Raw genomic sequence first — 56417 nt, 5'->3', positions numbered from 1 at the left:
CCACATCGTCCGGCCGGTAGTAGCGGCGTCCGCCGCCGCGCTTCAGCGGCTTGATCTGGCTGAAGCGCGTCTCCCAGAAACGCAGGACGTGCTGGGGGATGTCGAGGTCTTCCGCGACCTCGCTGATGGTTCGAAAGGCATCCGGGCTCTTGGTGTCCAATTCGGCCTCTTCATTGCCGGCGTGGAACTCCAGGCTCACTCAGTCTCGCCCTCACCGCTTTGCCCGTTGATGCGGGCCTTCATCACGTTCGAGGGCTTGAACACCATCACACGACGCGGCTCAATCGGCACTTCTACGCCCGTTTTCGGATTACGCCCGATTCGCTCGCCCTTGTCTCGCACCACGAAGGATCCGAACGAGGATAACTTGACGTTTTCCCCACGCGCGACCGCATCGCAAATCTCGTCGAGCACGGCCTCCACGAGCTTTGACGACTCCGTCCGCGATAATCCGATCTTCTGGTAGACAGCCTCGCACAGGTCCGCGCGAGTTACCGTTTGCCCCGACATTCAATCCTCCAAGGCGCCACCCCCGACGCCGGCCGGAGCCGTTGTCGTTTTCGCCATTATGGACGCGGGACGCTAGGCGCCCGCGCTACGTGGGTCAATCCTCGACCGAACGGCTTTCCGCCGCTCATGCCGAAAACTGCCCGAAAACGCTGCCGAACCATCGCAATTGAGCGATTTTCAGATTGCCGGCTCACCAGCGGATCAGTGCCGAACCCCAGGTGAAGCCGCCGCCCATCGCCTCGATCAGGACGAGTTGCCCGCGCTCGATGCGGCCGTCCTTGTGTGCCTCGGCCAGCGCGAGCGGAATCGAGGCGGCCGAGGTATTTCCATGCCGGTCGACCGTGATGACGACATGGGCCGGATCGATGCCGAGCTTGTCGGCGGTGGCGTCGATGATGCGGCGGTTGGCCTGATGCGGCACGAACCAGTCGATATCGGCGCCGGTCAGCCCGGTTTGCTGGAAAGTGTGACGCACGGTCTCGGCCAAATTGTTCACCGCGTGGCGGAAAACCTCCTTGCCCTCCATGCGCAGCAGGCCGACCGTCTTGGTCGATCCTGCGCCGCCGTCGACGTAAAGCTTGTCCTTGTAGCGCCCGTCCGAGCGGATATGCGTCGTCAGGACGCCGCGATCGGCCAATGTCCCCTCACCCGGCACCGCTTTGAGCACGACAGCGCCGGCGCCGTCGCCAAACAGCACGCAGGTCGCGCGGTCTTCCCAGTCGAGAATCCGCGAGAAGGTTTCGGCGCCGATGACGAGCGCCGTTTTGGAGCCGCCGGTGATCAGGAACTTGTCCGCCGTCGCCAGGGCGAAGACGAAGCCGGAACAGACCGCCTGCACGTCGAAGGCTGCGCCGCCGGTAATGCCGAGGCCAGCCTGGATCTGGGTGGCGGTAGCGGGAAAGGTGTGGTCCGGCGTCGCCGTGGCGACGATGATCAGGTCGATCTCGGAGGCATCGATGCCGGCGTCTGCAATGGCGTCCTGCGCCGCCTTCAGCCCGATGATCGAGGTTGGCTCGTCATCGGCGGCGATATGGCGCTGGCGGATGCCGGTGCGCTGCACGATCCAGTCGTCGCTCGTGTCGACCTGCGCCGCGAGTTCGGCATTGGTGACGATGCGGGCGGGCAGATAGGAGCCGCAGCCGACGATCTGTGAACGCAGATTGGACAAAGACACCGTTTCCCTACTGGACGTCGGCGGGCTGCGCGGCAGGCAGCTCCGGGCGCGTGCTGGCGGCGACCATCTCGCGAACCTTCGACATCAGGTCCTCGCGCGCCATTTCGTAGCCGAGCTMGGCTGCGCTGGCGAAGCCGACGGCATCGGTGCCGCCGTGGCTCTTGATGACGATGCCTTCCAGCCCCAGGAAGACGCCGCCATTGGATTTGCGCGGGTCGAGCTTCTCGCGCAGGGCCCCAAATGCGCGCCTCGCGAAGAGATAGCCGATCTTGGCCATCAGCGAACGGCTCATCGCCGCGCGCAGATAGGACTGGATCTGGCGCGCCGTACCCTCGGCGGTCTTCAATGCGATGTTGCCGGTGAAACCTTCGGTCACGACCACGTCGACCGTGCCCTTGCCGAGATCGTCGCCCTCGACGAAGCCGTGATAGGCCATATGCGGAAGGTTGCTTTCGCGCAGGATGCGGCCGGCCTCCTTGACCGCCTCGACGCCCTTGATCTCCTCGACGCCGACATTGAGCAGGCCCACCGTCGGCCGGTCGAGATCGAGGACGACGCGGGCCATGGCAGCGCCCATTACGGCCAGGTCGACGAGATGGCGCGCATCGGCGCCGATCGTCGCGCCGACATCCAGTACGATGCTCTCGCCCCGTGCGGTCGGCCACAGACAGGCGATGGCGGGCCGGTCGACCTGAGGCATCGACTTCAGGCAGAATTTCGACATCGCCATCAGCGCGCCGGTGTTGCCGGCCGATACGGTGACATCCGCCTCGCCGGTCTTGGTCGCGTCGATGGCGCGCCACATCGATGATTTATAGCGGCCATAGCGCAGCGCCTGGCTCGGCTTGTCATCCATCTTCACCGCGACTTCGGTGTGGTGGAAGGTGGTGACGGCCTTAAGCTTCGCGTGCTGCCCGATCAGGGGCAGCACGACCTTCTCATCACCGAAAATGACGAAGCGGGTATCCGGGCGACGCTCCAGCATGAGCGCCGCACCCGGGATGACGATGCTTGGGCCATGGTCCCCACCCATCGCATCGAGCGCGATTGTAACCGGTCTTGTCATTGAGTTCTGGCGTGTCCCGGAAGCGGCCGACCTTCCACCCGGGACGGCTCTTTGCCGGCCGGACAATAGCGGTTTGCGGCAGCGCCGCAAGCCGCGCCGAGCGGTGTATGCCCTTCAATCATTGTCGAAATCATGTCTGCGCGCGCACGCTCGGTTTGCTCACTGCACGTCCCGCTTCAGCTTGGCGAGCGCGGCGAAAGGCGATGGCTCGGCCTCGGTCGGGGCCGGCGCCTCGAAGTTGACGCCCGGCTTGCGCGGATAAGGATCGAGCGCGAGCGCCAGGAACTCCAGCGCGATGGCGCCGAGATCGATCACGCCATCGACGATCGGCTCCGGCGGATCGGTCTCGTTGAGCATGACCTCGACGTCGATCGCGGTATCCTTGGCCTCGGCCTCGGTGACGGCGAAGATCGGATCGGTCGAGGGCACAAGATCGAGCTTGAACGGGACGTCGAGCTTCACCGGGAACGCCTCGAGCGTCACCACGCAGGTCTGGTGGAGCCGCGCATCGATCCGGCCTTCGAGCTTCACCCGCTCGCCATTGCGGGCAAGGTCGTAGCGGACCTCCAGCGCTTCCACCGAGACGAGGTCGAGCGCTACGGCAATGGCGACGAGTTCGTCCGCCGCCGCGCGGACGGTAACCTCGGTGCCGCGCGGGCGGATCGATTCGACGCGGATCGGATGCTGCAGTGGGGGTTTGCGGTCAGATTTCATCTGCGGTCTCTTCGCCGGAGAATATGGGGAACAGCGCCTCGTCTCGCAGCAGTCCGTCCATATCGAGCACGGATAGCCGTTGCGTGGCCTCGTGCAGATAGGTCGCCAACACCGCCGGATCCGCCGCCGGCGCAGCGTTGCGGCGCAGCGCATCCTCAAGCACCGCAGGCTCGGGGGCGGCGAAAGCAGCTCCATAAGCCTGGAGCCGGCCGTAGAACATCTGGCCGATCTTCTTCATGTGCTTGGGCACCGCGATGTCGCTGACCCCACCATTGCGGAAGCCGAGCTCGAGATAGTCGAAGCAGGCGTCGGTCAGGTCCTGGGCGAGGTCGCCTGCGGGCGCAGGCAGTTCGCGCAAGCGCCGCAGGACCAGGAACATATGCATCGCCAGCGATTCGAAACGGCCCTCGAAGCTGTCTGGAATACCGCCGTCGATATAAAGCGCGGGCCGGCGCGAAGCCTCTGCGATGCGCGCAAACAGCGCATCGGCCGGGGCGCGCCGCTGCGCACGCTTGCCGAATAATCCGAAGATCACCGGATTTCCTCCATCCGGCGCCGACGCGCGCGTCCTCGCCTTGCCAAAACCATCCTCGGGCGTTACGCCAACCATCACCCTTTTGACAAGCGGCATGGGGTCTTTGTGCTTCCTGCCGCCCCGCCTTCGGATCGTGCCCGCATGACCCATATCACCCGTCGCACGGCTCTGCTCGGCGCGCTTGCGACCACCTCCCTGCTGCTCGCGGGCTGCGGGCCGGATGCCAGTGGCTTCGTGCTGCCGACCTCGGCGGGCATGAACGAGGAGACCAAGCGCGGCTTCGTCATGGACGACGGCCTGATCGCTCAGGTGAAGATCGGGACGGACGTGCACAAGGTGCTCGAGATTCTCGGCACACCCTCGACCACCTCGACCGTCGGCAACCGGACCTTCTACTATATCAGCCAGACGGTGCGCCGGCGCTTCCAGTTCCAGAACCCGCAGGTGGTCGATCAGCAGGTGCTGGTGGTCTACTTCAACAAGGGCTTCAAGGTGGAGCGCATCGCCAATTACGGCCTGCAGGACGGCGTACCTTTCGACTTCATCAGCCGCACCACCCCATCCGGCGGCGAGGAGCAGAGCTTCCTGCGCAACCTCTTCCGGGGCGTGACGAGGTTCAACCCGCTGGGCTCGTAAGCGAGCCCTTTCAAGGCCCGAATATCGAAAACCCGCGGTTCGCACCGCGGGTTCTGTTTTGGGGTGCGCGGCTCCTGATCAGGGCGCTGCCGCGGGGCGGCGCACCGGCAACGTCATCGCCAACACCCCCGCGATCACGAGAACGAGTCCGGCCCAGGCGGTCGTTGCAAGTGTCTCCCCGAGAAACACCATGCCGATCAGCACGCCGGTCGGGACCCGCAGATAGGCGACCGATGTCGTCGCCACCGCACCCAGCCGTGCGATCAGCCTGAAATAGATCACGAAGGCCAAAGCGGTCGAGACGAGCGACAGCGCGATCAAAGCCTGGATCGAAGAAGCCGACGGCGTCAGCGTCCAGGGCCGGTCCAGGATCAGGCTCAGTGGCGTTAAGACCACCGCGCCACACAGAAGCGAGCCTGCCGCCGGCATGATCGGATCGAGGCCCTTGAAGCTGCGTCCGAACAAGGCCGCCCCGCCATAGCAGATGCTGGCCGCGACCAGTGCCAGCTGGGCGGCAAGTTGCGCACCGAAACCCGCTATCGCCTGCCCTCCGACAATGAGAACGGTGCCGGCGAGGCCGGCTGCGATCCCGGCCAGGCGCAAACGCGGCAAGCGCTCCGCCGACGCGGACAGGCACGATAGCAGGACGACGAAGATCGGGCTCGTCGAGCTGAGGATCGTCGCCAGCCCCGCATCGACGCTGCGCTCGGCCCAGGCGATCAGCGTGAACGGGACAACGCTGTTGAGGCAGGCTTGAATGAGGAACATCCGCCATGTTGCGAGGTCCCGCGGCAGCCGTAACCCGCGCCAGCGGATGACAATGAGCAGGACAAAGCCCGCGATGAGCGTCCGGGCCGCGATCAGGGTCAGCGGCGGAATCGTCTCCACGCCGAGCTTGATGAAGGTGTAGGATCCGCCCCAAAGTCCGGCCAGAACCAGCAGAAGCGCAAGCTCCACGGCACGGTTCGGCACGGCGGCAGGTTGGTCGAGCATTTGCGTGGACATGGTTCCTCCTGAAGTTGGCGGGACCATGCCAGTGCGAATGCAGCAGCGCATGCGGGAACGCTACGGGCCCGGCCGTAGCGTTGAGCCTTGATTCAAGCGCTTGCGAAATTGAGTCAGACGAGGCCCGTAAGCCATTGCTTGAAAGAGGATTTCTTCGTTGGCATCGCCAGCCTGCGCCGTCATGGCGAGCGCAGCGAAGCAATCCAGGGAGACTGGGTCGAACTGTATCAGCGGGCCCCCCTGGATTGCTTCGCTGCGTCCTCGCAATGACGGCTATCCGAGGGTCCAAGAAAAAACCCGCGGCTCACGCCGCGGGTTGGTAGACGTCTCAGCGCTAAGAGCGATCAGCTATGCGCGAGGATCGCCAGCAGAAGCAATGCGATGATGTTTGTGATCTTGATCGCGGGATTCACCGCAGGCCCCGCCGTGTCCTTGTAGGGATCGCCGACGGTGTCGCCGGTGACGGAGGCCTTATGAGCTTCCGAGCCTTTCATATGGCGCACGCCGTCCTTGTCGACGAAACCGTCCTCGAAGGACTTTTTGGCGTTGTCCCAGGCGCCGCCGCCCGAGGTCATCGAGATCGCGACGAAGATGCCCGTCACGATGACGCCCATCAGCATCGCGCCGACGGCCGCGAAAGCGTTGTTCTTGCCCGCGATGGCGTAGATCACGAAGTAAGTGAGGAACGGCGCCAGCACCGGAAGCAGGGAGGGAATCACCATTTCCTTGATTGCGGCTTTGGTCAGCAGGTCGACGGCGCGGGCATAGTCCGGGCGCTCCGTGCCCTGCATGATGCCGGGTTTCTCGCGGAACTGGCGGCGCACCTCCTCAACCACCGAGCCGGCCGCACGCCCCACCGCCGTCATGCCCATGCCCGCGAAAAGGAAGGGAATGAGACCACCGAGCAGCAAGCCGACGACGACATAAGGGTTGGACAGCGAAAAATCGACCGTGACGCCCTTGAAGTACTGGAAGGTCGTCGAGCCCGCCTTGTTGGCCTCGGAGATGAAGAAGTTCAGGTCCGAGGTGTAGGCCGCGAACAGCACCAGCGCGCCGAGGCCGGCCGAGCCGATCGCGTAGCCCTTGGTGATCGCCTTGGTGGTGTTGCCGACCGCATCGAGCGCATCGGTGGAGTGACGGACCTCCTTGGGCAGGCCCGCCATCTCGGCAATGCCGCCCGCGTTGTCGGTGACTGGACCGAAGGCATCGAGTGCGACGACGACGCCTGCCAGCGCCAGCATCGCTGTGGTGGCGATGGCGATGCCGAACAGGCCGGCGAGCGTGTAGCTGACGATGATGCCGGCGATGATCACGATCGTCGGGAGCGCGGTCGATTCCAGGGATACCGCGAGGCCCTGGATGACGTTGGTGCCGTGGCCGGTGACCGAGGCCTGGGCGATCGAGACGACCGGGCGCTTGCCGGTGCCGGTGTAATATTCGGTGATCACCACGATCAGCAGCGTCACGGCCAAGCCGACCATGGCGCAGCCGAAGAGCTTGCCCGAGGTGAAGGTGACGTTCTGCGCCGTGGTGAAGGAGGCCGAGAAGCCGCCGAACATCACGTAATTCACCGCCGCGATCGCGACGATGGAGAGCACGCCAGCCCCGATGAAGCCCTTGTAGAGCGCGCCCATGATCGACTGGTTGGCGCCAAGCTTCACGAAGAAGGTGCCGATGATCGAGGTGACGATGCAGGAGGCGCCGATCGCCATCGGATAGAGCATCATGGTGCCGAGAATCGGCTGGCCGGCGAAGAAGATCGCGGCGAGCACCATGGTCGCGACCAGCGTCACGGCGTAGGTCTCGAACAGGTCGGCGGCCATGCCGGCGCAGTCGCCGACATTGTCGCCGACATTGTCGGCGATGGTCGCGGGATTGCGCGGGTCGTCTTCCGGGATGCCGGCCTCGACCTTGCCGACGAGGTCGGCGCCGACATCAGCACCCTTGGTGAAGATACCGCCGCCGAGGCGGGCGAAGATCGAGATCAGCGAAGCGCCGAAGCCGAGCGCCACCAGCGAATCGATCACCGTGCGGCTTGAAGGCTCGAAGCCGAGATAGGAGGTCAGGACGCCGTAATAGACGGCGACGCCGAGCAGCGCGAGGCCTGCGACCAGCATGCCGGTCACGGCGCCGGCCTTGAACGCCACATCGAGCCCCTCGCCCAGCGACTGCATCGCCGCCTGCGCAGTGCGGACATTGGCGCGCACCGAGACGTTCATGCCGATAAAGCCGGCCATGCCCGAGAGCACGGCGCCGATCAGGAAGCCGATCGCGACCCATTTGCCGAGCAGCCAGCCGAGCGCGACGCAAAGAACGACGCCGACGATGCCGATCGTCAGATATTGCCGCTTCAGATAAGCCTGCGCCCCTTCCGCCACGGCGCCGGATATCTCCTGCATGCGCTGGCTGCCGGCATCGCGCTTCATGACGTCGCCATAGGCCCAGATGCCGTAGGCGATCGAAAGCGCACTCAATACAATGATGACAAGCAGAGCTGACATTCGTTTTCCTGACCCTAAAGGCGTTGCCATCGGGAGCGCTGACGCTCCTCGTTTGCAGCATTGGACGTCAGGCAACGAAAAACGAGCCTTGGGACTTTGAGGCTCGCTCCGCGTCGCCAGTGTCAGGCGAATTTGTGGCAAGTTTCGCGCGGAAGCGCAAACGGCCGTGCTTACAGATTTCGTCTGATGTCAGGGCGCCGATGACGGCCTGGGAGCGACCCGGCAATCGGCCTTGCCCTGAAGCCCGCAGCCAGCCCGCCCGAATTGGGCTGGCAGACTTCATTCCGGCTCCTGGCGCGGTTCAGGCTGTGGCCGGATCGCGGCCGCGCTGCAGGAGCTGCCAACCCACCATCGCCAGGGCGATGGCGACCGGCGGGAAGACCATCCAGTTCACCGTGGCCCAGCCGCCATGGCTGACGAGGCCGCCGGACGAGAACGAGGCGATCGCGACCGAGCCGAAGACGAGAAAATCATTGGCGGCCTGCACCTTCACGCGCTCCTCGGGCCGGTAGCAATCCGTCACTAGCGAGGTCGCGCCAATGAAGCCGAAGTTCCAGCCGAGCCCGAGCAGGACCAGCGCCACCCAGAAATGCGCGACGCTGAGGCCGGCCAGCCCGACGATCGCGGCCAGCGCCGTCAAGGCGAGGCCGCAGATGGTGACGGCCTCCTTGCCGAAGCGCTCGATCAGCTTGCCGGTGAAGAAGCTCGGCCCATACATCGCCAGCACATGCCACTGGATGCCGAGAGCAGCGTCGCCCACAGAATGACCGCAGGCGACCATCGCCATCGGCGCGGCCGTCATGACGAAGCTCATCAGCCCATAAGCCACCAGCGCGGCGATGACCGAGGCGATGAATTTCGGCTGCCGCATGATCTGCCCGAGCGGCCGGCCGCCATCGGACTGCGCGGCAGCAACCGGCGGCGCGTGCAGGCGCGAGACGATGAGGATCGCCAGGAGCGCCAGGACACCCTGCGCCAGGAAGCTTGCGGCAAAGGGTGCCTCGGGCGTCAGGTCGCGTGTCCAGTAGACCGATTGCGGGCCGATGATGCCGGCCACCAAGCCGCCGAGCATCACCCAGGAGATGGCGCGCGCCTTGAAAGCGGGGCTCGCGGTATCGGCCGCGGCAAAGCGATAGCTCTGAACATAAGCGCCGTAGAGCCCGCAGATGAAGGTGCCCAGGCAGAACAGCGCAAAGCTGCGCGTCACCACGCCGGCAGCGGCGACGCTTGCCCCGGCGGCGCCGACCAACGCGCCGATGAGATAGCCGCCACGCCGGCCCAGACGCCGCATCAGGACGGCGGCGGGAATCACGCCGGCCGCGATGCCGAGCTGGAGCAGGCTGACCGGAACGGTGGCGAAGGTCGGATCGGAGGCGAGCTGCAGCCCGACGATGCCGCCGAGAGAGACGATGATGGCGGGGTTGGCGCCGCCGAGCGCCTGGGCGCCGGTCAGGATCAGTGCATTGCGTTTCGCGAGACGGTCGCCCTCATGGACAGGGACATGCTGGTTCATCGCCACGCCGTTCCGCGGCACCGGCGCCGCTGATCTTATCGAGCGGGCATGACCCCGCCCTGGAAATGCGAATAGGAACCGCTGCCAAAGTCCTGGCTCGCTCCTGCCCCGCTATAACGCACGACGCTCGGCTCGGGAACGATCCGGCCGATGGCGGCCAGAGGAACACCCAACTCTGCAGCCGCAGCGACCAGAGCAAAAATCTCTCCTTCGGGCGCCGTGCAGAGAATTTCGTAGTCGTCTCCGCCGGTCCAGGCCAGTTCCGCCAATGCGGGATCGGCCATGAGCGCCGCGCGGGCCGCGGCGGAGAGAGGGACAGTGTCGAGGTCGATCTCGGCGCCGACGCCGGACGCGTTCAGAAGCTTGGCCAGATCGCCGATCAAGCCGTCGGAAACGTCCATCGCGGCCGAGGCATGTGTTTGAAGCGCCGACGCGAGCGCGTTTCGCGGCTGGGGATGGAGATAGCGGTCGGCGAGAAAAGCGCGCTCCTCCCCCGACATCGCCGCGACCCAGCCCGGCTGGTCGGGACCATGCACCTTCAGGCCGAGCGCACCATCGCCGATCGTGCCGGAAACAAGCACGGCATCGCCCGCCTTCGCGCCCGCGCGTCGCACCATGCGCCCGGCCGGCACGGTGCCGAAGGCCGTGATCGACAGGGTCAGCGGGCCGGATGTCGCGACCGTATCGCCGCCGATGAGGGGGCAGTCGCTGTCCTTGGCGAGACGGCCGAGGCCCTCGGCAAAAGCGGCGAGCCAGTCTTCCGTCCAGTCCCGGGGCAAGGCCAGCGTCAGCACGAACCCTTCCGGCTTCGCGCCCTTGGCCGCGACATCCGACAGGTTGACCGCAAGCGCCTTCCAGCCGATCGAGGCCGGCGGGTCGTCGGGGAAAAAGTGTACGCCCGCCACCAGCGCATCGGCCGTGACGACGACCTCATAGCCCCGCGCCGGACGAAGAAGGCCGGCATCGTCGACGAGACCCAGGCCGCCGGGCCCCGCCATAGGCGCGAAATAGCGCGCGATCAGCTCGAATTCGCCGGGGCGCTGATGGATATTACCGATCATGCAGCTCTCCAGGTCATTGCGAGGATCGAAGCAACGAAGCCATCCAGAAGCGGCAAAGCTCTACGTCCCCTGGATTGCTTCGCTACGCTAGCAGTGACGATGTTCACGCCGCCGGCGCGTCGAACTCGTCGGCGCGGAAGTCGCGAGCCATCTTGTCGAGCACAGCGTTGACCATGCCGACCTCCTCGCCCTCGTAAAAGGCGCGCGCGACCGCGACATATTCCGAGATCGCCGCGCGGGCCGGCACGTCCTTGCGGAACGCCAGCTCATAAGCGCCGGCCCGGAGGATCGCGCGCACCACAGCTTCGACGCGCTTGAGCGGCCAGCCATCCGCCAGCGTCGCATCGACCGTGCGGTCGACGAGACGCTGTTCGCGGACGACGCCGCCGAGCAGGTCCCGAAAAAAAGCGATCTCGGCCTTGGGAAGCTCGATTTCCTCGACCTCCTGGCCGATCCAGAACGCCTCGAACTCGGCCATCGCCTCGGTGACGCCGCGCCCGCCGATTTCCATTTCATAGAGCGCCTGCACGACCGAAAGCCGCGCGCCACGCCGCATTTCGGCGCGGCTCATGCCGATGGCTCCGCGGCGCCGTCATCGACCAACGAGCGCTTGTAGCGCAGCACGGCGAGCGCGGCCTCGGCGGCACCGCCGCCCTTGTCCATCTCGGAGCGGTTGGCGCGGGCCCAGGCCTGGGCCTCGTTCTCGACCGTCAGGATGCCGTTTCCGAGCGGCAGGCCGAACGCCACGGAGAGGTCCATCAACGCGCGCGAACTCTCGCCGGCGACGATGTCGTAATGTCCGGTTTCGCCACGGATCACCGTGCCGAGCGCCACGACCGCCTCATAGGGATCGACGGATTCGTCGGCAGCGCCGAGACCGATCACGATCGCGGACGGGATTTCAAGCGCGCCGGGCACCGTCACCACATCGACGCGGCAGCCGGCCTTGTCGAGCACGGCAAGCGCGCCGGCCAGCAGCTCATCGGCGAGCTTGTCATAAAAGCGCGCCTCGATGACGAGGACGCGCGCGCCCTCGAGGTCGAGCGCAGGAGTTGCGGCCTTGTCGGCCGAGATCTGCCGGGGTCCGGCCATGCTTCTTGTCCTTTTTGGATATGAGGGCGCTGGTTACCCCTGCGGGCGCGCCTCCGCAAGCCGCGCGGCATAACGCGCCATCAGATCGACCTCTAGATGAACGGGATCTCCCTGCCTGCGCTCGCCCCAGGTGGTGACCGAGAGCGAATGCGGAATCAGCAGGACGGTGAGGACATCGGCTTCGACGCTGTTGACGGTCAGCGAGGTGCCGTCGAGGCAGACCGAGCCCTTGGTCGCGACGAAACGCATCAGCTCCTGCGGAGCGCGGATGTGAAAACGCGCCGTCGCACCCCAGGGTTCGTCGGGATCGGCGGCGATCGGCTCGATCAGCGCGATGGTCGCGACGCCATCGACATGACCAGTGACCAGATGCCCGCCGAGTTCATCGCCGACCTTAAGCGAGCGTTCGAGATTGACGAGGGTGCCCGGTTCCCAGCGGCCGACATTGGTCTTGGCGAGCGTTTCGGCGGCAGCCTCGACCTGGAAGATACAGCCCGGCAGTCCGTCGCCCCGCTCGCGCAGCGCCGTCACGGTCAGGCAGACGCCGGCGCAGGCGATGGAGGCGCCGAGTTCGATGCCCCGCGCCTCGAACGGGCAGGCTATCGCCAGGCGCTTCAGGCTCGGCCCTTTGCGCTCGGCCTCGACGACGGTGCCGATAGCGGTGACGATGCCAGTAAACATCAGCTTGTCCTCACGAAATGCTCGAAGCGGTCGTCGCCGATCAGCTCCGTCTCCGCAAGGCGGTAGAGATCGGTGTCGGCCAGCGCGCGTGCAAGGTCGGGCCGCACGGCGACGATGCCCGGCCGGTCAAGGCGCTTGCTCGATGTCGAGACGACGACCTCGTCGGCAACGCCGGCCAGCGCCAGCTTTTCGCCGATGCGCGGCCCGCCTTCCGAGAACACGCGGGTGATGCCGCGCGTGCCGAGCAGGGTCAGGGCTTCCTTGAGATCGAGGTGGCCATCGGGACCAGCCGAGACGCGCATCACCTCGACGCCCGCCGCCATCAACGCCAGCTCCGGCTCGACCGGCGCGGTCTCGCTGGCGATGACCCAGACCGGGACCTCGCGAGCCGTGCGGACCAGCTTCGAAGCCAGCGGCAGGCGCAGGTGGCTGTCGAGAATAACGCGGATCGGCGAGCGGGACTCCAGTCCCGGCAGACGCACCGTGAGCTGCGGATCGTCAGCGAGCACCGAGCCGATGCCGAGCATGATCGCATCGTGATGGGCGCGCTGGAGATGGACCCACTCCATCGCCTGCGGCGAGGACACCCTGATCGGCGTTCCGCCGCTGCCACCGGCATAGCCATCGGCGGTCCGCGCGATCTTGAAGGTCACCATCGGTCGCCCTTGCGTCACCCGCAGGACATGGCCGCGATGGGCGCGCTGGGCCTGCTCCTCCAGCACGCCGGTCACGACCTCGATGCCGGCGGTGCGTAACAGGGCGTGCCCGAGCCCGGCGATGAACGGGTTGGGGTCGGCCATTGCGGAAACGACGCGTTTCACGCCGGAAAGGATGGTGTGCTCGACGCAGGGCGTGCCGCCGCGCACCGAGCGATGCGAGCAGGGCTCCAGCGTGACATAGAGCGTCCCGCCCATCGCGGCCGCACCGGCATGGGCAAAGGCATCCGCCTCGCCATGGGGCCGACCGCCGGCTTGCGTCACGCCCCGCGCCACCACCACAGGGCCGTCAGCCGTGTCTTGCGTGACGATGGCGCCGACGGAGGGGTTCGGCCAGGTCGCGCCGAGATTGACAGCGCCATAGGCCAAAGCCTGCGCCATGAAAACGCGGTCGACCGCGCCGGCTTCAATCATCGTCGGGCGACGGCAGCGCGCTGGCGCCCTCTACCGTGCCGAGTTGGCCGAGAAGTTCCTCAAAGTCCCTGGCCTCACGGAAATTCCGGTAAACCGAGGCGAAGCGGACATAGGCGACGTCGTCGAGGCCTTTCAGCCCCTCCATCACCAATTCGCCGATAGTCGGGCTGGCGATCTCGGCTTCGCCCGAGCTTTCGAGCTGCCGGACAATCCCATTGACCATGCGCTCGATGCGCTCGGGTGCGACCGGGCGCTTGCGCAGAGCATGGGCGATCGAGGTTTCCAGCTTGTCGCGGTCAAACGGCGCGCGCCGGCCAGAGCGCTTCACCACCGTGAGCTCGCGCAACTGCACGCGCTCGAAGGTGGTGAAACGGCCGCCGCAATCTGGACAGACCCGGCGGCGGCGGATCGAGGCGGAATCCTCCGTCGGCCGGGAATCCTTCACCTGCGTGTCGAGGGAGCCGCAATAGGGACAGCGCATACCGGTTCGCCAGCCTTTCTCTAAAGCCCCTTCGTGGATGCCCTCAATAGATCGGGAAGCGGGCCGTCAGCGCCTTGACCTTGGTCGAAACCGCCTGTTCGACGGCCGCGTTGCCCGCCTCGCCATTCTGGCTGAGGCCGTCCAGCGTCTCGGCGATCAGCTCGCCGACCTGCTTGAACTCGGCGATGCCGAAGCCGCGCGAGGTGGCGGCCGGCGTGCCGAGGCGGACGCCCGAGGTCGTCATCGGCTTTTCCGGATCGAAGGGGATGCCGTTCTTGTTGCAGGTGATGTGAGCGCGACCCAGCGCGATCTCGGCGGCCTTGCCGGTCAGCTTCTTGGAGCGCAGGTCGACGAGCATCAAATGGTTGTCCGTGCCGCCGGTGACGAGGTCGAAGCCCTTCGACTTCAGCGTCTCGGCCAGAGCCTTGGCATTGGCGACGACGGCATGGGCGTAGGTCTTGAACTGCGGATGCAGCGCCTCCTGGAAGGCCACCGCCTTGGCAGCGATGACATGCATCAGCGGGCCGCCCTGGATGCCGGGGAAGATCGCCGAATTGATCTTCTTCGCCAGCGCCTCGTCATTGGTCAGGATCAGGCCGCCGCGCGGGCCGCGCAGCGTCTTGTGAGTCGTGCTGGTGACGACATGGGCGTGCGGGAACGGCGAAGGATGCGCGCCGCCCGCGACGAGCCCGGCGAAATGGGCGATGTCGACCATGAAATAGGCACCGACCTTGTCGCAGATTTCGCGGAAACGGGCGAAATCCCAATGGCGGGCATAGGCCGAGCCACCGGCGACGATGACCTTGGGCTTGTTCTCGACGGCGAGGCGTTCGAGCGCGTCATAGTCGATGAGCTGGTCGGCGACGCAGACGCCGTAGGAGACGACGTTGAACCACTTGCCGGACTGGTTGACCGGCGCGCCATGGGTCAGGTGCCCGCCGGCGGCAAGGTCGAGGCCCATGAAGGTGTCGCCGGGCTGCATCAGCGCCATGAAGACGCCCTGGTTGGCCTGCGAGCCGGAATTGGGCTGGACGTTGGCAAAGGAGCAATCGAACAGGCGGCAGGCGCGCTCGATCGCCAGCTTCTCGGCAATGTCGACGAACTGGCAGCCGCCGTAATAGCGCCGGCCGGGATAGCCCTCGGCGTATTTGTTGGTCATGACCGAGCCCTGCGCCTCGAGCACGGCGCGGGACACGATGTTCTCCGACGCGATCAGCTCGATCTCGTCGCGCTGGCGACCGAGCTCCAGCTCGATGGCGCGCGCGATCTCGGGATCGGCGTCGGCCAGCGAGGCGCCGAAGAAGGCGTTCGAGAGGTGCGTGTTCAGCGCGGCTTCGGTCATGTCCGGCTCCCTGATGCGAGGGCGGCGTCATCGATCGCAGCCCGTGGCGGCGTCCCTATCACGCAGGCGAAAGCTGTCCAAGCCATCAATCGCCGCAGCAGGCGGTCATTCCAGGCCAGGGGGACAGCGATCCGGCTGCCCGTCGAGCCCCTGGCTGCGGCGCTCGAACGTCGCGGAAGACCGGCTGCCGTCCCGCTCGATCGTGACGAGATAGATGCTGTCGAAATCCGTTCCGCGCCAGCGAGGGACGGAGGCCTCGTCGCCGCCATTGTCGCGCAGCAGCGCGCGCGTCAGCTTCACGAGTTCCTTGTGCTCCCAGGCCACCAGAACGGTAGCGCCAGCCAGGCCCGGCGCCCCAAGCGCCTCTTCGAGCTTGCCGATCTGCTTGTAGCCGAACCGCGTATCGACAGGCTGCCCCAGGATTTTTGCCGTCGGCTCGATGGTCTGCAGCGGGCGCCGATAAGGATATTTGGTGCCATCGTCCTTTTTCAGATGGCTCGGATCGGGCGCGAAGATCGCGTCGGGCCGCCCCACCTCGCGTGCGATCACGGCCGGCAGGGCTGCGGCCCGGTTCAGCCCGCGACAATCGAGGCGGCCCTGCCCTCCCGGCGGCTTCTCGGCATGCCTGATGAGGACGATCGTCTGCTTCACGGGAGCGGCGATCGCCGGTGCGGCAGCCAGCGCCATGAGCAGGACTGTGGCGAACGGGGCTAGTCCATAGCTGTTCATGACGCGGTCCGGAGCTGATTGAAAATCTGCTTGTGCCACGGGAATCGCAGCGGAAAAAGGGCGCACGTCACTCAGACCACGCCGTTTCAATTTCGACGGCGATGCTCTAATCCGGCAGGCAATGCGGTTCGACGGTCGTCGCTAAAGGCGCAAGGCAGCAAACGCGCGCCACGACGTTCAGGCATGCCCTAGGGGAATGATCGATGGAACGTCTTCTGCGCGCCGCTCTGTCGCAACTCGTGTCGCATGGCAGCCTGCGCGTCACTTTGCCGAACGGCAAGAGCTTCATTTGCGGTGACGGCACCGGGCAACCCGTGGCGATCCGCCTCGCCGACAACAGGGCGGTGCTCGGCCTTCTGATCGACCCGGAAATGCAGCTCGGCGAGCTGTTCATGAACCGGCGCCTGCTCGTCGAACAAGGCACGATCTACGATTTCCTGGCGCTCGCGCTCTCCGGCGCGAAAGGTCAGCCCGCGGCCTGGTGGGAACGCGGACTGGACCAGGCGCGCTTCCTGCTGCGCCACATCACCACGCACAACACGCGGGCCCGCGCACGCGACAACGTCGCCCGTCACTACGATCTCGACGACCGGCTCTATGCGCTTTTTCTCGACGAGGACTGGCAATATTCCTGCGCCTATTTCGAGCGGCCAGACCAGTCGCTCGACGAGGCGCAGCTGGCCAAGAAGCGCCATATCGTCGCCAAGCTCGCGGTCGAGCCGCATCACCGCGTGCTCGACATCGGCTGCGGTTGGGGCGGCATGTGCCTTTATCTGACCGAGACCGCCAAGGTGCGCGAAGCTTACGGCGTCACGCTGTCGAAGGAACAGCTGGGGGTCGCACAGCGGCGCGCCGCAGACCGGGGCGCTGGCGAGCGGGCGCGCTTCGCGCTTCAAGACTATCGCGATGTGACGGGGACGTTCGACCGCATCGTCTCGGTCGGCATGTTCGAGCATATCGGTTCGCGCTATTTCTCGACCTATTTCGAGACGTGCCACCGTCTGCTCGACGAGAACGGCGTGATGCTGCTGCACACGATCGGCTGCTCGGACGGGCCGAACCATCCCAACCCCTGGCTGAACCGCTACATCTTCCCGGGCGGCTATCTGCCCTCGCTGTCGGAGATGATGCCGGCGATCGAGCAGGCCGGCCTGATCGTGACCGATGTCGAGATTCTGCGGCTGCATTATGCCAAGACGCTTCAGCATTGGCGGGACCGCTTCATGGCCCGCCGCGATGAGGCGCTGGCGCTTTATGACGAGCGCTTCTGCCTGATGTGGGAGTTCTATCTCGCGATGAGCCAGACGGCTTTCGAGTATCAGGACGTGGCGATCTTCCAGGTTCAGCTGGTCAAGCGGCAGGAAGCCGTGCCGCTGACCCGCGACTATATCGCGGTGCGCGAGGCGAGCTTGCGCGAGGCAGAGCGGGATGCGGCGCTGCGCGTGGCGGAGCAGGGCTGAACGCGTCCGGCGCAGGTATCAAACTGCCCGGCCCGGCGCTAACGTCGCGGCTGCATGCGCCCGCTCCTCATCCCGATTCTGGCTTTGCTGATGGCCGTGTTGAGCGGCTGCGGCGAAGACTTCGATACGGACCAGACCCGGCTGTGCCGGCAGGCGATCCCGCCGCTTAATCAGGACGGGGTGCATATCGAGATCGAGCGGACCGCGACCGGGCCCGTCGCGCGGGCCCTGCGGATTTATTACCTCGTCCAGTTCGGGGACGGCATCGCCCGGCAACGCAGCATCGACTGCCTGTTCAGCACGCGTGACAATGGGCTGGGGCGCCCGCGGCTGATCGGCATCGCGTCCGACGGGCGGCCGCTGCCGGATGCGAGCTTCTATTTTCTGCGGCGGTTCTATCTGGAAGATCGCGAAACGCCGCCGCCCGACCCCGCTCTGACCTCGATCGAGGATGTTCCCGCTGTTCCGGCCGGCGTGGCCTATGCGCTTCAGCAGGGCCTGAGCGCCCTGCCCTCGGCCGCGATCTATAGCCTGCTCGCCTGCGCCTACGCGCTCGTCTACGGACTGACCGGACGGATCATCCTGTGTTTCGGCGAATTCGCGGCTTTGGGGGCGCTCGCCTCGGTCGTCGGCGTGGCCCTGCTGCTCTCGGTCTCGGTTTCGACCCCGGTGACGGGGCTTGCGGTCGCGTTCGTGGTCGCGATCCTGGTCGCGGCCCTGCATGGTTTCGCGATGGGCCGCTACGTGCTGCGCCGGCTTGAGGGGGCGAGCGGCCAGCAGATGCTGATCGCCACGATCGGCCTCGCCATCGGCCTGTCGGAATATCTGCGGCTGATGCAGGGGCCGCAGCTTCGCTGGCTGCCGCCGGTGTTCAACACGCCCATCCCCGTCGCCCATGCCGGCTCCTTCGTCGTGACACTGAACCCCTTGGCGACCTTCCTGACCCTGATCGGCCTCGGCGCGACCATCGGCGTCCTGCTCTTGATCCGGCACAGCGCCTATGGCCGGGCCTGGCGAGCGGTGGCCGACGATGCGGGAACGGCAGCGCTCTTCGGTGTCGACCCGCGCGCGGTGCACGACGTCGCGGTGGTGATCGCCTGCGCGCTTTGCGGCATGGCGGGCGTGGTGGTGACCGTGATCTATGGCGGGATGGGCTTCGCGGGAGGGTTTTCGCTCGGGCTCAAGGCGCTGGTCGGCGCGATCCTCGGCGGCATCGGCTCTGTTTCCGGCGCGGCTTTGGGCGGCCTTTTCATTGCCCTGTTCGAGGCCGGCTGGTCGTCCTATTTTCCGATCGAGCAGCGCGATCTCGCGGTCTATCTCCTGCTGGCCATCGTGCTGATCTGGCGGCCCGGCGGTTTCTTCGGCGACGGCGAATTGACGCCGCGCCAGGTTTGAACGCAGCTTGCCGGCATGAACGACACCGCCAGCCGCCCGACGACCGACCGCTTTGCCATCACGCCCGACGACATCGACGCCGCCGCGCGCCGGATCGAAGGCCATGTCCTGCGGACGCCTCTCGTGCCAGCGCCGCGCCTCTCGGAGCTGACCGGCGCGACGATTCTGGTGAAGCACGAGAACATGCAGGCGACGGCGTCGTTCAAGGAACGCGGTGCGGTCAACAAGCTGCTCTCGCTCAGCGACGCCGAACGTGCGCGCGGCGTCATCGCGATGTCGGCCGGCAACCATGCGCAAGCCGTCGCCTACCATGCCAAGCGCTTCGGCATTCCCGCCACCATCGTGATGCCGGAAACCACGCCGCTGGTGAAAGTCGAGAACACACGCTCGCATGGCGCGCGCGTCGTCCTGCACGGCGAGACGCTCTACGAATCCGCCGAGAAGGCGCATGAACTCGCCGACGAGGAGGCTCTCGTCTTCGTCCACCCCTATGACGACGCCGCCGTGATGGCGGGACAGGGCACGGTGGCGCGCGAGATGCTGGCGGACGAGCCCGATCTCGATGTGCTGATCATTCCGCTGGGCGGCGGCGGGCTGATGGCGGGCAATGCCGTCGCGGCCAAGGCGATCAAGCCGGGTATCGAGCTCATCGGCGTCGAGGCCGAGCTTTATCCCTCCTTCTCGAACGCGATCAACGCGCAGGACCGGCCGATCGGCGGGGCGACGCTGGCCGAAGGCATCGCGGTCAAGACGGTCGGGCGGATGACGCTACCGATCGTCTCCAGCCTGGTCTCCGACATCGTGCTGGTCGGCGAGGATCTGATCGAGCGGGCCGTCAACGCCTATGCCTGTCTGCAGCACACGCTTGCCGAAGGCGCAGGCGCGGCCGGGCTCGCAGCGATGCTGAAGGAGCCCGAGCGCTATCGCGGCCGCAAGGTCGGGCTCGTGCTCTGCGGCGGCAATATCGACACCCGGCTGCTGGCAGCGATCATGGTGCGCGAACTGGAACGCGAGGACCGCATCATCGCCTTCCGCCTGACCTCGAGCGACCGGCCGGGATTGCTCGGCAAGATCGCCAGCCTGCTCGGGACCGAGGGTGCGAACATCCTCGAGGTCAGCCATGGCCGCCTGTTCCTGGACGTGCCGGCCAAGGGCGTGACGCTGGACGTCACCGTCGAGACGCGCGGAGAGGCGCATTCACGTGCGATCGAGGATGTCTTGGCGAAAAACGGCTTCGCACCGCGCCGTATCCTGCCGCGTGGCCTTGCGGAACCGGCCCGGTGATCAAACATGATCGCTCGGGCCACACTGTTGCGGCCTGATGGAGACGATCTTTCGATGAGCGACACCCGCTACGGCACCACCCAGCAGCCGCCCCCGGTGCTGGATGCGCGCGCCTACCAGAACACCAGCGGCGTGTTGGGCGCCCGGCTGTTCGCCTGGATCATCGACATCGTCGTGCTGTTCTTCCTCGGCTGGCTGGTCTTCCTGCTGCTCGTGCTGCTCGGCGTCGTCACCTTCGGGGCGACGTGGTTCCTGATCCCGGCAGCGGCGGTCGCGACCGCGCTCGGCTATGCCGCGCTGACCGTCGGTGGCAGGCGCCAGGCGACCTGGGGCATGCGCGTGGCGGGCCTGCGGGTCGAGACAGCCAGCGGCGCGCGTCCGGACGGGTTGGTCGCGGCGGTCCACGCCCTGTTTTTCTATCTTGCGGCGGGAACGGTCGCGCTCTGGCTGCTCGACATCGCCTGCGGCTTGTTCCGCGCGGACCGAAGGCTTGGCCACGACCTGCTGACCGGGCTGGTTGTCGTGCGGGCCTGACGAAACGGCCGCGCCTTCGGGTCGCGGCCATCAAAGCGCGCTTGTTGCACCTGCGCCGGGTGATACACTCACCCGGCGCAGTTTTTGCCGGAGTCCGTCGACGTGACTCGCCCGTTGCGGGATGCCCCGCAGTTCTACCTGACCTCGCCGACCACGTGCCCCTATCTGCCGGGACGCGAGGAGCGGAAGGTATTTACCCATCTGGTCGGCCCACGCGCGCCGGACCTCAACAATGTGCTGTCGCAAGGCGGCTTTCGGCGCTCGCAAAGCATCGCCTATCGGCCGGCCTGCGAAACCTGCCGCTCCTGCATCTCGGTGCGTGTGCCGGTCGAGAGCTTTCGCTGGTCTCGCGGCTTCCGCAAGGTGCTGGCGCGAAACGTCGACCTCATCGGCGAGGTCAAGCCGACCCAGCCGAAATCGGAACACTACTCGCTGTTTCGCGCCTATCTCGACATCCGCCACCCGGAAGGCGGCATGGCGACGATGTCCGCCCTCGATTTCGCGATGATGATCGAGGATACTCATGTCGAGACCGAGCTGATCGAATACCGACGGCGCGGCCCCGATTCCGGCTTCACCGGGCGCGGAGCGGGCGACCTTTTCGCGCTGGCGCTGACCGACACGCTGAATGACGGTCTGTCGATGGTCTATTCGGTTTATGATCCGAACCTGGAGGCGCGTTCGCTCGGGACTTTCATGGTGCTCGACCACATCCGGCGCGCCCGCCTCCTCGGCCTGCCCTATGTCTATCTCGGCTACTGGGTCGAGGGTTCCCCGAAGATGGACTACAAATCCCGCTTCCTCCCGCAGGAACGCCTGTCGCCGCAGGGCTGGGATCTGGTCGAACGCAATATTCTCCCGGACTGACGGGCTGCTCTGCGCTAGCCGCCTGTAGCAACGCGATATGCAACTTATAGTTGTAATGCCTGTCCTGTAGGCGCTTCGCAGTGCATTCGGCGCCTCAGCCAGTAAAAACCTCGGCCAAACGTTCTGCCGGCCCACGATTCCGCGCTTGCCTTAAGAGTAAATCAAGCTCGCATCGCACAAGGTCTCCTTACGTTATTGCTGGGGGGCACCATGCTGCGCAATCTGACCAGGATGCCGGCCGACATATCGTCGGATTCGCGCCGGCAGCTGCTCAACGCCGTCACCGACCTGTTCCTGCTGGACCAGGACCCGAACGAGGCCAGCAAAGAGCATTACGGCGACATCGCGGTCAGCTCGCTGCCCCATCTCGGCGAAGACGATCGCAAAGGCTATGCCGACCGCGTCGCCGCCATCCCGACCCTTCCGCGCAACGTCGCGACCACGCTCGGCAGCGATTCGAATGCTGAGGTCGCGCAGTTGGTCCTGCGGCTCTCCCCGGTACTGACCGACAGCGACCTCGCCGCCATCGCCGTCAGCCAATCGCAGCAGCATCTCGCCGCCATCGCGGATCGTGCCCGCCTTTCCGAAAGCGTGACGGACATCCTCGTCGAGCGCGGCGACCAGACCGTGCTGCACACGGTCAGCGCCAACGAGGGCGCCGCGTTTTCCGACAAGGGCTTCGACAGGCTGCTGGAACGCGGCGACGGCGATGCCGCGATCGCCGGCAATCTGGCTCGCCGTTCCGATCTGGCGCCGGAACGCGCAGGCCGTGTGCTGCGGATCGTCGAGCAGTTGACGGATGGCGGGACGGCACCGCGCAGCGCGGCTTCCGCCGAAGGCGCCTCTCTTGCCCGGCAGGCGCGACAGCAGCGGCTGGAGGTCAAGCTGCTGCTGGCCGACCTCGCGACCAGGACTCGCGAACCCGACGACGTCCTGACCATGCTGGCGGACGAAGACCGCGCCTATCATCTGGCTCAGGTCATCTCGCAGATCGCGGGAATCACGGTCGAGCAGGCCTTGCGCGTCTTGATGCAGCGCGACGCGAGCGGCATCGCCGTCACCTGTCGCTCGCTTGGAATCGGCAACACGGCTTTTCGCGCCGTCCTGCAACTGCGGGCGCGCCGCCTGTATTTCTCGCAGAGCGACCTCGACGACGATATCGACGGCTATGCCAAGCTCGACCTCGCAACCGCCGAGCGAACCCTGCGCTTCCTGAGACTGCGGACGAAGATCGCCTGAGATCGGCATCGGCCATAAATCGGCGACATTCGCGCGGCCTCATGATAGCCTGCGGCGCTTGGGCGGCACGAGGATGAGTTCGACGTGAAAAGTCCGGTTGCTTTCGCCGCTCTCTGCGTTGCCGGCACAATGGTCGCGGGCGCTGCCGGGGCGCAGACCTCTCTTCCCCTCACAGGGTTCTCGGCAGTGCCGTCCTTCGCCTGGGACGAGCCTTCTCTTTCGCCGAAATGGGAGGGCTCCTATGCCCGGATCTCCTCCGGTTTCCAGGTGACCAGCGGCAAGCATGTCCGCACCAGCGCCGGGCCGACGATCGGGCTGGAGGCCGGCACGATGCGGCGCGAGGGCAATTTCGTTTACGGCATCGTCGGGGCGATCGATTATGCGCCGGTGATCGGCGGCTATGGAACGCCGAGCTTCGGCAACGTCGCCTATACTCGCGACATCGCGGGCGCTTTTCAGGTCAAGGCCGGCGTGCTCGCGACGCCCGACGTGCTGCTCTACACCAAGGTCGGCATGACCGCGGCAAACGAAACCTGGCGCTATGGCGCGACGGCGGTCTCATCCCCGTTCGACCGCAGCGAGATCGCCGTCCGGCCGGAGGCGCGGGCTGGCGTCGAATGGGCTGTCACGGACAAGCTGACGCTGGGGCTTGAGGTCGGGCTGGTTGGTCAGCGTATCCGCTGAGGCTCCAAAAACCGGTCTTCCGCCCGCCCGTTGCGGACGGCACGGTGCAGCATCCTAGCCGATGAATTTGTTGGTGCTCGGAAACTGAGCCGGGAGCGGGAACGCTCCGCTATCGCCGCGATGGCCCCGCCATTTGGCCAAATCATCCGCAGAGACCGTGCGAGTCCGGCCCGATTTGTCGAGCCATGTCAGCCCCTCGGCCAGCGTGAAGACCTTGGCGTCGGACACGCGGCCGGTCTTGTAGCGTTGCAGCCTGACGCCCTTGCCTCGTGCCATTTCTGCAACTTCGGAAAGGGGGAAGCAGAGCAGCTTCTTGTTCTCGCCGATGATTGCGACATGGTCGCCCTCGGCCGGCACCGCGAGCAAGGCGACATGCGGTCCATCGACGTTCAGCACCTGCCGGCCCTTGCGGGTATTGGCGACGACATCGTCCGTCGGTGCGAGGAAGCCGCGCCCCTCGCTTGTCACCATCAGGAGCTTCGTGCCGGGACGATAGGGGAAGGCCTGGACGATCTCGGCCGTCTCCTCCAGCTCGATCATCAGGCGGATCGGGTCGCCGAAGCCGCGTCCACCCGGCAGCTTTGCGGCGTCCAGCGTGAAGACCTTGCCGTTCGAGGCCAGCACCAGCACCTTTGCGGTCGTCTCGGTGAAAAAGGCCGTCTGGAGCGCGTCGTCGCCCTTGAACGAAAAGCTCGACTTGTCCTGGACATGGCCCTTGAGCGCGCGGATCCAGCCCTTCTTTGAGATCACGACCGTGACCGGCTCCCGCTCGACCATCGCCTGCGTCAGGTCGATATCGGTGGTGTCCGGCATATCCGCGAAATCGGTGCGGCGCTTGCCGATCGCGGTTTCAGGGCCGAAAGCCTTCTTCACCTGGCGGATGTCCCAAGCGATGGTCTTCCACTGCGTCGCATCGGATGCGAGCAGCTCCTCGACCTGCCCCTTCTCCTTGGTCAATTCGTCGAGCTCGGTCTTGAGCTGCATTTCCTCGAGCTTGCGCAAGGCGCGCAGGCGCGTATCGAGGATCGCGTTGGCCTGCACCTCGGTGAGCTCGAAATAGCGCATCAGCTCGACCTTCGGCTCATCCTCCTCGCGGATGATCTTGATGACGCGGTCGAGGTCGAGATAGACGATCAGCAGCCCGCGCAGGATTTCCAGCCGCTTGTCGATCTGGCCGAGCCGGAAACGCGAGCGCCGCTGCAGCACCTCGCGGCGATGGTCGAGCCAGGCGCGCAGCGCCTCAGCAAGGCTGAGCACGCGTGGGATCAGGCCGCCCGTCAGCACGTTCATGTTCATCGGAATGCGCGCTTCGAGCTCGGAGAGCCGGAACAGCGATTCCATCATCAGGTTGGGGTCGACGTTGCGGGCGCGAGGTTCGATGACGACGCGGATGTCTTCCGCTGACTCGTCGCGCAGATCGGCCACCAGCGGCAGCTTCTTGTCGTTCAGCAGTTCGGCGATCTTCTCGATCAGCCGGCCCTTCGAGACCATGTAGGGGATCTCGGTGACGACGACCTGCCACGCACCGCGCTCCAGCTCCTCCTTGAACCAGCGCGCGCGGGTGCGAAAGGCGCCGCGCCCAGTGCGGTAGGTTTCCATCATCGAGGTACGGGTCTCGACGATGATGCCGCCGGTCGGGAAATCCGGACCCGGCACGAAGGTCATCAGCTGCTCGGAGGGCGTGTCCGGGTGCTGGATCAGGTAGAGCGCGGCGTCGCAGAGTTCGGCGGCGTTGTGCGGCGGGATCGAGGTCGCCATGCCGACCGCGATGCCCTGCGAGCCGTTGGCCAGCAGGTTCGGGAAGGCGGCCGGGAGCACGATCGGCTCCTCGTCTTCGCCATTATAAGTCTCGCGGAAATCGACCGCATCCTCGTCGATGCCATCGAGAAGAAGGCGCGCGACCTCTGTCATCCGCGCTTCGGTGTAGCGATAGGCTGCGGCGTTATCGCCGTCGATATTGCCGAAATTGCCCTGCCCGTCGACCAGCGGGTAGCGCTGGGCGAAATCCTGCGCAAGGCGCACCAGGGCGTCGTAGACCGACTGGTCGCCATGGGGGTGGAACTTGCCGATCACGTCGCCGACGATGCGGGCGCATTTCTTGTGCACCTGACCGGGATCGAGCCGGAGCAGCCGCATGGCGTGAAGGATGCGACGGTGAACCGGCTTCAGCCCGTCGCGGGCATCCGGCAAGGCACGGTGCATGATCGTGGACAGCGCGTAGGCAAGGTAACGCTCTTCCAGCGCCGACTTCAGGTCGATGCGCTCGGACTCGTTCTCCGGCGGCGGATCGACCGGTTTGCCCATGCCTCGTCAGCCCTCGTCTCGTCAGAAATACGCGCGGCTTTATATGGCACGGCGCGAATCGCCCCGCCAGAACAATGCAGGTACGGGAAGCCCGTGCAATTGCGTGGGCCGGCAACCGCTCATCAAGCGGTGGATGACACGGAATTGCGACCCGCCAGCCCGACCAGACGCTCCCGTTCCGGCGGCTCGCGCAATCCGCGCGGCTCCCAGACATGGCGGCGCAGGAAAAAGCCGGTGAGGGCGAAGCCCGCGAGAATGTCGGCTGCGGAGGGCGCGCGACCGCCCTGCCCTTCGACGAGGAACGCCGGCAAGGCCAGGAGCTTCTTGAGATAAGGAGCTGCGGCCGGGCGGCTGACCGCCTTGCCGGATTTCGGCGAGACATGGCTCAGATCGTCTGTCGAGCCTGTCGCCGCGCACCGCGCAAGATCGAGGCCGAAGCCGAGTTCCGACAGCATCGCCAGTTCGAAGCGCACGACGAGAGCCGGCGCCAGCTCCGGCTCGTCGAGATGGCCGACCAGCAGCGCGAGCCCCTCGTAAAGCCCGGGATGCGGATCGCGCTCCGGCAACAGCCGCAGCAGCCCGGCGAGCGTCGCCAACCCGTAGAGCGCGACAGGCGCCGCCATCAACCGGGCGGCATGCGACGTCAAAAGCTCGATCTTGTATTCACCGAGATGCTCGTCGAGCCTGGCTCGCCAGGTCAGCGACACCGCGTTCCCGGGCTGGAGCGAAGGCTGCGATTTCTGCGAGCGGCCGCCCCTGACGAGCCCGAGATGGCGGCCGTGCTCGCGGGTCATCACCTCCAGGATCACGGCGCTTTCGCCGTGGGCCTTCACTCCGATGACCGTGCCTTCGTCCACCCACTCCATGGCAACAGGATTTAGGGCAGCAGGGCGCAGGAGGAAACCGCCTCATGGGCCATCATGACCGATGGTTTGGAATGGGGCCTGCCGCAACTCGGCCGGTCCCAGGTCGTTCTCAGGAGCAATGTCTCGACCGCACGGGCAGGCGCCTTCGTCCGCGAGTTGGTCGCAGCGTTCCGCGCCTGACGCCTTGCTGCGTGCCTCCTACCCCAGCACGCGTTCGACGCGGCTGATCTGACGCTTTTCGCGCAATTCGCTGATGATCGCCGCGAGGTGCTTCAGATCCCAGACACTGAGATCGATGGTGACGTCGGTGAAATCGGGATTCGGCCGGTTCATGTGAACGGCGTCGATATTGCCATCATGTTCGGCGATCGTCGTCGTCACCTGCGCCAGCGAACCGGGCTCGTTCAAAGATTTCAGCGCGATGCGCGCCGGAAACCGCTGTTGCACCTTGTCGTCGAGGTCCCAGCGAACATCCAGCCAGCGATCCGGCTCATTGTCGAAGGCGGCCAGAGCCGGCGACTGAATCGGGTAGATCGTCACGCCCTCGCCGGGCGAGAGGATGCCGACGATGCGGTCCCCCGGTACAGCTCCGCCCGCCGGCGAGAAGCGCACCGGCAAATCGCGACCGAGTCCTCGGATCGGGATCGCGCCCGGGCCCGGCTCCCCCGGTAGCTTGAATTTGAGGTTGTCGCCCTTGCCAAGCTCGAACCAGCCCTTGCCCGGCGCAGCCCCGTTCGGCCTGGCATCGGCCGGCGGCCGCTTCTCGGGCTCAAGGTCCGGGTAAACCGCCTTCACCACATCGCCGGAATACATCTCGCCGCGACCGACCGCCGCCAGCACATCGTCGACAGTGTTGCGAGCGAGCCGCTTCAACGCGGCCTTGAGCTTGTCGTCGGAGAAGACACGTTCCGCCCGCGAAAAGGCGCGCTCCAGGATTTGGCGCCCGAGCCCGGAATATTGGCGGCGCACCGCGGTGCGGGTGGCGCGGCGGATCGCGGCACGAGCCTTGCCGGTGACCACCAGCGACTCCCAGGCGGCGGGTGGCGCCTGCCCTTCGGCGCGGGTGATCTCGACCTCGTCGCCGTTCTGCAACTCGGTCAGAAGAGGCGCGATGCGCCCATTGATCTTGGCCCCGACGGCGCTGTTGCCGACATCGGTGTGCACCGCATAGGCGAAGTCGATCGGCGTCGCGCCGCGCGGCAGCGCGATAAGGCGGCCCTTGGGGGTGAAGCAGAAGACCTGATCGTGGAAGAGTTCAAGCTTGGTGTGCTCGAGAAATTCTTCCGGGCTGTCGCCCTCGGCCAGGAGATCGACGGTGCGGCGCAGCCATTGATAGGCGCGGCTCTCGTCGGCCAGGCGGATGGGTTTTCCGGGGCGGCCATCCTTGTAATGGGCATGGGCGGCGATGCCGTATTCCGCGATACGGTCCATCGCGTCGGTGCGAATCTGCAATTCGACGCGGCTATGGCCGGGACCGACCACGGTGGTGTGGATCGACCGATAATCGTTCTGCTTGGGTGTGGAGATGTAGTCCTTGTAACGCCCTGGCACCATCGGCCAGGTCATATGGACGATGCCGAGCACGCGGTAGCAATCCTCCGGCGCCTCGACGATGACGCGGAAGCCGAAGATGTCGGAAAGCTGCTCGAAGGAGACGGATTTCCGCTCCATCTTCTTCCAGATCGAATAGGGGCGCTTGCGGCGGCCCGAGACATCGGCCGCAATGCCGCGAGCGGCGAGCTTGTCGCGGAGGTCGAGTTCAATTGCGCCGATGACCTTGCCTTCCCGCTCCGTCACCTCTTCCAGCCTCTTGGTGACGGTGTCGTGGGCCTCCGGCTTAATGTGGCGGAAGGCGAGCTCCTCCAGCTCCTCGCGCAGCTCCTGCATGCCCATGCGGCCGGCCAGCGGGGCGTAGATCTCCACCGTCTCCTCGGCAATGCGCAGGCGCTTCTCCGGGAGCACGAAATGCAGCGTGCGCATGTTGTGCAGGCGGTCGGCGAGCTTCACCAGCAGCACGCGGATGTCGTCGACGATAGCGAGCAGCAGCTTGCGGAAATTCTCGCCCTGAGCCGCCTTCTTTGAGACGAGGTCGAGCTTCTTGATCTTGGTCAGCCCGTCGACCAGCCGGCGGATCTCGGCGCCGAACATGCCCTCGATCTCTTCGAGCGTCGCGGCCGTGTCTTCGACGGTGTCGTGCAGGACAGCCGCGACGATGGTGGCATCGTCGAGCTTGAGGTCGGTCAGGATCGCCGCGACTTCGAGCGGATGGGCAAAAAACGGGTCGCCGGAGGCGCGCTTCTGGGTGCCATGCGCGCGCATGGCGTAGACATAGGCCCGGTTGAGCAGATCCTCATCCGTGTTCGGATTATAGCTCCGGACCCGGTCGACGAGTTCGTATTGCCGCATCATGCCCATGCGGGCCCAGCCTCATCGCGTCGATTATTGCAAAAAACAGTATCGGCGGCGGCACCAGCCGCAGCAAGGCGTTTTCCCGCAGGCCGGCATGAAAAAGCCCGGCAACGCCGGGCTTTAGGGCAGCAGGGTGAAGGAATTCCGCAAGGTCTGCGAAATCAGCCTCAATCCTCGTCGTCGGCGCTCTCGGTCGGCGGCACGAGGCCGTCGAGACCACGCAGCAAATCGTCCTCGCTCATGCGATCGAACTGGGCCTCGCCCTCGGGACCGGCGGCGGCCATGGCGGCGGGGCTGGCCAGCAGCGGAACGGTCTCCAGCTCCGGCTCGTCGACCTCGACATGCTTCTGCAGCGAGTGAATCAGGTCTTCCTTCAGATCCTCGGGCTTCAGCTTCTCGTCGGCGATCTCGCGCAGCGAGACGACCGGATTCTTGTCGTTGTCGCGATCAACCAGGATTTGCGAGCCCGAGCCGATCATCCGCGCGCGATGGCTGGCGAGCAGGACGAGTTCGAAGCGGTTCTCGACCTTGTCGATGCAGTCTTCAACGGTGACGCGAGCCATGGCGGCTCCTTCCGATCTCGGCGATGCAGGGAATTGGTTAGGCTCGGCCTTACAGCCAAAGCGCCGGGGATGCAAGAATTTCGCTGGCAACCGGATGCGTCGTCAGGCGCGCATCCGCCTTATCAGGTCATCCAGCGTGATATCCAGGCGCGACCCCTCCGCCACGACCTGTCGGCTCCCCATCGCCGGCAATTCGTGCGGAGGCAGCGTAGCGAAGCGCATCCGCATGGTCGTCGCCACCCCTTCACCGAAAGCGATGGCCTCGCGATTGCCGATCGACGCCAGGAAAGCGATGGTGCTCGCCGAAGCATCCGAAATCGCCGACCGGATGATCTGCTGGTCGCGCTCGTTGGCGAGCCGCATCGCAAAAACGGTCGAGCATTGCGACAGGATGGTCGGGTCGAGTTCGCCCGGCCGCTGCGTCACCACGCCGAGATATGCGCCGTATTTCCGGCCCTCCTTGGCGATGCGCGCGATCGCCTGGCGCGTCGGGGCAAAGCCGAGCTTGGGGTCGCTCGGCACGTAGCGATGGGCTTCCTCGCAAAGAACCAGCACTTCCAGCGAGCCCTGGCTCGCCACGGCCACGTCGAAGGCGAGACGCGACAGCACCGAGGCAACGGCATTCACCACCTCGCCCGGCAGGCCGCCGAGCTGGAAGGCCGTGATCGGGCGCCCATGAGCCGGAATTCGGAAGACCTGCGCGAGCACCGGCGCCATCGTCTCGTGCATGGTGGCGCGGCCGAACATGAAGCGATAGCGCGGATCGGTGTGGAGCGATTCCAGCCGGACCTTGAGCGAGCGCAGGGCGGCCCGTGGCCAGCGCTGCTCGTGCAGGCCGATCAGTTCGTCGATCGCGGCAAAGACATCCTTGAGACGATAAGGCGTCGCGGCGTCGGGAGCGGAGCTTTGGGGCGGCGCCGGATCGAGGCCGGCTGTTCGCGAACCGCCCCCGTCAAGCGGGCGCTTCAGAAGCGAGGAACCGAGATCGCGTGCGATATCAGGGGCGGCCGGCATGCGGTACCGGCTTCGGGCGGTCGCCACGACCTCGCGCAGGATGTCGGGCTCGTCGTCCAGTGCCGGGCGGCCACGGAACACGACGTCGGCGAGTTCCTCCTGCCGGAACATCCACATCGGCAGATCGATCGCGTCTCCGTCGATCGTCAAGGCGAGATCGGGAAAGGCGCTGGCGTATTCGTTATGGGGATCGAGGATCAGCACGCGCAGGCGCGGCCGCATCGCGACAGCCTTGCGCAGCAGCAGCGCGACCGCGCTCGACTTGCCGACGCCGGTCGTCCCGAGCAAGGCGAAATGGCGCGACAGCATCCCTTCGATATCGACGGTGGCGTCGATGTTCGCATCCTGGGTGATGTGCCCGATCACGGCGCCCTTGCGGCCCCCGAGATCGTAAACCAGCGCGAGGTCCACCGCGCGGATGCGGTGGGCGATGGCGCCAATCGGCGGGTAGCCGGTGATGCCGCTCTGAAATCGCGCCGGTGCATCGCCGCCATCGAGGACTTCGCCGAGGAACTCGACCTCGACCCGAATCGCGTTCTCGGCCTCGTCGGTCCAGGCGGTCTCGACGGCATGAACCTTGTAGACGAGCGCGACGATGCGGCTATGGCCGAGATTGATCGAAATCAGCTTGCCGATCGCCCAGGCGTCGGCGGCGAGCCAGCTCGCGGTCGAGACAGCGCTCAGGATCGTGGCCCGCGCGCCGTCGCAGCCGATGACGCGGCCGATGACGCGCTCCAGCGGCTGGCCGGAATCGCGCCTGTCATTGGCGATATCGGTTTCGAATTGTCCCGTTTTCACGGCAAGCTGCATGCATTCACCCGTTCTAGGTCCAGCCGATGCATGGAACGGGATGCCGGTTACGAATTGCTTCGACGGCTGAGACTTCCTGATATCTCGGTTAGCAGATCGCCAAAGGCGGAGATCGCAGATGAACCACCGCCGCACCCTTCGAGGCATTTTCGGCTGGCGGCCATTCCGAAGGCCCGATTGAGCATAAGCCGGAGTTTCTCTATCGACGGGGCAACCGCGCGGACGTATCGCCGTCTCGCGGATCTGCCGGCTTTCAGGCTGAAGGCTGCAGGGGTGGAGGTGGGATCATGGCCGAGCGGCTTCGTCTGGGCATCAACATCGATCACGTCGCGACGGTGCGCAATGCGCGCGGCGGCGCCCTGCCCGACCCGGTGCGAGCCGCCCAACTCGCCATCGCCGCCGGCGCCGATGGCATCACCGCGCATCTGCGGGAAGACCGGCGCCACATCCGCGACGCCGACATCGAACGGCTGGCGCGCGAACTGACCAGGCCGCTCAACTTCGAACTCGGCGCCACCGAGGAGATGATCGCGCTGGCCGAGAGGCTGAAACCGCATGCGGCGTGCCTGGTGCCGGAAAAACGCGAGGAGCGCACGACCGAGGGCGGGCTGGACGTAGCGGGACAGCGCGACCACCTCCGCCCCGTGATCGAACGGCTCAAGGCGGCCGGGTGCCGGGTGTCGCTGTTCATCGAGCCGGACCTCGAGCCCATCGCCGTCGCAGCCGAGCTCGGCGCCCCGGTCGTGGAACTGCATACCGGCAGCTGGTGCGAGGCGCTGGCGCATGGCGAGGCTGAAAAAGCCCAGGCGGAGCTGGCGCGGCTGCGGGCCGGCGCCGCCTTTGGCGCGTCGCTGGGGCTCGAGGTTCACGCGGGCCACGGGCTGGATTTCGCCAGCGCACGGGTGCTGGCGGCCGTGCCTGAATTCGTCGAGTTCAACATCGGCCATTTCCTGATCGGCGAGGCGATCTTCACCGGGCTGGAAGCCGCGATCCGCCAGATGCGCAAAGCGATGGACGAAGGGCGGGGATTGTGATGATCGCCCGTCATCCCCTGCCGGTTCAGCCGGTCGCCACGGAATATCCGAAGCCATGACGCAGCACGGCCGAGAGGCGCTCACCATCATTCCCCCGCTGGGCCCCCTGCGGGGCCGGGTCATGCCGCCGGGCTCCAAATCGATCACCAATCGCGCGCTGCTCCTGGCGGCACTGGCCCGGGGGACGAGCCGTCTCACCGGGGCGCTGAAGAGCGATGACACCCGCCATATGGCGAATGCGCTTCGCGCGATGGGCGTGACGATCGCCGAACCGGACGAGACCAGCTTCATCGTGACCGGCAGCGGTATGCTGCGGGCGCCTGACAGCCCGCTCTTCCTCGGGAATGCCGGCACCGCGACGCGTTTTCTCACGGCTGCAGCCGCGCTGGTCGATGGCGTCGTGGTGGTCGATGGCGACGAGCATATGCGCAAGCGGCCGATCCGCCCGCTGGTCGAGGCTCTGCAAAGGCTTGGCGTGGATGCGGCGACACCGACCGGCTGCCCACCGGTCACCATCCGCGGAAACGGGCGCTTCGCCGGCGGTCGGGTCGAGATCGATGGCGGGTTGTCGAGCCAGTATGTCTCGGCGCTGCTCATGCTGGGCGCCTGCGGAACCGGGCCGGTGGAAGTCTCGCTGACCGGCGACGCGATCGGCGCGCGCGGCTATGTCGATCTCACCGTCTCCGCCATGACCGCCTTCGGCGCCGAGGTCAAGCGAGATGGCTCGTCGCGATGGACGATCGCGACGACCGGCTATCGCGCCACCGATTTCGTGATCGAGCCCGACGCCTCGGCGGCGACCTATCTATGGGCGGCCGAGGTGCTGACGGGTGGCGCCATCGATCTCGGCACATTGGCCGGGGCCTTTACCCAGCCCGATGCGCGCTCTTACGAGTTGATCGCGCGCTTTCCGCATCTGCCCGAGACCATCGACGGTTCGCAAATGCAGGACGCCGTGCCCACGCTCGCTGTGCTCGCGGCTTTCAACCGGACCCCGGTGCGCTTCACCGGCATCGCCAATCTGCGCGTCAAGGAATGCGATCGCGTCTCGGCGCTCGCGACGGGCCTCTCGGCCATCGTGCCGGGGCTTGGGCGTGAGGACGGCGACGACCTGGTCGTAGCCTCCGATCCCTCACTGGCGGGGCGCACGACACCGGCCTCGATCGACACCCGTGCCGATCACCGCATCGCGATGAGCTTCGCTCTGGCAGGGTTGAAGCTGCACGGCATCACGATTCTCGACCCGGACTGCGTCGCCAAGACCTACCCGGATTATTGGGATGCGCTCGCCTCGCTCGGGGTCGGCCTCGAAGAGCAGAACACCGGCTTATGATCCTCGGCATCGGCTCAGATCTTTGCGACATCACACGAATCCAGCATTCGCTGGACCGCTTCGGCGAGCGCTTCACGCATCGCGTCTTCACGCAGGGCGAACGCGCCAAATCGGACCGGCGAGCGACCCGCGCTGCGTCCTATGCGCGTCGCTTCGCCGCCAAGGAGGCCTGTTCGAAGGCGCTCGGCACCGGCATGCGGGCCGGCGTGTTCTGGCGCGACATGGAGGTGGTCAACCTGCCCGGCGGGCGCCCGACGATGCGGCTGACCGGCGGCGCGGCTGAAAAGCTCAAGGCGATGACACCGGCCGGATACGAGGCCTTCGTCCATGTTTCGCTGACAGATGACCCGCCGATGGCACAGGCCTTCGTGGTGATCGAGGCAAGACCTATCGACGGCTGACCAAGCGCTAAAAATAGCTGGCGGTGCGAAAAGGCTGGCGCTGCGCAAAGGCCGGCGCCACAGGCGCCGGACCTTTTCCGTCCTTGCGGCAGCGATCACTCCGCCGGTTGGGTTCCGGTCACGAGACCCTGCGGCTCCTCGCTGAGCCAGCGATACACGACGCCGCCAAGCGCGCCGCCGATCAGTGGCGCGACCCAGAACAGCCAGAGCTGGCCGATGGCCCAGCCGCCGACGAACAGCGCCGGGCCGGTGCTGCGCGCCGGGTTCACCGACGTGTTGGTCACGGGAATGCTGACGAGATGGATCAGCACCAGACCCAGCCCGATCGCAAGCGGCGCGAAGCCGGCCGGCGCCTTGCCGTGGGTCGAGCCCATGATGATGAACAGGAACATCATGGTCATCACCACTTCCATCAGGAAGGCGGAGACGAGCCCGTATTTACCGGGCGAATGGTCGCCATATCCATTCGAGGCGAAGCCGCCCGCGAGATCGAAGCCCGGCGTCCCGCGCGCGATCACGTAGAGCAAGGCAGCTCCCGCAACCGCACCGACCACCTGGGCGACGATGTAGGGAAGCACCTGCCACGGCGGGAAACGGCCGCCGGCGGCAAGCCCGACCGTCACGGCCGGATTGAGATGACAGCCGGAGACATGGCCGATCGCATAGGCCATCGTCACGACGCTCAGGCCGAAGGCAAGCGACACTCCGAGCAGGCCGATGCCGACATTGGGAAAGCCCGCGGCGATAACCGCACTGCCGCAACCGGCAAAAGTAAGCCAGAAGGTGCCAATTGCTTCCGCGGCGTATTTTCGTCCATTCATAGCAATAGTCCCCCGACCGAATATTTCCGGAACCTGCGCCTGCGCCACGATTTCGTCAATATGCAGCAGGCTTCGACCATCCGATGGCTGTCGAACCCTCGCATCTCTCCGGTTTTTCGGCGGGCAGCGCTCAGCAGGCAGGCCTGAGCTTCGCCGTGGAATAGCCACCAACCGGCCCGATGATTGCCGGACGCGCGAGAACCGGCTAGAGCGCAGGCTGAGCCGGCAGGGCGATCTATTCCTTTGTCAAAGCATTGCCCAATGCTGTAGACCGCGCGCCGGATCGCAGTCCAAGGAGCGCCCGCGTGGCCAACGACGTCGACACGAAATCCAAGCCTGCCAAAGACGAGGGCGGCATTCTGGAGACGATCAAGGTCGTCGTTCAGGCGCTTCTCATCGCGCTCGTCATCCGCACGCTGCTGTTCCAGCCCTTCAACATCCCGTCCGGCTCGCTGATCCCGACGCTGCTGATCGGCGACTATCTGTTCGTGTCGAAATATACCTATGGCTATTCGCGCTATTCGATCCCGTTCGGGCCGCCTGTCATGTCCGGCCGCGTCTGGGGGGCAGAGCCGAAGCGCGGCGACATCGCCGTCTTCAAGCTGCCGAGCGACAATTCGACCGACTACATCAAGCGCGTCATCGGCCTGCCGGGCGACCGCATCCAGATGATTGAGGGCATTCTCAACATCAACGGGCAGCCGGTTAAGCGCGAGCGCATCGCCGACTACACGACCTCCGACAATTGGGGCCGCAACGTTCCTGTCATCCACTACAAGGAGACGCTGCCCAACGGCGTGACGCACGAGATCATCGAGCGCGAGGGCGACACCGGCACCTTCGACAACACGCAGGTCTTCGTGGTGCCGGCTGGCCATTTCTTCATGATGGGCGACAACCGCGACAACTCGCTGGATTCGCGCGACCGCAGCGTCGGCTACGTGCCGTTCGAGAATTTCGTCGGCCGTGCCGAGATCATCTTCTTCTCGATCGAAGAGGGCGCCTCGGCCTGGAAGATCTGGGAATGGCCGGGCACGGTTCGGTGGAACCGGATCTTCAGCACCATCAAGTGAGCAAGCCGGGCTCAACAGGGCGCAGCGCCCCGGAGACGGCGCGGCTGGAAGCCACGCTCGAATACCGCTTCGCTGACAAGTCGCTCCTGACGACGGCGCTGACGCATATGAGCGCCGAGCCGTCGCGGCTGGCGACCTATCAGCGCCTGGAATTTCTCGGCGATCGCGTGCTGGGGCTGTCGATCTCCGACATGCTGTTCCGGCGCTACCCGCTGGCCGAAGAGGGCAATCTCTCGCGGCGGCTCGCCGATCTCGTCCGCAAGGAAACCTGCGCAGAGGTCGCCCAGGCCTGGAGTCTCGGCCAGTTCATGCGGCTGGGCGAAGGGGAAATTCTGGGTGGCGCCCGCAAGAACCAGGCGATCCTCGCCGATGCCTGCGAGGCGGTAATCGGCGCCGTGTTCATGGATGGCGGATACGAGGCAGCGCGTGCGTTGATCGAGCGCGGCTTCGGCGAGCGCCTGCTGAAGCCGGGCCGCCCGCTGCGCGACGCCAAGACGGCGCTGCAGGAATGGTCGCAGGGCGAAGGCCATGCGACGCCGACCTATAGCGAGCGCGGCCGCTCGGGGCCGGACCATGCGCCGGTCTTCGTCGTCGCGGCGCGGATCGCCGGCCTTCCGGATGCGGAAGGCCGAGGTCCCTCGAAGCGTATCGCGGAACAGGCAGCCGCCGAGGCTTTCCTGCGACGCGAAGGCCTGTGGAACGAAAGCCCGGAAGGCTAGGAATGTCTGACACAAACAAGCCGACACGCTGCGGATTCGTCGCCCTGATCGGCGCCCCCAATGCCGGCAAGTCGACGCTGCTAAACCAGTTCGTCGGCGCCAAGATCTCGATCGTCTCACGCAAGGTGCAAACGACGCGTACGCAGGTGCGCGGCATTGCACTGGCGGACACCGCGCAGATCATCTTCGTCGATACGCCGGGCATCTTCGCGCCCAAGCGCCGGCTCGACCGGGCGATGGTGACGAGCGCCTGGGGCGGCGCGACCGACGCCGACCTGATCGGTGTGCTGATCGACGTCGCCCGCTTCGACCATGAGGAAAACACGGTGCTTCTGGAGCGGCTATCCGCGCTGAAGCAGCCGAAATTCCTGATCCTGAACAAGATCGACACCGTGCCGAAGGAAAAGCTGCTCGAGATCACCGCCAAGGTGAACGAGCTGGGCTCGTTCGAGACGACGTTCATGGTCGCGGCGCTGACCGGCTATGGCGTCAAGGATATGCTCGGCTGGTTGGAACATCGCCTGCCGCTCGGCCCCTGGCTCTATCCGGAAGACCAGATCTCGGACGCGCCGCTGCGCTTCCTCGCCGCCGAGATCACGCGGGAAAAAATCTTCGAGCGGCTGCATGACGAGTTGCCCTATCGCTCGACCGTCGAGACCGAGAGCTGGCAGCAGAGGCCGGACGGATCGGTCAGGATCGAGCAGACGATCTATGTCGAGCGCGAAAGCCAGCGGAAGATCGTGCTCGGCGAAGGCGGCCAGACCATCAAGGCGATCGGCCAGAAGGCACGGATCGAGATCACCGAGGCGGCCGAAGCCAAGGTTCATCTCTTCCTGTTCGTGAAGGTGCGCGAGAACTGGAGCGACGACCCGGAGCGTTATCGCGAGATGGGTTTGGAATTCCCGAAGGGGTAATTCCCGCCGTGCTGTCCTGTCTGTCATCCCGGACAAGCCGCCGTTGGCGGCGCCGATCCGGGATCCATTCCTAAACCTCGATCCCAGCGCGCTCCGGCATGGATCCCGGGTCTCCCTCCGGTCGCCCGGGATGACGGCGTTTTGGGAGGATTGTCATGCCCAGCGAAAAGCAGAAGATGCTTGCCGGCGAGCTTTATCGGGCGGATTGCCCCGAGCTTGTCGCCGACAACCGCCGCATCGCCGAATGGATGGCGCGGTTCAACGCGACGACGGCGCGGCACGATGACCGCGACGCGCTGCTGCGCGAGGCGCTGGGTCGGGTCGGGCGCGATGTGGTCATCCGCCCGCCCTTCCATTGCGATTACGGCTATAATATCAGCCTCGGCGACGGCGTTTTCCTGAACTTCAACTGCGTCATTCTTGATGTGGTGGCGGTGACCATCGGTGACGGCACGCAAATCGGGCCCGGTGTGCAGATCCTGACCGCCGACCATCCGCGAGATCCAGAAGCACGGCGGCAGATGCTGGAATTCGGCCGGCCGATCGCGATCGGCCGCAATGTCTGGATCGGCGGCGGCGCGATCATCCTGCCGGGCGTGAGCGTCGGCGACGATGCGATCATCGGCGCCGGCAGCGTCGTCACTCGCGACGTTCCGGCGGGACGCACCGCATTCGGCAACCCGGCGCGGTGGCACCTTGAGGCCGCGACAGGCTGTTGAACGCAGGCGCGGCATCCGCCCAAGGCCTTGCAACAGCGCGCAAACCGCCGCAAAGACGCGGGCGTTTGCTGCAGGCACAGGACGCACGCCCATGACCCATGACGAGGTTCTCTCCGAATTCCGCGAGGCGGGCGCGTTGCTCGAAGGGCATTTCATCCTGTCGTCCGGCCGTCGCAGCCCGATTTTCCTGCAGAAGATGTTCATCTTCCAGGACCCGGTGCGCACCGAGCGGCTGTGCAAGGCGCTCGCGGCCAAGATCGAGCAGCGCTTCGGCAAGATCGACTACGTGGTTTCGCCGGCCGTCGGCGGTATCGTTCCGGGCTACGAGACGGCTCGGCATCTCAAGGCCAAGGCCGTCTTCGTCGAGCGTGAGGACGGACAGTTCAAGCTCCGTCGCGGCTTCGCCATTCCTCAGGGCGCGCGCGCCATCATGGTGGAGGACATCGTCACCACCGGTCTGTCATCGCGCGAATGCCTGGCTTCGATCGCCGACCAGCCCGGCGCCATTCTGGGTGCAGCGTGCCTTGTCGACCGGTCGGCGGGCCGCGTCGATCTCGGCGTGCCGCTGGTCAGCCTCGTGCAGATGGACATTCCCGACTATGCCCCGGATGCGCTGCCGCCGGAGCTTGCCGCCATTCCCGCGACCAAGCCCGGCAGCCGTGGCCTTGCGGCCTGACGGCGATCTCCTGCCTAACGCCTCCCCATATCTTGATCACCGATCGATATTGTCCGGGCACGAATCCAGCCCATTTTGACTGTTCAGTGACATTTCTATTTCAGCAGGAGTTATTGCCATGACGGTTGCGCCGCGCATCGCGCTGTTCATCGACGGCGCCAATCTCTACGCCACCTCGAAGCAGCTTGGCTTCGACATGGATTACCGCCGGCTCCTTCGAGAATTCCAGGGACGCGGCAACCTGATCCGGGCGTTCTATTTCACGACATTGGTCGAGAGCGAGGAATACTCGTCGATCCGCCCCTTGGTCGATTGGCTCGACTACAATGGCTACCGCGTCATCACGAAGCCGGCCAAGGAGTTTACCGACGCCACCGGCCGGCGCCGCGTGAAAGGCAATATGGATATCGAACTGGCGGTCGAGATGCTGGAGCTCGCGCCTCATCTCGACCAGATCTATCTGTTCTCGGGCGATGGCGATTTTCGCCCTCTGGTCGAGGCGGTGCAGCGCAAGGGCGTCAAGGTCGCAGTGATCTCGACCGTTTCGACCAATCCGCCGATGGTTTCGGACGATCTGCGCCGGCAGTGCGACGAATTCCTCGATCTGGCCCAGCTGATGCAGAAAATCGGACGTGATCCGTCCGAACGCGCGCCGCGCGGCCCGGCCCTTGGCGCCCCCGCAGGCAGTCCGTCGCTGGAGCGCCGCTATGGCATTCGCCAAGGCGACGAGCCGCCAACGGAAGGATAATCGCGCCTTTCTAGAGCGGAGTGCAACGACCTCGATCCGGCGTCTCGCCGACAAGACGCGGCCACCGGCCTGCCCGGATCGAACTCGGCAGGCCGATCGCGCCTCTATCCGTTCTTCAGCAGCCGCTGCTTGTCGCGGTTCCAGTCACGCTCTTTCTCGGTCTCGCGCTTGTCGTGGAGCTTCTTGCCGCGGCCCAGACCGATCTCGACCTTGGCCCTGCCCTTCTCGTTGAAATAGACCTTGAGCGGCACGACGGTGTAACCCTCGCGCTGGATCGCGCCCATCAGCTTGTCGATCTGTTTGCGATGGAGCAGCAGCTTTCGCGGCCGGCGAACCTCGTGATTGAAGCGGTTCGCCTCGAGATATTCGGGGATGTGCGAGTTGAACAAATACAGTTCATTGTTCATCGGCCCGGCATAGCTCTCCCCGATCGTCGCCTTGCCGCCGCGCAACGACTTGATCTCCGTACCCTGCAAAGCGATGCCGGCCTCGAGCGTCTCGGTGATCTCGTAGTGGTAGCGCGCCTTGCGGTTGTCGGCCGCGAGCTTGTAGCGCTCCGGATCAGGCTTCTTCATGGGTTGTCCCCAAATCCATGTTGCTTGACGAGCGCCGCCATGGCTTGAGAAGCCGATTCAGGCTCGGCGCTCAAGCCATTGAGAACACCGAGCTTGTCGTCCTCGCGCCGATTCTGGCTGAGCTTGAACTTGCCGAGGATCGAGGCGATCTCGATCTCGATGCCGACAATGCCGCGTGCCTGCGCCGCGATGAAAGGCGCGGGAGCATCCGTCACCGACCAAGGCTCGGCGCGGGGCGCCTCCTGCTGGCGGGTGAGCGATTCCAGCTGGGCGCGTAGCCACTCACCATCCTCGATCGCTCGCGCCGGCCCACGTACCTGGACTGTGACGTAATTCCATGTCGGCACGACCTTGCCGTGCTCCTGCTTGGTCGCATACCAGGCCGGCGTCACATAGCGCTCGATGCCGGTGAAGATCACCAGGGTCTCGGCGCCGGCGGCGATCGCCTGCCATTGGGTGTTGGGGCGGGCAAGATGAGCGCGCAGAATGCCGTTCCCGCCCTCCTCGGGATGCAGGACGAACGGCACGGGATTGGCGACCAGCCCGCCCTCGCCCATCGTGACGAGGGTCGCGAGCGGATGCTGGCGGATGACCGCGTGCAACTGCTCGCGGTCCTCGACTTTGAAGTGACTGGGCTCGTACATGCGATCCTCGGCAAGGGTCCGGCAAAGGTCGAGCGGCCCTTCGGCAATCGGAAAACCGATCGTGGAAGCCTTCCCGCCAGTTGCCTTATCTAGTTATTCAGCAGCCCGGCGAACACCATCGCCTCGCGAATCATCTTGCCCGTTGCCGGCCTGACCGGGAGCAGCGGCAGGCGCACCTCCTCCTCGATGCGGCCGAGCAGGGCCAGGCCGTGCTTGGCGCCCGCAAGGCCCGGCTCCTTGAAGATGGCGTCATGCAGCGGCACCAGCCTGTCCTGCACCTTCAGTGCCCCGGCATAATCGCCCTTCAAGGCGGCCTCCATCAGATCGGCACAGAGCCGCGGCGCGACGTTGGCGACCACCGAGATGCAGCCATGGCCGCCGGCCGCCATATAGGCCAGCGCGGTCATGTCCTCGCCGGAAAGCTGGATGAAATCCGGCCCCATGGCATGGCGCTGCTGAGAGACGCGCGCGAGGTTGGCCGTGGCGTCCTTCACGCCGGCGATGTTCTTGAGCTCATAGAGCCGCGCCATCGTCTCGACCGACATGTCCACCACCGAGCGCGGCGGAATGTTGTAGATGATGATCGGAATGCCGATCGCGTCGTTCACCGCCTTGAAGTGCTGGTATAGGCCCTCCTGCGTCGGCTTGTTGTAGTAGGGCGTCACGACCAGCACGGCTTGGGCGCCGGCCTTCTCGGCATGGACAGCGAGGTCGATCGCTTCCAACGTGTTGTTGGAGCCGGCGCCGGCGATCACCGGCACGCGGCCCTTGGCCTGTGCCAGCACGATCTCGACGACGCGCTTGTGCTCGTCATGGGACACCGTCGGGCTCTCGCCTGTGGTGCCGACCGGTACGAGGCCGGTCGAACCGCTCTCGATATGCCATTCGACCAGCGCGCGCAGCGCCTCCTCGTCGACTTTGCCGGCCTTGAACGGCGTGACCAGAGCGGGCAGCGAGCCAGTGAAGGCGGTGTGCTTGGTCATTGGGCGATCCTGAAGGCCAAATGGAAGTGACGGCGCGTCACACATAAACCGTCGTTTCGCCGAGGCAAAGCCGGCGTCCTGCGAAAAGCGAGCCGGCGCATGGTTAACCCTTCCTCAACTCGCATCCGCGACCATCCTCGGATGCCCGCACGCACATGGATACCCGCCATGACCGCGCCTGCCTCGGTTCGGCTGCTTGGCCTGATTTTGCCGGCGCTTCTCGTGACGAGCCCGCTCAGTGCGGCCGAAGACGCCGGTGCCGGCGAACCGCAACAGCTCGCGATGGCGATCGATGTGGAAACCACCGGCTCGCTTCCGCCTTATCCGGCAAGCGCGCTGCGTGGCGACGAGGCTCTCGATCTCGCCACCATCCGCAGCACGATCGCCGCCTATCGGCGCGGCGCGCTGGCGGAAGGCGACGCGATGGCCGGACGGATCGAGGACGCCTCCGTGCGGACGCTGCTGGAATGGGTCGCGATCCAAAGCAATGGCGCCGGCATCTCCTTCGCGCGCATCGATGCGTTTCTCAACGGGCACCCCGACCATCCATCGGTGAACCGCTTTCGCCGGCGCGCCGAGGAGGCGCTGCTGGCTGAAAAGAAGAGCCCCGCCGTGGTGCGAGCCTTCCTGCAGTGCCGCCAGCCGCTCTCCCCGGCAGGGCGGATCTCGCTGGCTCTCGCGCTGAAGGCTGACGGCAAAGCCGAAGAGGCGCTCGCGCTGGCACGCCGAAGTTGGCGCAAGGACGGGCTTAGTCAGGCGCTGGAAAAGATCGTGCTGGCGCAGTTCGGCGACGCGCTCACGACCGAGGATCACCGGCTGCGCACCGAACGACTGATCTTCCGCCAGAACGGTGAGGCGGCGCGGCGAAGCGCGGCCCGCATCTCGGCCGATTATCTCAAGCTCGCTGGCCTGCGCCTCGCCAGCGCCAAAGCTAGGCGGCCGCTTTCGGACAAGCTCGTCGACAAGCTGCCAGCCTCGGTGCGGGGAGAGCTCTCCTTCGCCTTTCTCCAGGCGCAGAATGCACGACGCGCAGACCGCCTGGACGATGCCGCGAAAGCGATCGCGCAAGCGCCGCCCGAGGCCGAGCGGCTGGGCGACGGCGATGGCTGGTGGGAAGAGCGGCGCATCCTGTCGCGCAAGCTGCTCGACGCCGGCAAGACGCGCGAGGCTTATGCGGTCGCTGCCGGCCATGGCGCCGAGGATGCGCCGGAACGGATCGAAGCGGAATGGCTTTCCGGCTTCATCGCCCTGCGTTTCCGGGGCGAGCCGGCCGTCAGCCTCAAGCATTTCGATGCGGCCGCCGCCATCGCCGAAACCCCGATCTCGGTGGCCAGGGCCGCCTATTGGCAAGGTCGCGCCTATGAAGCGCTCGGCCGGGACGACGAGGCCAAGGCCGCCTTCAACCGCGCCGCCGATCTTCCGATCGCCTATTACGGGCAATTGGCGCGGGCGAAGCTCGGCCTGCCCGATCTGCCCTTGCGGCTCGGTCCCGGGACGGAATCGGGGGTGCAGCCGGGGCATAGCGGCGTCCGCCTTTTATATCGGCTGGGGGAGCGCGAGCTGGCAAATCTGCTGCTCGTCGATTTGTCGCAGCGCCTGCCGACGGCTGAAGGGCTGGAGGGGCTGGCCACCGTCGCCCGCCAGGAGGCCGATGCGCGAACGCTGGTGATGATTGGCAAGACCGCCGTGCAGCGGGGTTTTCCGCTCGATGCGATCGCCTACCCGACCCATGGCGTGCCGGATTTCGACGTGCTGGGAGACCCGATGGAGCGCGCTATCGTCCATGCGATCGCGCGGCAAGAAAGCGCCTTCGACCCGACCGCGATGTCGCATGCCGGCGCGCGCGGGCTGATGCAGATGATGCCAGCGACCGCGCGCGAAACGGCGCGGCGGGCCGGACTGCCCTTCGACTGGGGCAAGCTCGGGCAGGATCCGATCTATGCAGCCCGAATGGGCGCGGCCCATCTCAACGACCTGCTTAAGGAATGGCGCGGCTCCTACATCTTGACCTTTGCCGCCTATAATGCGGGCTCGCCGAATGTGACGAAGTGGATCGCAGCCTATGGCGACCCGCGCGATCCGGCGGTCGATGCGGTCGACTGGGTCGAGCGCATCCCCTTTTCCGAGACCCGCAACTACGTCCAGCGCGTGATGGAGAACCTGCAGGTCTATCGCCAGCGATTGAACCAGCGCACGGCCTACCTGATCGACTACGACCTGAAACGCGGCGGAAGACGGGACTAGACCGCCTCGCCGGCGATCAAGCGTCGCGAAATGCGATGCAGGCGCCCCAGAACAGGCTGGAGAAGAACCATTTCGGTGCGCCGAACCCCGCCATGGCCAGCAGCCGCGCAATCTCGGCCTCCGAGGCCGGCGGATCGGCGCCTTGCAGAATCTTGCCGCGCTTCGCCTCGATCTCGGCCGGCGCTGCTCCCTGCATCCGCCAGCGCTGCGCCCAGGCGTCGAGCAGCAGCGGTTCCGCCGCATAGGCATAACGATTGCAGGCCAGAATGAGGGGGCTACCAGGCTTGAGCCGCGCGGCGATGGCTTTCAGGATCGCGGTCTTGGCGGCGTCGCCGGGCAAATGGTGCAGCACCCCGATGAGCGTGGCAGCGTCGAAAGCCCGGTCGACAGGAATGTCCTCGACATAACCCGTGACGAGTTCGGTCCGAGCGGCAAGGCCTGCTGCTTCGAGCCGCTCGGCCGTGATCGCCATCATCGGCACGGACGGATCGACCGCCAGGAAACGCCAATCCGGCTCCAGCGGTGCAGCGCACACGATCTCCTGCGCGCCGCCGCCGGCGCCGACGACCAGCAGTTCGGCCGCCCGCCCGGGCCCCAGGCTCGCCGCCAGCATGCACGCCGACAACTCATGGCAGGCTTCATAACCCGCCAGCGCGATGCGGCTCTGGACCAGATAATCCTGCGCGCGGCCGCCGTCGAATTTATGGGCGGAGTCTGTCACGGTTGCGTTTGTCATCGGTCTCACCTGCGCGAAGAGGAACAAGACCTCGGCCGCCGAGACGCATCTGGCAAGGCTGCGTCAGGAGGACCGGGACAGATTTGGGCGCATGGCGACATTCGTGGTAGCTGATCGCAAACGCCCATCGAGTTCGCAATGCCCCCCGAAATCGGCTTCATCTCCCGCTTCATCCCCGCATCGGACGGGCTGAAGCTGCATTGGCGTGAGTACGGTCCGCTGGCCGCAACGGCTTTGCCGGTGATCTGCCTGCCGGGGCTGGCGCGTACCGCGGCCGACTTCCACGAGGTCGCGCTGGCGTTTTCACAGGATGAGGCCAGGCCGCGCCAGGTGCTGGCGCTCGACTATCGAGGGCGTGGCCTCTCGGACTACGACACCAACTGGAAGAATTACGATATCCGGATCGAACTCGACGATCTGATGCAGGTTCTGGTCGCGACGGGCACCGACCGCGCCGTCTTCGTCGGAACGTCGCGGGGCGGATTGTTGACCATGGCGCTCGCGACGGCGCGCCCCGCCGTCATCAAGGGGGTCGTCCTCAACGATGTCGGCCCTGTCATCGATGCGCGCGGGCTGCTGCGCATTCGCGGCTATGTCGGCAAGCTTCCGGTGCCGCGCAGTTTCTCCGAAGGTGCGGAGATCCTGAAGCGCTTGTCGGACCAGCATTTCCCGGCGCTTGATGACGCCGATTGGGAGTTGATGGCGCGCCGCACCTGGACCGACCGCGACGGCAAGCTGCGGCCCGACTACGACACCAGGCTGATGAAGGGGCTGGGGGAGCTCGATCTGGAGGCGCCGCTGCCGGTGCTGTGGCCCTATTTCGACGCCCTGAACGCCGTGCCCTTGCTGGCGATCCGCGGCGCCAACTCCGATCTTCTCGCCGAAAAGACGCTGCGGGAGATGGCTGAACGTCACCCCGATTGCGAGACACATACCGTCGCCGGCCAGGGACATGCGCCATTGCTCGGGAGCAAGGACATCATCCGGCGCATCGGCAGGCTCGTCGCACGGGCCGAGCGGCTTGCCGGCTGAGGTTTCAGACCTTGGCCTGCGCAGACGAATCGACTGACGCGACGAAATCACGCGTCGCCGTCTCCTCGTGGCTCCTGGCTGTCGTGCGATCGGGCGTTCCGGCGTTGGTCCCTGCCTCCAGCGGAGCCATCGCTAGCGCCCGCTTGAAGGCTACCGAGCCGAGCAGACCGCCTGCGACACAGCCGAGCCAATAGACCGCGACGAAGAGCAGCGCCGTCTCCAGCCAGACCGCGACCATGCCGTTGGCAAACTGGAACCAGGCGAGCGCGGCGCCGATGCACCACAACACGGCGAGCCAGCTCCAGGCAGGGCTCCAAAAACGCGGGTTTTGGCTGTTTTGCGCAATCCAGCCCATGGCGACGCCAAGGCCGAAACCGGCAAGCAGGAACCAGCCGAACTGGCTCGCAAGATAAAGCATGGCCGGCTCCTATTTCGCGATGGTGAACTGGACGCGGCGGTTCATCTCACGCGACTGCGGAGCCCCGTGCGGCAGCAGCGGGCGGGCCGTGCCGTAGCCCTTGACCTCAAGCCCGGCTGGATCGATGCCACGCCGCTCCAACTCGTCGCGCACGCGCTGGGCGCGCCGAAGCGACAGCTCCCGATTGTCGAAGCCGCGCCATTCTCCATCGCGATTGGTATGCCCCTCGATGGTCACATGGGCAGCCGGACATCTCTTCAAGATCGTCGCGGCGGCCGTCATCACACGCTCCGTCGTCGGGTCGAGAGCGACGGCGGCGGTTCCTTGCGCGAACAGGACGGGGTTCTGCTTCGTCAGACCGTCGAGATCGTTCTGGCAACTCGCCGGCGGGCCGAGCACGCAACCGGTCTGGCGCGGACTGACCGCGACACTCGCATCGAAATTCGATGGAAGACCTGTCTTGGCACTGGTCTCGACCTCGCTGGCGATCAGATCGCGACAGGTCAAACCCCGGATGGCGATCTTGTCGTCGATGAGGGTCGCCGAGCCGATGTCGAGCCGCAGCACATCGGCAAGCGCGGTCTTGGCCGCGTCGACGAAGCCGCTCGGTGCGCCCGGCACCAGCACGGTCTCATCGTCGACCTTGCCGGCTGGCTGCGCCTGGGCGGCTACCCCTTTGAGGGCGCCGCGCGCCGCCTCGTCGGGCAGATGACCCGACATCCGGACGCCGCCACGATCAGCCGACAGCGAGAGTTCATAGGGTTTGACCGTGACCGCCTGGGCTTCTTGCGCAAGTTTGAGCCCATCGGGACCGCCCACGGACAGCATCTGCTGGAGCGATTGCCAGGCCGCCGCGTCGGCGACGCTGCCCGAGACGGACAGGGCTCCCTCGCGGATCGACACCGTGCCGTTTCGCAATATCACCAGAGCATTCAAGGCGAAGCTGGCGGAATCCCTCGCGGCGTCGCTGGGCGAGCCGCCGCCGGTGGTCATGCCATCATCGATCGTCAGGCCGGGAAACAAGCGAGCGGCGTCGGCGCGAATGGCCGCCCGAGACGCCTCGTCCGGCAGCGCGCCTTTCAGCACCAGACGCTCCTGACTGCGTTCGGCCGACCACAGCGCGAGCGGGACCGCCGCCAGCGGGGCTGCCGCCTGCTGCTCGCCCGCAGCACTGACTGCCACCTGAGGGGCGCTCTTCGGCAAGACGTCGTCGAGCACGAGCGCAGGCATGTCCGGGACGAGCGGCATCACCGGCTCCGGCGGCGGTGCCGGCGGACATTCGACCGATAGCTGAGCAACGGAATCGGGCCCATCCTGCTGCGCGACCTGCAGTTTAAACGCCTGGCAGGTGGCATAATCCCCCGGTCCCTCCCCGGACAAGGTGTAGAGATCCCCCTCGATCTCCGCCTTGCCGGTCGGCAAGCGAGCAAGATCACGCGTTGCGCGCGATATCTTGTCGAGAAAGGCTGCTGGAGCGCCGCTGCCCGGCATCGTCCGGTCGGCAATCGCGATCGGCGGCGGGACGCTCGCGCGGACGGCTGCGAGCATTTTCTGATGGGCCTCTTCATCCGGATAGGAGCCGCGTATCGAGACGGCGCCCGAGGCGGATTTTTCAAGGCTCAAGCGATAGGGCGAGACCATCGGCGGCTGGAGGCCACATGGCACGGCGCTGAAGCCTGAACCGGCCGGATGAGCTGCTGCCGACTCCAGAGCCAGGAAGCCCTCTGGGGTCCGAGCCGTGCCTTCGATGCAGAAGCGCTTGTCGTCGAGCGCGATCCGGCCGGTCGCGAGCTTCGGCAGCTCCGCGATCATCGCCCTCGTCATCGCCGCAAAGCCATCGGGAGCGCCGAAGGCGACGCTTTGACGATCATCGACCCTTGCATCGGGCAACGCAGCCCTGACCGCCGCGACATTGGCGTCGGCGACCTCGATATCGGGAACGAAGCCCCCGATCGTCACGGCGTCAGGCTGCCGGCTGGCAAACCAGGAATAAGGCTTTTGCGCCACGGCCTGCGACAGGCCGCCCAGCGCCCTTCGCACGCCGAATTCGCCGCGTAGCCGAGCCATCGCCTTGGCAGCGCCATCGGCCGAAAGGACCTCGCCACCCATCGTGACGTCACGCCCCGAGACCTGTGCGAACACCGGGCGGGGCCCGGGAACAACCCCGACGCTTGACTGGACGGCCATCTCGGCCCGGCGGGCGACATCACGTTCGACTGCCTTGTCGAGCGCGACATTTGCGGCGGCACACAGAAGAGCCAGAGGCATCAATCCCCAGAGCCATCGCGCAGGCTGTGACATCGTCCGCCCCCAAACCCATGCCGGCCCAGCAGCCGTCAGCCGCCACTCAACAGCGTCTCACGATAGATTTCAATGGGTTGCCAACGCGAGTGGACACGCTGATTCAGGCGCTCAAAGCCATAATGTGCCGCCGGCCGATCTTCAGCTCCGGGATCGGCGCCGACACATCGACGCTCCGGATCAGCTCCGGCCGCTTCCGGCTCTGGCACGAATATCCAGGCGAAGCTTGCCGTTCGCCATGGAAACGCGGGCCGGGGTTTATTAGCAACAGCCGCCGTAACCTTGGGCCAAACGAAAAAAGCCCCGGGTTTCCCCGGGGCTTCCGACTAGGATCGGAGAACCGATCAGAAGTCGCGCTGGACGCGCAGACGGCCGGCGATGGAGTCTTCCGACTTCAGACCAACAACGGTGCTGCGGGCAGTGGAGTTGTCGGTACGACCGACGCGCGAACGGAGGTCGAGGTGCGAGTAGAGCACTTCCACACCGATATCGAGACCAGCAACCGGCGACCAGATCAGGTTGCCAGCGACCAGGAACTCTTTCGGGTCCGTCGAACGCGAGGTGAAGCCGTTGGCGGCGCCGAAGCCGACAGCGGAAGCGTCGAGATACTTCAGGTTCAGCTGCGAGTACGAAGCAGCGAACTCGCTGCGCAGCGTGGGGGCCCAGAAGTGCTTGAGCGCGGCGGTGACAGCCCAACCGGTCGAGTTGTTGACGTTGCCGGTCACCGAGTTGAGGCTGGCATCAGCCAGCGTCAGAGCGCCGACGCGGCCGAGGCCGAGCGAGCCGGGGGTGAAGCCGAGATAGCCAAGAGCGCCGTCGGCGTAGGCAGCCTGCAGCCACAGATAGTCGCCAGCGGCGAGCATCGGCAGGTTGACCTTGACGCCACCCTGAACAGCCCAGACGAGCTCGTCGCCGTTGACGGCAGCGATGTTCAAAGCGGTCGCGTACTTACGCTGGCCAACCATACCGGACAGCTGAGCCGAACCCCAACCCTGATCGACGCGCAGAGCACCGACGAGATCCGGGAAGTCCTGACCCTGAACGACAGCGGCGCCAGGAGCAGCGAACGGAGCGGCCGGGTTGAAGACAACGCCCGGAAGCTCGCGGACGCCGGTGCCCGAGGTGCGATCTTCACCAGAAACCGTGGCCGAGAAGCCCGAACCGAACGTGGCGGTGTAGGCGAGGACGTTCGAACGCGAGTCCGAACCGCGGACCGAGTTGAACATCAGGTCGTTGGCGTAGAAGTCGAAGAACGACTGAACGCGGCCGGCCGTGATGGGACCGAACTGCACGAAGGCAAGATCGACGTTGGAGCCGGTACCGGCAGCGCCACGAGCGAAGCCGGGGACCGTCGCACCCGTGTTGAACGGCGACTGGCCACCAGCGCCGGCGCCGTAGATGCCGGTGTTGTTGGTCAGCTCGTAACGGATGAAGGTACGCAGCGTGCCGTAAGCGGTCTGGTTGCGAACGTCGATGTTCAGACGGCCGCGAGCGCGGGTGCCGTAAGCATCCTGGAAGTCGCTGAAGCGCTGGCCGACAGCGTACTCAGCGCGAACACGACCGCTGACGCGGAGGCAGGTGTCCGTACCCGGGATGTAGAAGAAGCCTGCACCGAAGGCGGAGCAAACGCGAACGTATTCGACCGGGGCGGCCTTCCGCGAAGGAAGGTCGGCGGCCTGAGCCCCGGCGACCGCGGCGATGCCGGCGGCGGAACCGAGGAGGAGGCTCTTAACGAGCTTCATGTGGTAACCTCCAAAAGAGTTTCGAGACCCTCGGGCTTCGGCCCCTGCCCCGGACTTTGTCCGGTCGCAGAACCTGCCTATTCCCGGCCTTTCATCCGCGCCCCTGACCCAATTCAGAGACGAAGATGAAAAACAGCGACCGGGAACGTCCCGACGCACAACCACCATACGAATGCTGCCTCCCCGATCAACCTCCATCGGACCTCCAGACCCGCCCGAGGGGTGCTTTGGAAACCGGTGTTGCAGGCGGGCCACGCTTTGACCGCCGAAATTTACGTTCTGTTAAGCATCAGAGCGTGGCGGAGGCGGTTTTCGTGGTCGCGCCCCTGGAATCGGCGTCATTGAGGACGATAGGAAAAAGCCCGTCACCCCCGCCGAACATCACCGCGAATCGCTGTTAGAGGCTCAGTATTCCCACTCGGCGCCGACGCCGACCGATGCGCTGCCATCGGCGCCCGTCTCGGCTTGAACCTTGAGCCGCTTCGTCACGTCGATATTGACCGAGACACCGCTGTCCTCGGGACGGGCGCCGACCCGCACGCCGACCGAGACATTGTCATTGATATAGCGCGAGGCACCGACGGTCGGGCCACCCGCGCCCACCTGGATGTCCAGATTGTCGACGCCAAGCGATTTGCGTAGGCGTTCGAAGGTGTCGTCGCCTCCTCCGCCCGCGAACTGCGCGGCTGCCTGCGCGAGCTGAACCGCCTGGAAGGGCGACAGCGATCCCGAGGCCCGCGCGAAGAGCAGGCGCGACAGCACCTCGTCCTGCGGGAGCTGCGGATCGGAGGTGAAAGCGAAGCTCGGCTGGTCGGCCGGACCGGTAACGAGAATCTTCGCCGTCACGTCGGCGGCACGGCTCTCCGCGATGAAATCGAGTTCGGGCACGATGCCGCCGGCGAAGGTGATGCGCCCGCGTGTAAAATCGAGCCGCTGGGTCAGGACATTGAGACGGCCGCGACGCAGTTCGAACCCGCCGTCTAGCGCGGGCGCCGCGAGTGTACCACCGATCCGAAGTTCGCCTCCAAGCTCGGCGTCGATGCCGCGTCCACGCACGAAGACGCGGCTGGGAGCGGATACGGTCAGCGCCAGTGCCGCATCGAAAACGGGGCCACGGCCGCGCTTGCCACGCGCCTGGGCCGCCTTGCGGGCCGAAGCCAGCCGGGCTGCGGCGGTGCCCCGCGCGTTGACATGCTTGATGCCGTCGACCGGGCGCAGCGAAGACGGCAGACGGTCCGGAACGGAGACTTCGAGAGAGGCGACATCGACCCGCCCGCCGATACGCGGACGCTGCGCCAGCGGCCCGCTGATCTGGAGATCGAGCCCCACCACGGCGGAAACCAGGCCGCTATCGACCAGCTGGGCACGGGTGCCGCGAATGCGGATGTCACCGGGAAAGCCCGCAGCGGGGTCGACGGCCACGCGGCCGCTCGCGGACAGACTGCCCCCGTTCGGGGTGCTGGCCGAGGCGCTCTCGATCGTCAGATTTTCGCCATTGGCGACGACCCGCGCACGGATGGCGCTGAGCTTCACGCCCTGCAAGGCATCGGTGAAGCTGCCGCCTGACAGGGTCGCCGCACCGCTGAGCCGCGGAGCCGAGGCGCTGCCGGTCGCCTTCATGTCGAGCGCGACGGCGCCGGTCAGGCGCTGCCCGTTGGCGGCGAGCATCGGGTTGGCGAGGCCCGCGTCGATGCGGCCCTGCGCCGCGAGGTCGAGGCTGCCCGTCGCCGAAAGCGGCGCGGTGCCGCGCAGGGTGAGGTTGGCGCCACGGCCAGCGTTCACCGTCGCCTGAACGCTGGCCGCGTCGCCCTTGAAGGCGCCCTCAGCCGCGATCTCGACCGGCGGCAAGCCGGCCTGCCGCGTTTCCGGCGTCACGAGACGCGAAACCTTCAGGCTCCACGGCCCTGTCAGGGCACCCGTACGGCCTTGCACATGAGCCTGCGCATCGAGAGTACCCGCCAGGTCGAGGCTGGGCGCAACGATCCGCGCGGCGGATAGCGGCACGTCGCGCGCGACCAGGCGCAGGTCGAGCGCATCGCCGACCTTGCCGTCGAGCGAGATCTGGCCGCGATCGACCTTGAGCGCGAGGCCTGCGATCTCAAGCCCGGAAGCGGGGAAACTCACTGTGGCGGGGTTGGCCAGCGTGATCGCGCGGCCGTCCCGGCGGGCGTCGAAGGCGGCGATCTCGAGCTTGAGCGGTTCACCCGGGACGAGACGGCCATTGCCCTTCAAGGCGAAGCCGCGAGCGTTGGCGGACAGCGTGAAGGCGCTCGCATCGGCGGCGCCCTTCGAATCGAAGCGAATGGCGCTGAACGTCTCGCCCCCCGCCACCGCGCGGTCGACCGCCACGGTCGCGTCGAGCATCGGATGGCCATAGATGTCGCGAGCGGCAGCTGTGGCATCGATCCTGTCGATCGCGATCGACGGCCCCGCGAGTTTGCTGCCCTGCGCCGTCAGATCGACGTTCTGCCGACCCTCGGGCGAGGAGAGCGCCACGGTCGCGTCGAGCTGGCCGCCAAGCTTCGTCAGCGCGAGCGCCGAAAGATCGTCGAGATTGCGTGCGGACAGCGTCAGATTGCCGGCGGCGCGGCTGGCCGGGTCGAGCGTCACCGCGCCATTCAGGCGCACGGAGCCGATGACGAGCTCGAGCCGCGAGAGGTTCCAGCCGTCATCGGCCTGCCGCGCCAGCGCGATGGCACCAGTCGCCGGCTTGCCGTCGATCTCGCCGGACAGCGTCAGGCTCGAATCGAGCGCGCCTTGCAGGTCCTTGGCCACGGCATCGATCGTCAGCTTTGGGATCGGTCTCGCCAGAGCGGTGGCGTTGGCGACGGCGATACGGGCGGTGGCGTCGAGCCTTGCGAGCGGGCCGGTGATCTTCGCGTCGATGTCGCCGCGTCCCGATAGTCGCGGATCGGCGCGCTTGAGATCGGGCAGGTCCAGTGCCAGCTTGAGGTTCGAGGCGTTCTGGCCGAGCGGGCCGTCCGCGGTGAAGGTCGCATGCTGGCCGGCAACCCGCAGGTTGCCGACGGAATAGTCGCCAGCGACGACGCCGAGCTTTCCGCCCAGTGTCAGATTGCCGGCGAGCACCCGATCAAGCAGCTCCTGCCCCGTGCTGAGCCGATCGGCCTTGCCGGTCAGCGTGGCCGTGTAAGCATCCGTATTCGGAACGGCGTCGAGATCGGCCGTGATCTCGGCCCGGCCACCCAAGGGGCGCTTGGCCAGACCGCTCAGTCTGGTGAGATCGGGCAGGACGGCCTTGAGCTGGCCGAGAATGCGGGATTGGCCGAGCTTCCCGCGATAATCCAGCGCCATGCCTGACAGCGCCAGCCGCAGCGTCTCGAAATCGGCGGTCCCGTCATCATTGCCGGTGCCGCGCAGCGTGAAGGTGACCTTGTCGCCCACAGCCTTCGCCAGCGCCGGATCGGCCAGTGCGATACCGGAGGCCTCGCCATCCGATGTCAGATCGATCCTGGTGCCGACCTGGCCGATGGTGCCGCTGGGCGTGGCATTGAAGGTGAGGCCGACCTTGCCGAAGCGGCCGGCGGGTAGCCGCGCATCCTGCATGTCGAGCTTGGCGACCACGGTCGGGCCGGCAACCGGCCCTTTCAGCGTCGCATCGAAGGCGAGTTTGGCGATTTCGGTGCCGGAGGCGACGGTCTTGCCTTCGACATTGGGACGCGACGCTGCGGAGACGTGCATGTCGAGCGTCTGGTCTGCACCGTACCGCCCCCCGATATCGAGACGGGCCAGCGCGGAAACCATTGCAAGATTGCGGATCTCGATGCCGCCGGCGTCGGCGAAGCCAACGGTGCCGTCGAGGCGGGTCGAACCGGCGAAGACGGGCGCGACCGGAGCCGGCATCAATCCTTCGATCCGGGCGTCGAGCGCGAGCGCGAGCTGACGCTCGGCCCCGTTGCGATTGACGGTCGCAGTGCCGTCCGCGCCGATGGTCGGCCCGGCGGTGAAGGTCAGCGTCGAGCGGAAACCGTCGAGCGGCCCGTCGCCGGTGAGATCGAGCTTGACCGGCGGCTCGCCGGGCAGGCCGGCGATCTTCGAGATCAGGCCGCCGGCCGGCTCGTCGAGCTTGGCGGCGAGCTGCAGGCGCGCCGTATCAGGCACGAAGGCGAGATTGACGTTGAAGGTGCCGCCCTGATCGAGACGTTTCGCCTCGAATTTGAGATCCAGGCCTTCCGTTGGCGGCCCGAGCCGCGCCGCGCCAGTCGCCGCGAGGCGTGCCGCCGTGCCCAGCACCGGTTCACCGAGCGACAATTCGTTGAGCTGGAAAGCGCGCACGATCACGCGCAGCGGCAGTTCGGGCAGGATGGGCTCGTCGGCGGTCGGCGTGGTGGCGGGCTGCCGGACCGGCTTCCGCAGGATTTCGAGCTTGCCGATCTCCAGCCGATCCACATCGAGCCGGCGCAGCAACAGCGCGCTGCGCGTCCAGATCAGGCGCACGCGGTCGAGCTTCAGCCAGGCGCCGTCCCGGTCGGAGAGAACGATGTCGCGGATCTCGACGTCGGAGGAAAGCGCTCCGTTGACCTCGCCGATCGAGACCTGGCTGGTGGTGCTGGACAGCGCCTTCGAGATCAGGTCGGCCACGACGCCACGGTCGGTCTGCGCGTTCTGGGCGAAGCCGCCGAAATGGGCCGAGACGAGAAAGCCTACCGTCAACAGCACGGCAAACAGGGCGACACGCGGGAGGCTGAGGAGGCGGCGCATCATCAGAAGGCCTGCCCGATGCTGACATAAAGCGCGACGGGCTTGTCGCCCTTGCGCGGATTAAGCGGCGCGGCGACATCGACGCGGATCGGCCCGATCGAGGTGTAATAGCGCAGGCCGAGGCCGGCGGCCATCTGCAGCTTCTGCTTGCCGTCCGGCACAGTCGCGGCATAGGCCGTGCCGGCGTCGAAGAACGGTACGACGCCGATGGTGTCGGTGATCTTGATGCGCGCCTCGGCAGAGAGTTCGAGCAGGCTGCGACCGCCGGTCAACTGGCCGAATGGGCCGAGCGGCGAGAGCGTTCGATAGGCGTATCCGCGCACCGAACCGCCGCCGCCGGCATAAAACCGCCGGGTCGAAGGGATCTCGTCGAGGCTGGCCCCCGCGATCGAGCCGAAGCCGACCCGGCCCGCCAGGATGTAACGCGCGTCTTCGTCCAGGGCGTAATAGGCCGAGACCGCCGCCTTGCTCTGGACGATGCCGACGCTGGAGCCGAGGAAAGTCGGATAGGGCGTGACGGAGGCCGTCGCCCGGAAACCGCGTGTCGGATCGAGCAGGCTGTCGGTCGAATCGTATTTGACCGAGAGCGGGATGCCGACGAGCGTGTAGTCGACCTGGCCGAGCACGTCGCTGGTCTGGCCGCGTTCGTATTCGATGCCGGCCTGCACCGAGAAGGTGTCGGTGAAGCGGCGCTGGATCGCGGTGGTGATGTTGGCGTAGCGGGCGGTGTAGCCGCCATAGCGGGTGGTGCCGATGCGCTCGCGGGTGGCGACACCGTCGAGCAGCCAGTCGTAGCGGCTCCCGCCTAAAGCGGGTTTCAGGAAACTGAAGCCGACGCGGCCGCCGATATCCGATTCCTTGAAGTCGCCGATTTCCTTGATCTTCGTGCCGTCGATGCGCGGCGCGAGGAAGGTGCTGCCTTCGATCCGCAGACGCTCGGCGCCGCCGAACAGGTTGCGGTGCTCCCAATAGGTCTTCACCGCCGG

Annotated in this window: 52 protein-coding genes (2 of these 52 only partly in view); 20 read left to right on the top strand and 32 right to left on the bottom strand. The window is 66.1% G+C overall.

The annotated features are described in order from the left end of the window. The 6 genes from AC1DR6_RS10705 to AC1DR6_RS10680 form a co-directional block, all read right to left on the bottom strand. Positions 1–199: the 5' end (the start) of a MerR family transcriptional regulator gene (locus AC1DR6_RS10705; RefSeq protein ID WP_476829204.1), read on the bottom strand. The gene continues 314 nt to the left of window position 1, outside the view; 199 of the gene's 513 nt are visible here — the first part of the coding sequence; the start codon lies at positions 197–199; the stop codon falls past the left edge of the window. Continuing rightward, positions 196–510 carry an integration host factor subunit alpha gene (locus tag AC1DR6_RS10700; protein WP_420102173.1) on the bottom strand — a complete coding sequence of 105 codons (315 nt, stop codon included), beginning with the start codon at positions 508–510 and terminating at the stop codon, positions 196–198. The genes AC1DR6_RS10705 and AC1DR6_RS10700 overlap by 4 nt, the downstream gene beginning before the upstream one ends. A gap of 190 nt (positions 511–700) precedes the next feature. Further along, on the bottom strand, positions 701–1678 hold the full coding sequence (locus AC1DR6_RS10695) for a beta-ketoacyl-ACP synthase III (RefSeq protein WP_476829203.1): 978 nt from the start codon (positions 1676–1678) through the stop codon (positions 701–703). Positions 1679–1691: 13 nt separating this feature from the next. Beyond that, positions 1692–2750: a phosphate acyltransferase PlsX gene (gene plsX, locus AC1DR6_RS10690; protein ID WP_476829202.1), complete on the bottom strand. Its 1059-nt coding sequence runs from the start codon at positions 2748–2750 to the stop codon at positions 1692–1694. 159 nt (positions 2751–2909) lie between these two features. Continuing rightward, complete coding sequence (locus AC1DR6_RS10685) at positions 2910–3464, bottom strand: YceD family protein (RefSeq protein ID WP_476829201.1); 555 nt, start codon at positions 3462–3464, stop codon at positions 2910–2912. Then, complete coding sequence (locus tag AC1DR6_RS10680; protein ID WP_476829200.1) at positions 3454–3999, bottom strand: ubiquinol-cytochrome C chaperone family protein; 546 nt, start codon at positions 3997–3999, stop codon at positions 3454–3456. The genes AC1DR6_RS10685 and AC1DR6_RS10680 overlap by 11 nt, the downstream gene beginning before the upstream one ends. A gap of 141 nt (positions 4000–4140) precedes the next feature. On the opposite strand from AC1DR6_RS10680, the gene AC1DR6_RS10675 reads away from it, so the two are divergent. Next, the gene (locus AC1DR6_RS10675; RefSeq protein ID WP_476829199.1) at positions 4141–4635 is read left to right on the top strand and encodes an outer membrane protein assembly factor BamE; all 495 of its coding nucleotides are present in this window, start codon (positions 4141–4143) and stop codon (positions 4633–4635) included. 78 nt (positions 4636–4713) lie between these two features. Here the strand turns inward: AC1DR6_RS10675 and AC1DR6_RS10670 are convergent, their stop codons facing one another. The 11 genes from AC1DR6_RS10670 to AC1DR6_RS10620 all read right to left on the bottom strand — a co-directional run bounded on the left by AC1DR6_RS10670 (position 4714) and on the right by AC1DR6_RS10620 (position 16170). Continuing rightward, positions 4714–5640 carry a DMT family transporter gene (locus tag AC1DR6_RS10670; protein WP_476829198.1) on the bottom strand — a complete coding sequence of 309 codons (927 nt, stop codon included), beginning with the start codon at positions 5638–5640 and terminating at the stop codon, positions 4714–4716. A gap of 344 nt (positions 5641–5984) precedes the next feature. Further along, positions 5985–8141, bottom strand: a complete 2157-nt coding sequence (locus tag AC1DR6_RS10665; RefSeq protein WP_476829197.1) for a sodium-translocating pyrophosphatase — start codon at positions 8139–8141, stop codon at positions 5985–5987. Positions 8142–8442: 301 nt separating this feature from the next. Then, positions 8443–9654 carry an MFS transporter gene (locus AC1DR6_RS10660; RefSeq protein ID WP_476829196.1) on the bottom strand — a complete coding sequence of 404 codons (1212 nt, stop codon included), beginning with the start codon at positions 9652–9654 and terminating at the stop codon, positions 8443–8445. A 35-nt stretch (positions 9655–9689) separates the two neighbouring features. After that, positions 9690–10715, bottom strand: coding sequence for a thiamine-phosphate kinase (gene thiL / locus AC1DR6_RS10655; RefSeq protein WP_476829195.1), 1026 nt, complete (start codon positions 10713–10715; stop codon positions 9690–9692). Between the two features lie 103 nt (positions 10716–10818). Further along, entirely contained in the window at positions 10819–11286 is a 468-nt protein-coding gene (gene nusB / locus AC1DR6_RS10650) for a transcription antitermination factor NusB (RefSeq protein WP_476829194.1), read from the bottom strand. Beyond that, positions 11283–11807, bottom strand: coding sequence for a 6,7-dimethyl-8-ribityllumazine synthase (gene ribH, locus AC1DR6_RS10645; RefSeq protein WP_476829193.1), 525 nt, complete (start codon positions 11805–11807; stop codon positions 11283–11285). The genes nusB and ribH overlap by 4 nt, the downstream gene beginning before the upstream one ends. 33 nt (positions 11808–11840) lie before the next feature. Next, on the bottom strand, positions 11841–12488 hold the full coding sequence (locus AC1DR6_RS10640; protein WP_476829192.1) for a riboflavin synthase: 648 nt from the start codon (positions 12486–12488) through the stop codon (positions 11841–11843). Beyond that, positions 12488–13618, bottom strand: coding sequence for a bifunctional diaminohydroxyphosphoribosylaminopyrimidine deaminase/5-amino-6-(5-phosphoribosylamino)uracil reductase RibD (gene ribD, locus AC1DR6_RS10635; RefSeq protein ID WP_476829191.1), 1131 nt, complete (start codon positions 13616–13618; stop codon positions 12488–12490). Before ribD ends, AC1DR6_RS10640 begins: the two co-directional genes overlap by 1 nt. Further along, complete coding sequence (gene nrdR, locus AC1DR6_RS10630; RefSeq protein ID WP_476829190.1) at positions 13611–14099, bottom strand: transcriptional regulator NrdR; 489 nt, start codon at positions 14097–14099, stop codon at positions 13611–13613. Before nrdR ends, ribD begins: the two co-directional genes overlap by 8 nt. Before the next feature lie 43 nt (positions 14100–14142). Further along, entirely contained in the window at positions 14143–15441 is a 1299-nt protein-coding gene (glyA, locus tag AC1DR6_RS10625; protein ID WP_476829189.1) for a serine hydroxymethyltransferase, read from the bottom strand. Positions 15442–15546: 105 nt separating this feature from the next. Further along, complete coding sequence (locus AC1DR6_RS10620; protein WP_476829188.1) at positions 15547–16170, bottom strand: hypothetical protein; 624 nt, start codon at positions 16168–16170, stop codon at positions 15547–15549. A gap of 203 nt (positions 16171–16373) precedes the next feature. On the opposite strand from AC1DR6_RS10620, the gene AC1DR6_RS10615 reads away from it, so the two are divergent. The 7 genes from AC1DR6_RS10615 to AC1DR6_RS10585 all read left to right on the top strand — a co-directional run bounded on the left by AC1DR6_RS10615 (position 16374) and on the right by AC1DR6_RS10585 (position 23633). Beyond that, positions 16374–17630: a class I SAM-dependent methyltransferase gene (locus tag AC1DR6_RS10615; RefSeq protein ID WP_476829187.1), complete on the top strand. Its 1257-nt coding sequence runs from the start codon at positions 16374–16376 to the stop codon at positions 17628–17630. A gap of 54 nt (positions 17631–17684) precedes the next feature. Beyond that, a complete protein-coding gene (locus AC1DR6_RS10610) occupies positions 17685–19025 on the top strand; it encodes a branched-chain amino acid ABC transporter permease (RefSeq protein ID WP_476829186.1) in 1341 nt (446 codons plus the stop codon). A gap of 15 nt (positions 19026–19040) precedes the next feature. Continuing rightward, positions 19041–20309 carry a threonine ammonia-lyase gene (locus AC1DR6_RS10605; RefSeq protein WP_476829185.1) on the top strand — a complete coding sequence of 423 codons (1269 nt, stop codon included), beginning with the start codon at positions 19041–19043 and terminating at the stop codon, positions 20307–20309. Between the two features lie 54 nt (positions 20310–20363). Continuing rightward, the gene (locus tag AC1DR6_RS10600; RefSeq protein ID WP_476829184.1) at positions 20364–20843 is read left to right on the top strand and encodes an RDD family protein; all 480 of its coding nucleotides are present in this window, start codon (positions 20364–20366) and stop codon (positions 20841–20843) included. Between the two features lie 102 nt (positions 20844–20945). Continuing rightward, on the top strand, positions 20946–21710 hold the full coding sequence (locus AC1DR6_RS10595; protein WP_476829183.1) for an arginyltransferase: 765 nt from the start codon (positions 20946–20948) through the stop codon (positions 21708–21710). A gap of 210 nt (positions 21711–21920) precedes the next feature. Next, positions 21921–22949, top strand: coding sequence for a DUF2336 domain-containing protein (locus tag AC1DR6_RS10590; protein WP_476829182.1), 1029 nt, complete (start codon positions 21921–21923; stop codon positions 22947–22949). Positions 22950–23033: 84 nt separating this feature from the next. Further along, a complete protein-coding gene (locus AC1DR6_RS10585; RefSeq protein WP_476829181.1) occupies positions 23034–23633 on the top strand; it encodes an outer membrane protein in 600 nt (199 codons plus the stop codon). Between the two features lie 54 nt (positions 23634–23687). On the opposite strand, the gene parC is transcribed toward AC1DR6_RS10585, so the two are convergent. Together parC and recO are read right to left on the bottom strand one after the other, a co-directional pair. Next, positions 23688–25937: a DNA topoisomerase IV subunit A gene (gene parC / locus AC1DR6_RS10580; protein WP_476829180.1), complete on the bottom strand. Its 2250-nt coding sequence runs from the start codon at positions 25935–25937 to the stop codon at positions 23688–23690. Between the two features lie 122 nt (positions 25938–26059). Then, complete coding sequence (gene recO, locus AC1DR6_RS10575; protein ID WP_476829179.1) at positions 26060–26803, bottom strand: DNA repair protein RecO; 744 nt, start codon at positions 26801–26803, stop codon at positions 26060–26062. A 54-nt stretch (positions 26804–26857) separates the two neighbouring features. Here recO and AC1DR6_RS10570 point away from each other — a divergent pair, with 54 nt between their 5' ends. Beyond that, the gene (locus AC1DR6_RS10570) at positions 26858–26983 is read left to right on the top strand and encodes a hypothetical protein (RefSeq protein WP_476829178.1); all 126 of its coding nucleotides are present in this window, start codon (positions 26858–26860) and stop codon (positions 26981–26983) included. Positions 26984–27001: 18 nt separating this feature from the next. Here the strand turns inward: AC1DR6_RS10570 and AC1DR6_RS10565 are convergent, their stop codons facing one another. The 3 genes from AC1DR6_RS10565 to AC1DR6_RS10555 all read right to left on the bottom strand — a co-directional run bounded on the left by AC1DR6_RS10565 (position 27002) and on the right by AC1DR6_RS10555 (position 31587). Next, positions 27002–29212 carry a RelA/SpoT family protein gene (locus AC1DR6_RS10565; RefSeq protein WP_476829376.1) on the bottom strand — a complete coding sequence of 737 codons (2211 nt, stop codon included), beginning with the start codon at positions 29210–29212 and terminating at the stop codon, positions 27002–27004. A gap of 167 nt (positions 29213–29379) precedes the next feature. After that, positions 29380–29775, bottom strand: a complete 396-nt coding sequence (gene rpoZ, locus AC1DR6_RS10560) for a DNA-directed RNA polymerase subunit omega (protein WP_476829177.1) — start codon at positions 29773–29775, stop codon at positions 29380–29382. 102 nt (positions 29776–29877) lie between these two features. Further along, entirely contained in the window at positions 29878–31587 is a 1710-nt protein-coding gene (locus tag AC1DR6_RS10555) for an ATP-binding protein (RefSeq protein WP_476829176.1), read from the bottom strand. Between the two features lie 299 nt (positions 31588–31886). Between AC1DR6_RS10555 and AC1DR6_RS10550 the strand changes: the two genes are divergently transcribed. Genes AC1DR6_RS10550 through acpS form a run of 3 tightly spaced genes read left to right on the top strand, consistent with a single transcriptional unit; the run spans position 31887 to position 34367 of the window. Further along, the gene (locus AC1DR6_RS10550; RefSeq protein WP_476829175.1) at positions 31887–32633 is read left to right on the top strand and encodes a pyridoxine 5'-phosphate synthase; all 747 of its coding nucleotides are present in this window, start codon (positions 31887–31889) and stop codon (positions 32631–32633) included. 55 nt (positions 32634–32688) lie between these two features. Next, entirely contained in the window at positions 32689–33966 is a 1278-nt protein-coding gene (locus tag AC1DR6_RS10545; protein ID WP_476829174.1) for a 3-phosphoshikimate 1-carboxyvinyltransferase, read from the top strand. Continuing rightward, positions 33963–34367 carry a holo-ACP synthase gene (gene acpS / locus AC1DR6_RS10540; RefSeq protein WP_476829173.1) on the top strand — a complete coding sequence of 135 codons (405 nt, stop codon included), beginning with the start codon at positions 33963–33965 and terminating at the stop codon, positions 34365–34367. Before AC1DR6_RS10545 ends, acpS begins: the two co-directional genes overlap by 4 nt. A gap of 95 nt (positions 34368–34462) precedes the next feature. Here the strand turns inward: acpS and aqpZ are convergent, their stop codons facing one another. After that, positions 34463–35188: an aquaporin Z gene (gene aqpZ, locus AC1DR6_RS10535; RefSeq protein WP_476829172.1), complete on the bottom strand. Its 726-nt coding sequence runs from the start codon at positions 35186–35188 to the stop codon at positions 34463–34465. 305 nt (positions 35189–35493) lie between these two features. On the opposite strand from aqpZ, the gene lepB reads away from it, so the two are divergent. The 6 genes from lepB to AC1DR6_RS10505 all read left to right on the top strand — a co-directional run bounded on the left by lepB (position 35494) and on the right by AC1DR6_RS10505 (position 40037). Further along, complete coding sequence (gene lepB, locus AC1DR6_RS10530) at positions 35494–36261, top strand: signal peptidase I (protein ID WP_476829171.1); 768 nt, start codon at positions 35494–35496, stop codon at positions 36259–36261. Further along, positions 36258–36980: a ribonuclease III gene (rnc, locus tag AC1DR6_RS10525; RefSeq protein WP_476829170.1), complete on the top strand. Its 723-nt coding sequence runs from the start codon at positions 36258–36260 to the stop codon at positions 36978–36980. Before lepB ends, rnc begins: the two co-directional genes overlap by 4 nt. Positions 36981–36982: 2 nt before the next feature. Beyond that, complete coding sequence (gene era, locus AC1DR6_RS10520; RefSeq protein ID WP_476829169.1) at positions 36983–37894, top strand: GTPase Era; 912 nt, start codon at positions 36983–36985, stop codon at positions 37892–37894. Between the two features lie 155 nt (positions 37895–38049). Beyond that, positions 38050–38613 (top strand): sugar O-acetyltransferase, encoded by a 564-nt coding sequence (locus tag AC1DR6_RS10515; RefSeq protein ID WP_476829168.1) that lies wholly within the window; start codon positions 38050–38052, stop codon positions 38611–38613. A 91-nt stretch (positions 38614–38704) separates the two neighbouring features. Continuing rightward, positions 38705–39289, top strand: a complete 585-nt coding sequence (gene pyrE, locus AC1DR6_RS10510) for an orotate phosphoribosyltransferase (protein ID WP_476829167.1) — start codon at positions 38705–38707, stop codon at positions 39287–39289. A 118-nt stretch (positions 39290–39407) separates the two neighbouring features. Continuing rightward, complete coding sequence (locus AC1DR6_RS10505; RefSeq protein ID WP_476829166.1) at positions 39408–40037, top strand: LabA-like NYN domain-containing protein; 630 nt, start codon at positions 39408–39410, stop codon at positions 40035–40037. A gap of 104 nt (positions 40038–40141) precedes the next feature. Here AC1DR6_RS10505 and smpB read toward each other — a convergent pair whose 3' ends face one another. From smpB to dapA, 3 genes are all read right to left on the bottom strand, one after another. Next, positions 40142–40612, bottom strand: coding sequence for an SsrA-binding protein SmpB (gene smpB, locus AC1DR6_RS10500; RefSeq protein ID WP_476829165.1), 471 nt, complete (start codon positions 40610–40612; stop codon positions 40142–40144). Further along, complete coding sequence (locus tag AC1DR6_RS10495; RefSeq protein WP_476829164.1) at positions 40609–41256, bottom strand: FMN-binding negative transcriptional regulator; 648 nt, start codon at positions 41254–41256, stop codon at positions 40609–40611. The genes smpB and AC1DR6_RS10495 overlap by 4 nt, the downstream gene beginning before the upstream one ends. Positions 41257–41345: 89 nt before the next feature. Continuing rightward, positions 41346–42239, bottom strand: a complete 894-nt coding sequence (gene dapA, locus AC1DR6_RS10490) for a 4-hydroxy-tetrahydrodipicolinate synthase (RefSeq protein ID WP_476829163.1) — start codon at positions 42237–42239, stop codon at positions 41346–41348. A 168-nt stretch (positions 42240–42407) separates the two neighbouring features. Here dapA and AC1DR6_RS10485 point away from each other — a divergent pair, with 168 nt between their 5' ends. Beyond that, positions 42408–44483, top strand: coding sequence for a lytic transglycosylase domain-containing protein (locus tag AC1DR6_RS10485; protein WP_476829162.1), 2076 nt, complete (start codon positions 42408–42410; stop codon positions 44481–44483). Positions 44484–44499: 16 nt separating this feature from the next. Here AC1DR6_RS10485 and AC1DR6_RS10480 read toward each other — a convergent pair whose 3' ends face one another. After that, positions 44500–45219: a class I SAM-dependent methyltransferase gene (locus tag AC1DR6_RS10480; RefSeq protein ID WP_476829161.1), complete on the bottom strand. Its 720-nt coding sequence runs from the start codon at positions 45217–45219 to the stop codon at positions 44500–44502. A 138-nt stretch (positions 45220–45357) separates the two neighbouring features. Between AC1DR6_RS10480 and AC1DR6_RS10475 the strand changes: the two genes are divergently transcribed. After that, positions 45358–46251 (top strand): alpha/beta fold hydrolase, encoded by an 894-nt coding sequence (locus AC1DR6_RS10475; protein WP_476829160.1) that lies wholly within the window; start codon positions 45358–45360, stop codon positions 46249–46251. Between the two features lie 4 nt (positions 46252–46255). Here the strand turns inward: AC1DR6_RS10475 and AC1DR6_RS10470 are convergent, their stop codons facing one another. From AC1DR6_RS10470 to AC1DR6_RS10450, 5 genes are all read right to left on the bottom strand, one after another. Then, positions 46256–46669: a hypothetical protein gene (locus AC1DR6_RS10470; protein WP_476829159.1), complete on the bottom strand. Its 414-nt coding sequence runs from the start codon at positions 46667–46669 to the stop codon at positions 46256–46258. 9 nt (positions 46670–46678) lie between these two features. Continuing rightward, positions 46679–48970, bottom strand: coding sequence for an OmpA family protein (locus tag AC1DR6_RS10465; protein ID WP_476829158.1), 2292 nt, complete (start codon positions 48968–48970; stop codon positions 46679–46681). Positions 48971–49314: 344 nt separating this feature from the next. Then, positions 49315–50712 carry a porin gene (locus tag AC1DR6_RS10460; protein ID WP_476829157.1) on the bottom strand — a complete coding sequence of 466 codons (1398 nt, stop codon included), beginning with the start codon at positions 50710–50712 and terminating at the stop codon, positions 49315–49317. A 405-nt stretch (positions 50713–51117) separates the two neighbouring features. Then, a complete protein-coding gene (locus AC1DR6_RS10455) occupies positions 51118–55434 on the bottom strand; it encodes a translocation/assembly module TamB domain-containing protein (RefSeq protein ID WP_476829156.1) in 4317 nt (1438 codons plus the stop codon). Further along, positions 55434–56417, bottom strand: partial view of an autotransporter assembly complex protein TamA gene (locus tag AC1DR6_RS10450; RefSeq protein ID WP_476829155.1) — the 3' end only. Its footprint extends 1029 nt past the window's final position; only the last 984 of its 2013 coding nucleotides appear in the window; its start codon lies beyond the right edge, outside the window; it ends in the stop codon at positions 55434–55436. The genes AC1DR6_RS10455 and AC1DR6_RS10450 overlap by 1 nt, the downstream gene beginning before the upstream one ends.

The organism is Allobosea sp. P5_A5 (assembly GCF_056400625.1).
Note: the sequence above shows the minus strand (reverse complement) of the source record. Positions and strands in the feature narration are given on the sequence as shown.

Excerpts from the sequence above, each read along its gene's own strand:
- AC1DR6_RS10700 (WP_420102173.1), bottom strand. The coding sequence starts at position 510 with ATGTCGGGGCAAACGGTAACTCGCGCGGACCTGTGCGAGGCTGTCTAC.
- AC1DR6_RS10685 (WP_476829201.1), bottom strand. The coding sequence starts at position 3,464 with ATGAAATCTGACCGCAAACCCCCACTGCAGCATCCGATCCGCGTCGAA.
- AC1DR6_RS10675 (WP_476829199.1), top strand. The coding sequence starts at position 4,141 with ATGACCCATATCACCCGTCGCACGGCTCTGCTCGGCGCGCTTGCGACC.
- AC1DR6_RS10670 (WP_476829198.1), bottom strand. The coding sequence starts at position 5,640 with ATGTCCACGCAAATGCTCGACCAACCTGCCGCCGTGCCGAACCGTGCC.
- AC1DR6_RS10665 (WP_476829197.1), bottom strand. The coding sequence starts at position 8,141 with ATGTCAGCTCTGCTTGTCATCATTGTATTGAGTGCGCTTTCGATCGCC.
- AC1DR6_RS10660 (WP_476829196.1), bottom strand. The coding sequence starts at position 9,654 with ATGAACCAGCATGTCCCTGTCCATGAGGGCGACCGTCTCGCGAAACGC.
- thiL (WP_476829195.1), bottom strand. The coding sequence starts at position 10,715 with ATGATCGGTAATATCCATCAGCGCCCCGGCGAATTCGAGCTGATCGCG.
- nusB (WP_476829194.1), bottom strand. The coding sequence starts at position 11,286 with ATGAGCCGCGCCGAAATGCGGCGTGGCGCGCGGCTTTCGGTCGTGCAG.
- ribH (WP_476829193.1), bottom strand. The coding sequence starts at position 11,807 with ATGGCCGGACCCCGGCAGATCTCGGCCGACAAGGCCGCAACTCCTGCG.
- AC1DR6_RS10640 (WP_476829192.1), bottom strand. The coding sequence starts at position 12,488 with ATGTTTACTGGCATCGTCACCGCTATCGGCACCGTCGTCGAGGCCGAG.
- ribD (WP_476829191.1), bottom strand. The coding sequence starts at position 13,618 with ATGATTGAAGCCGGCGCGGTCGACCGCGTTTTCATGGCGCAGGCTTTG.
- nrdR (WP_476829190.1), bottom strand. The coding sequence starts at position 14,099 with ATGCGCTGTCCCTATTGCGGCTCCCTCGACACGCAGGTGAAGGATTCC.
- glyA (WP_476829189.1), bottom strand. The coding sequence starts at position 15,441 with ATGACCGAAGCCGCGCTGAACACGCACCTCTCGAACGCCTTCTTCGGC.
- AC1DR6_RS10620 (WP_476829188.1), bottom strand. The coding sequence starts at position 16,170 with ATGAACAGCTATGGACTAGCCCCGTTCGCCACAGTCCTGCTCATGGCG.
- AC1DR6_RS10615 (WP_476829187.1), top strand. The coding sequence starts at position 16,374 with ATGGAACGTCTTCTGCGCGCCGCTCTGTCGCAACTCGTGTCGCATGGC.
- AC1DR6_RS10610 (WP_476829186.1), top strand. The coding sequence starts at position 17,685 with ATGCGCCCGCTCCTCATCCCGATTCTGGCTTTGCTGATGGCCGTGTTG.
- AC1DR6_RS10605 (WP_476829185.1), top strand. The coding sequence starts at position 19,041 with ATGAACGACACCGCCAGCCGCCCGACGACCGACCGCTTTGCCATCACG.
- AC1DR6_RS10600 (WP_476829184.1), top strand. The coding sequence starts at position 20,364 with ATGAGCGACACCCGCTACGGCACCACCCAGCAGCCGCCCCCGGTGCTG.
- AC1DR6_RS10590 (WP_476829182.1), top strand. The coding sequence starts at position 21,921 with ATGCTGCGCAATCTGACCAGGATGCCGGCCGACATATCGTCGGATTCG.
- parC (WP_476829180.1), bottom strand. The coding sequence starts at position 25,937 with ATGGGCAAACCGGTCGATCCGCCGCCGGAGAACGAGTCCGAGCGCATC.
- recO (WP_476829179.1), bottom strand. The coding sequence starts at position 26,803 with ATGGAGTGGGTGGACGAAGGCACGGTCATCGGAGTGAAGGCCCACGGC.
- AC1DR6_RS10570 (WP_476829178.1), top strand. The coding sequence starts at position 26,858 with ATGACCGATGGTTTGGAATGGGGCCTGCCGCAACTCGGCCGGTCCCAG.
- AC1DR6_RS10565 (WP_476829376.1), bottom strand. The coding sequence starts at position 29,212 with ATGATGCGGCAATACGAACTCGTCGACCGGGTCCGGAGCTATAATCCG.
- rpoZ (WP_476829177.1), bottom strand. The coding sequence starts at position 29,775 with ATGGCTCGCGTCACCGTTGAAGACTGCATCGACAAGGTCGAGAACCGC.
- AC1DR6_RS10550 (WP_476829175.1), top strand. The coding sequence starts at position 31,887 with ATGGCCGAGCGGCTTCGTCTGGGCATCAACATCGATCACGTCGCGACG.
- AC1DR6_RS10545 (WP_476829174.1), top strand. The coding sequence starts at position 32,689 with ATGACGCAGCACGGCCGAGAGGCGCTCACCATCATTCCCCCGCTGGGC.
- acpS (WP_476829173.1), top strand. The coding sequence starts at position 33,963 with ATGATCCTCGGCATCGGCTCAGATCTTTGCGACATCACACGAATCCAG.
- aqpZ (WP_476829172.1), bottom strand. The coding sequence starts at position 35,188 with ATGAATGGACGAAAATACGCCGCGGAAGCAATTGGCACCTTCTGGCTT.
- era (WP_476829169.1), top strand. The coding sequence starts at position 36,983 with ATGTCTGACACAAACAAGCCGACACGCTGCGGATTCGTCGCCCTGATC.
- AC1DR6_RS10515 (WP_476829168.1), top strand. The coding sequence starts at position 38,050 with ATGCCCAGCGAAAAGCAGAAGATGCTTGCCGGCGAGCTTTATCGGGCG.
- pyrE (WP_476829167.1), top strand. The coding sequence starts at position 38,705 with ATGACCCATGACGAGGTTCTCTCCGAATTCCGCGAGGCGGGCGCGTTG.
- AC1DR6_RS10505 (WP_476829166.1), top strand. The coding sequence starts at position 39,408 with ATGACGGTTGCGCCGCGCATCGCGCTGTTCATCGACGGCGCCAATCTC.
- smpB (WP_476829165.1), bottom strand. The coding sequence starts at position 40,612 with ATGAAGAAGCCTGATCCGGAGCGCTACAAGCTCGCGGCCGACAACCGC.
- AC1DR6_RS10495 (WP_476829164.1), bottom strand. The coding sequence starts at position 41,256 with ATGTACGAGCCCAGTCACTTCAAAGTCGAGGACCGCGAGCAGTTGCAC.
- dapA (WP_476829163.1), bottom strand. The coding sequence starts at position 42,239 with ATGACCAAGCACACCGCCTTCACTGGCTCGCTGCCCGCTCTGGTCACG.
- AC1DR6_RS10485 (WP_476829162.1), top strand. The coding sequence starts at position 42,408 with ATGACCGCGCCTGCCTCGGTTCGGCTGCTTGGCCTGATTTTGCCGGCG.
- AC1DR6_RS10480 (WP_476829161.1), bottom strand. The coding sequence starts at position 45,219 with ATGACAAACGCAACCGTGACAGACTCCGCCCATAAATTCGACGGCGGC.
- AC1DR6_RS10475 (WP_476829160.1), top strand. The coding sequence starts at position 45,358 with ATGCCCCCCGAAATCGGCTTCATCTCCCGCTTCATCCCCGCATCGGAC.
- AC1DR6_RS10470 (WP_476829159.1), bottom strand. The coding sequence starts at position 46,669 with ATGCTTTATCTTGCGAGCCAGTTCGGCTGGTTCCTGCTTGCCGGTTTC.
- AC1DR6_RS10465 (WP_476829158.1), bottom strand. The coding sequence starts at position 48,970 with ATGTCACAGCCTGCGCGATGGCTCTGGGGATTGATGCCTCTGGCTCTT.
- AC1DR6_RS10460 (WP_476829157.1), bottom strand. The coding sequence starts at position 50,712 with ATGAAGCTCGTTAAGAGCCTCCTCCTCGGTTCCGCCGCCGGCATCGCC.
- AC1DR6_RS10455 (WP_476829156.1), bottom strand. The coding sequence starts at position 55,434 with ATGATGCGCCGCCTCCTCAGCCTCCCGCGTGTCGCCCTGTTTGCCGTG.